This window comes from Sphingomonas sp., from assembly GCF_026460985.1.
Classification (GTDB): domain Bacteria; phylum Pseudomonadota; class Alphaproteobacteria; order Sphingomonadales; family Sphingomonadaceae; genus Sphingomonas.
Genome location: NZ_JAPKNM010000102.1, coordinates 1 through 57,671, shown reverse-complemented (window position 1 = coordinate 57,671; position 57,671 = coordinate 1). Strand labels below are relative to the sequence as shown.

The 57,671-nt window shown below is 68.5% G+C and carries 45 protein-coding genes (1 of these 45 running past the window's edge); 33 read left to right on the top strand and 12 right to left on the bottom strand.

What is annotated here, in order from left to right:
- The 24 genes from MT490_RS17030 to MT490_RS16915 all read left to right on the top strand — a co-directional run.
- Positions 1-121: the end of a hypothetical protein gene (locus MT490_RS17030; protein ID WP_297390414.1), read on the top strand. The gene continues 761 nt to the left of window position 1, outside the view; the window shows 121 of its 882 coding nt (coding positions 762-882); its start codon lies off the left edge, out of view; its stop codon occupies positions 119-121.
- 19 nt (positions 122-140) lie between these two features.
- The gene (locus MT490_RS17025) at positions 141-2,048 is read left to right on the top strand and encodes a phage tail sheath subtilisin-like domain-containing protein (protein WP_297390412.1); all 1,908 of its coding nucleotides are present in this window, start codon (positions 141-143) and stop codon (positions 2,046-2,048) included.
- A gap of 11 nt (positions 2,049-2,059) precedes the next feature.
- Entirely contained in the window at positions 2,060-2,512 is a 453-nt protein-coding gene (locus MT490_RS17020) for a phage tail protein (RefSeq protein ID WP_297390410.1), read from the top strand.
- Between the two features lie 4 nt (positions 2,513-2,516).
- A complete protein-coding gene (locus MT490_RS17015) occupies positions 2,517-4,703 on the top strand; it encodes a phage tail sheath C-terminal domain-containing protein (RefSeq protein ID WP_297390408.1) in 2,187 nt (728 codons plus the stop codon).
- A gap of 1 nt (position 4,704) precedes the next feature.
- The gene (locus tag MT490_RS17010; protein WP_297390406.1) at positions 4,705-5,178 is read left to right on the top strand and encodes a phage tail protein; all 474 of its coding nucleotides are present in this window, start codon (positions 4,705-4,707) and stop codon (positions 5,176-5,178) included.
- Positions 5,175-5,948 carry a peptidoglycan-binding protein gene (locus MT490_RS17005; protein WP_297390404.1) on the top strand — a complete coding sequence of 258 codons (774 nt, stop codon included), beginning with the start codon at positions 5,175-5,177 and terminating at the stop codon, positions 5,946-5,948. The genes MT490_RS17010 and MT490_RS17005 overlap by 4 nt, the downstream gene beginning before the upstream one ends.
- Before the next feature lie 10 nt (positions 5,949-5,958).
- Positions 5,959-6,120: a hypothetical protein gene (locus MT490_RS17000; protein ID WP_297390402.1), complete on the top strand. Its 162-nt coding sequence runs from the start codon at positions 5,959-5,961 to the stop codon at positions 6,118-6,120.
- On the top strand, positions 6,120-7,193 hold the full coding sequence (locus tag MT490_RS16995; RefSeq protein WP_297390400.1) for a contractile injection system protein, VgrG/Pvc8 family: 1,074 nt from the start codon (positions 6,120-6,122) through the stop codon (positions 7,191-7,193). Before MT490_RS17000 ends, MT490_RS16995 begins: the two co-directional genes overlap by 1 nt.
- Positions 7,193-7,909 (top strand): phage baseplate assembly protein V, encoded by a 717-nt coding sequence (locus MT490_RS16990; protein ID WP_297390398.1) that lies wholly within the window; start codon positions 7,193-7,195, stop codon positions 7,907-7,909. The genes MT490_RS16995 and MT490_RS16990 overlap by 1 nt, the downstream gene beginning before the upstream one ends.
- On the top strand, positions 7,906-9,963 hold the full coding sequence (locus MT490_RS16985; protein WP_297390396.1) for a hypothetical protein: 2,058 nt from the start codon (positions 7,906-7,908) through the stop codon (positions 9,961-9,963). The genes MT490_RS16990 and MT490_RS16985 overlap by 4 nt, the downstream gene beginning before the upstream one ends.
- Positions 9,960-10,346, top strand: coding sequence for a GPW/gp25 family protein (locus tag MT490_RS16980; protein WP_297390395.1), 387 nt, complete (start codon positions 9,960-9,962; stop codon positions 10,344-10,346). The genes MT490_RS16985 and MT490_RS16980 overlap by 4 nt, the downstream gene beginning before the upstream one ends.
- The gene (locus tag MT490_RS16975; RefSeq protein WP_297390393.1) at positions 10,346-12,622 is read left to right on the top strand and encodes a baseplate J/gp47 family protein; all 2,277 of its coding nucleotides are present in this window, start codon (positions 10,346-10,348) and stop codon (positions 12,620-12,622) included. Before MT490_RS16980 ends, MT490_RS16975 begins: the two co-directional genes overlap by 1 nt.
- Positions 12,622-15,240 carry a phage tail protein gene (locus tag MT490_RS16970; RefSeq protein ID WP_297390391.1) on the top strand — a complete coding sequence of 873 codons (2,619 nt, stop codon included), beginning with the start codon at positions 12,622-12,624 and terminating at the stop codon, positions 15,238-15,240. The genes MT490_RS16975 and MT490_RS16970 overlap by 1 nt, the downstream gene beginning before the upstream one ends.
- 33 nt (positions 15,241-15,273) lie before the next feature.
- On the top strand, positions 15,274-16,950 hold the full coding sequence (locus MT490_RS16965) for a hypothetical protein (RefSeq protein ID WP_297390389.1): 1,677 nt from the start codon (positions 15,274-15,276) through the stop codon (positions 16,948-16,950).
- Between the two features lie 2 nt (positions 16,951-16,952).
- The gene (locus MT490_RS16960) at positions 16,953-18,182 is read left to right on the top strand and encodes a hypothetical protein (RefSeq protein ID WP_297390387.1); all 1,230 of its coding nucleotides are present in this window, start codon (positions 16,953-16,955) and stop codon (positions 18,180-18,182) included.
- Between the two features lie 13 nt (positions 18,183-18,195).
- On the top strand, positions 18,196-18,894 hold the full coding sequence (locus tag MT490_RS16955; RefSeq protein WP_297390385.1) for a hypothetical protein: 699 nt from the start codon (positions 18,196-18,198) through the stop codon (positions 18,892-18,894).
- Positions 18,891-20,579, top strand: a complete 1,689-nt coding sequence (locus tag MT490_RS16950; RefSeq protein ID WP_297390383.1) for a hypothetical protein — start codon at positions 18,891-18,893, stop codon at positions 20,577-20,579. The genes MT490_RS16955 and MT490_RS16950 overlap by 4 nt, the downstream gene beginning before the upstream one ends.
- Complete coding sequence (locus MT490_RS16945) at positions 20,576-22,549, top strand: ATP-binding protein (protein ID WP_297390381.1); 1,974 nt, start codon at positions 20,576-20,578, stop codon at positions 22,547-22,549. Before MT490_RS16950 ends, MT490_RS16945 begins: the two co-directional genes overlap by 4 nt.
- Before the next feature lies 1 nt (position 22,550).
- Positions 22,551-25,910 carry a DUF4157 domain-containing protein gene (locus MT490_RS16940; protein WP_297390380.1) on the top strand — a complete coding sequence of 1,120 codons (3,360 nt, stop codon included), beginning with the start codon at positions 22,551-22,553 and terminating at the stop codon, positions 25,908-25,910.
- Positions 25,897-26,493, top strand: a complete 597-nt coding sequence (locus MT490_RS16935; RefSeq protein ID WP_297390378.1) for a hypothetical protein — start codon at positions 25,897-25,899, stop codon at positions 26,491-26,493. Before MT490_RS16940 ends, MT490_RS16935 begins: the two co-directional genes overlap by 14 nt.
- Positions 26,490-28,649 (top strand): glycosyltransferase, encoded by a 2,160-nt coding sequence (locus MT490_RS16930; protein WP_297390376.1) that lies wholly within the window; start codon positions 26,490-26,492, stop codon positions 28,647-28,649. Before MT490_RS16935 ends, MT490_RS16930 begins: the two co-directional genes overlap by 4 nt.
- Positions 28,646-29,251, top strand: a complete 606-nt coding sequence (locus MT490_RS16925; RefSeq protein WP_297390375.1) for a class I SAM-dependent methyltransferase — start codon at positions 28,646-28,648, stop codon at positions 29,249-29,251. The genes MT490_RS16930 and MT490_RS16925 overlap by 4 nt, the downstream gene beginning before the upstream one ends.
- Positions 29,252-29,404: 153 nt before the next feature.
- Positions 29,405-31,909, top strand: a complete 2,505-nt coding sequence (locus tag MT490_RS16920) for a TonB-dependent receptor (protein WP_297390373.1) — start codon at positions 29,405-29,407, stop codon at positions 31,907-31,909.
- A complete protein-coding gene (locus tag MT490_RS16915) occupies positions 31,909-33,348 on the top strand; it encodes a CehA/McbA family metallohydrolase (RefSeq protein WP_297390371.1) in 1,440 nt (479 codons plus the stop codon). The genes MT490_RS16920 and MT490_RS16915 overlap by 1 nt, the downstream gene beginning before the upstream one ends.
- A 16-nt stretch (positions 33,349-33,364) precedes the next feature.
- On the opposite strand, the gene MT490_RS16910 is transcribed toward MT490_RS16915, so the two are convergent.
- Both MT490_RS16910 and MT490_RS16905 read right to left on the bottom strand, forming a co-directional pair.
- Entirely contained in the window at positions 33,365-33,787 is a 423-nt protein-coding gene (locus tag MT490_RS16910) for a hypothetical protein (RefSeq protein WP_297390369.1), read from the bottom strand.
- Positions 33,788-33,803: 16 nt separating this feature from the next.
- Positions 33,804-34,016: a hypothetical protein gene (locus MT490_RS16905; RefSeq protein WP_297390367.1), complete on the bottom strand. Its 213-nt coding sequence runs from the start codon at positions 34,014-34,016 to the stop codon at positions 33,804-33,806.
- A gap of 148 nt (positions 34,017-34,164) precedes the next feature.
- On the opposite strand from MT490_RS16905, the gene MT490_RS16900 reads away from it, so the two are divergent.
- The 6 genes from MT490_RS16900 to MT490_RS16875 all read left to right on the top strand — a co-directional run bounded on the left by MT490_RS16900 (position 34,165) and on the right by MT490_RS16875 (position 41,352).
- Positions 34,165-34,890, top strand: coding sequence for a response regulator transcription factor (locus tag MT490_RS16900; protein ID WP_297390365.1), 726 nt, complete (start codon positions 34,165-34,167; stop codon positions 34,888-34,890).
- Positions 34,887-36,200, top strand: coding sequence for an ATP-binding protein (locus tag MT490_RS16895; RefSeq protein ID WP_297390363.1), 1,314 nt, complete (start codon positions 34,887-34,889; stop codon positions 36,198-36,200). The genes MT490_RS16900 and MT490_RS16895 overlap by 4 nt, the downstream gene beginning before the upstream one ends.
- A gap of 113 nt (positions 36,201-36,313) precedes the next feature.
- Positions 36,314-37,003 (top strand): carbonic anhydrase, encoded by a 690-nt coding sequence (locus MT490_RS16890; protein ID WP_297390362.1) that lies wholly within the window; start codon positions 36,314-36,316, stop codon positions 37,001-37,003.
- Positions 37,000-38,520: a SulP family inorganic anion transporter gene (locus MT490_RS16885; RefSeq protein WP_297390360.1), complete on the top strand. Its 1,521-nt coding sequence runs from the start codon at positions 37,000-37,002 to the stop codon at positions 38,518-38,520. The genes MT490_RS16890 and MT490_RS16885 overlap by 4 nt, the downstream gene beginning before the upstream one ends.
- Positions 38,521-38,662: 142 nt before the next feature.
- On the top strand, positions 38,663-40,225 hold the full coding sequence (locus MT490_RS16880) for an alpha-L-arabinofuranosidase C-terminal domain-containing protein (RefSeq protein WP_297390358.1): 1,563 nt from the start codon (positions 38,663-38,665) through the stop codon (positions 40,223-40,225).
- An 11-nt stretch (positions 40,226-40,236) separates the two neighbouring features.
- The gene (locus MT490_RS16875; RefSeq protein ID WP_297390357.1) at positions 40,237-41,352 is read left to right on the top strand and encodes a glycoside hydrolase family 43 protein; all 1,116 of its coding nucleotides are present in this window, start codon (positions 40,237-40,239) and stop codon (positions 41,350-41,352) included.
- Between the two features lie 45 nt (positions 41,353-41,397).
- On the opposite strand, the gene MT490_RS16870 is transcribed toward MT490_RS16875, so the two are convergent.
- The 3 genes from MT490_RS16870 to MT490_RS16860 are packed head-to-tail and all read right to left on the bottom strand — an operon-like array spanning position 41,398 to position 43,821.
- The gene (locus MT490_RS16870) at positions 41,398-41,982 is read right to left on the bottom strand and encodes an isochorismatase family protein (protein ID WP_297390355.1); all 585 of its coding nucleotides are present in this window, start codon (positions 41,980-41,982) and stop codon (positions 41,398-41,400) included.
- A gap of 25 nt (positions 41,983-42,007) precedes the next feature.
- Positions 42,008-42,736: a pirin family protein gene (locus MT490_RS16865; RefSeq protein WP_297390353.1), complete on the bottom strand. Its 729-nt coding sequence runs from the start codon at positions 42,734-42,736 to the stop codon at positions 42,008-42,010.
- Between the two features lie 11 nt (positions 42,737-42,747).
- The gene (locus MT490_RS16860; RefSeq protein ID WP_297390351.1) at positions 42,748-43,821 is read right to left on the bottom strand and encodes an alkene reductase; all 1,074 of its coding nucleotides are present in this window, start codon (positions 43,819-43,821) and stop codon (positions 42,748-42,750) included.
- 95 nt (positions 43,822-43,916) lie between these two features.
- On the opposite strand from MT490_RS16860, the gene MT490_RS16855 reads away from it, so the two are divergent.
- Positions 43,917-44,795, top strand: a complete 879-nt coding sequence (locus MT490_RS16855; protein ID WP_297390349.1) for a LysR family transcriptional regulator — start codon at positions 43,917-43,919, stop codon at positions 44,793-44,795.
- A 3-nt stretch (positions 44,796-44,798) separates the two neighbouring features.
- On the opposite strand, the gene MT490_RS16850 is transcribed toward MT490_RS16855, so the two are convergent.
- Together MT490_RS16850 and MT490_RS16845 are read right to left on the bottom strand one after the other, a co-directional pair.
- Positions 44,799-45,569: a DUF1080 domain-containing protein gene (locus MT490_RS16850; RefSeq protein WP_297390347.1), complete on the bottom strand. Its 771-nt coding sequence runs from the start codon at positions 45,567-45,569 to the stop codon at positions 44,799-44,801.
- Between the two features lie 175 nt (positions 45,570-45,744).
- Positions 45,745-48,543 carry a TonB-dependent receptor gene (locus MT490_RS16845; protein ID WP_297390345.1) on the bottom strand — a complete coding sequence of 933 codons (2,799 nt, stop codon included), beginning with the start codon at positions 48,541-48,543 and terminating at the stop codon, positions 45,745-45,747.
- A 279-nt stretch (positions 48,544-48,822) separates the two neighbouring features.
- On the opposite strand from MT490_RS16845, the gene MT490_RS16840 reads away from it, so the two are divergent.
- Both MT490_RS16840 and MT490_RS16835 read left to right on the top strand, forming a co-directional pair.
- Positions 48,823-50,139, top strand: coding sequence for an MFS transporter (locus MT490_RS16840; RefSeq protein ID WP_297390343.1), 1,317 nt, complete (start codon positions 48,823-48,825; stop codon positions 50,137-50,139).
- Positions 50,136-51,965 carry a hypothetical protein gene (locus MT490_RS16835; RefSeq protein ID WP_297390341.1) on the top strand — a complete coding sequence of 610 codons (1,830 nt, stop codon included), beginning with the start codon at positions 50,136-50,138 and terminating at the stop codon, positions 51,963-51,965. The genes MT490_RS16840 and MT490_RS16835 overlap by 4 nt, the downstream gene beginning before the upstream one ends.
- Before the next feature lie 139 nt (positions 51,966-52,104).
- Here MT490_RS16835 and MT490_RS16830 read toward each other — a convergent pair whose 3' ends face one another.
- The 5 genes from MT490_RS16830 to MT490_RS16810 form a co-directional block, all read right to left on the bottom strand.
- Positions 52,105-53,649, bottom strand: coding sequence for a carboxylesterase/lipase family protein (locus MT490_RS16830; RefSeq protein WP_297390339.1), 1,545 nt, complete (start codon positions 53,647-53,649; stop codon positions 52,105-52,107).
- Entirely contained in the window at positions 53,646-54,584 is a 939-nt protein-coding gene (locus MT490_RS16825) for a LysR substrate-binding domain-containing protein (protein WP_297390337.1), read from the bottom strand. Before MT490_RS16825 ends, MT490_RS16830 begins: the two co-directional genes overlap by 4 nt.
- Positions 54,581-55,519, bottom strand: coding sequence for a 5-dehydro-4-deoxyglucarate dehydratase (gene kdgD, locus MT490_RS16820; protein WP_363321762.1), 939 nt, complete (start codon positions 55,517-55,519; stop codon positions 54,581-54,583). Before kdgD ends, MT490_RS16825 begins: the two co-directional genes overlap by 4 nt.
- Positions 55,520-55,646: 127 nt before the next feature.
- Complete coding sequence (locus tag MT490_RS16815) at positions 55,647-56,957, bottom strand: MFS transporter (protein ID WP_297390335.1); 1,311 nt, start codon at positions 56,955-56,957, stop codon at positions 55,647-55,649.
- Positions 56,958-57,040: 83 nt separating this feature from the next.
- Positions 57,041-57,265, bottom strand: a complete 225-nt coding sequence (locus MT490_RS16810; protein WP_297390428.1) for a response regulator transcription factor — start codon at positions 57,263-57,265, stop codon at positions 57,041-57,043.
- Positions 57,266-57,671 lie beyond the last annotated feature (406 nt).

Here is a 57,671-nt window from a genome sequence, read left to right as displayed (position 1 = left end):
CACCGTCTCGCCCCCCGAGCCGCTGCCGTCGCAGCTGCTCAGCTTCGGGCGCAGCCTCGTGCTGCGCACCGACTCCACTCCCGATGGCCCGTCCTCCTGTCTCGTCATGGCGGCGTCATGAGCAACCAAGGAGAACCGTGATGCCCGAATATCTCGCGCCCGGCGTGTTCGTGGAGGAAGTCTCCTTCCGCGCGAAGTCGATCGAAGGCGTTTCCACCACCACCACCGGCTTCGTCGGCGCGACGCGCTACGGCCCGATCGACATCGAGCCCGAGATCGTCACCAGCCTGGTCGAGTTCGAGCGGGCCTATGGCGGCAAGGCCAAGCTCGATTTCTCGGACGGCGGCGAGACCGACAATTACATGTGGAACGCGGTCCGCGCCTTCTTCGAGGAAGGCGGCAAGCGCTGCTACGTAGCCCGCGCCTATACGCCGTCGAGCGCCGACGAGCTCTCCGGCTATGCGGTCGCCGACACCGCCGAGGGGGGCGGATCGCCGGCGGACCGGCTCGATTTCGCGGTGCGCGCGCGCTTCCCGGGTAGGGCCGGCGACGGCCGCGTCACCTTCACCCTCGCGCTCGGCCAGAACCGGCTCGCGCGCAACCCGGACGACACGGTCTCGCTGAAGGGCACCGCCAATCGCGACGTCGTCTGGGTCGGCGCGCCGGTGAACGGCTTCCGCCTTCTGCTCTGGGACGAGCTCAACCGCGCCTGGAAGCTGGGTGACGCCGACGACGATCTCGACACCGCTACCGAGCTCGCGCCGCTCTTCCCGGCGCCCGCTGACCCCGATGTCGATCCGCTCGACGTGCGCGTGGTCACGGTCACGGTCACGGTCGAGCCGGTCACCAACGATCTGCCGACTTTCGTCGCGGCCGAGCTGCCGCTCGATCCGCTCCACGAGCGCGGCGGCACGCCGGACTCGCTCTTCGCCTATTTCGCCGAGACGCCCGCCAGCCTGTCGCGGGCGCGGACGATCCCGATCGTGATCGGCGACTTCGCCAGCAACGGGCTCGACGTGCTCGACGATCTGCGCGACCTGCACGATCTCAACCTCGCGAGCTCGCCGCCGGAGCAGCTCGACACCGTGCTGCTCGATAGCGAGAGCAGCAATGCGGCACGCAGCGTCGTGGTGCGCCTCACGGGCGGCGATGACGGCGCGATCCCGCTGCCCGCGGCCTATGCCGGCGAGACCAACGCCACCACCAACCGCTCGAGCGGGCTGGTCGCGTTCGAGGCGCTCGAGGACATCTCGATCGTCGCCGCGCCCGGCGGCATGGTGACCGAGAGCCCGCGCTCGCGGGCGATCGTCGCCAATCTGATCGGGCATGCCGAGCGGATGAAATATCGCATCGCGGTGGTCGACAGCGCCAAGGGGCAGACCATCTCCGAGGTGCGGGCGCTCCGGGCACTCTACGACAGCAGCCACGCGGCCTTCTATTATCCCTGGGTGCGGATCCTCGATCCGCTGACGGGGCAGGAGAACCACTATCCGCCCTCGGGCTTCGTCGCCGGCATCTATGCCCGCAACGACACCAACCGCGCGGTCTACAAGGCGCCCGCCAACGAAGTGGTGACGCTCGCCATCGGCTTCGAGGCGCTGCTCAACAAGGCGCACCAGGAAGTGCTCAACCCGGAGGGGGTGAACTGCTTCCGCTTCTTCGAGGGGCGCGGCATGCGGCTCTGGGGCGCGCGGACCATGTCGAGCGACCCCGAGTGGAAGTACGTCAACCTCAGGCGCTATTTCGCCTATCTCGAGCGCTCGATCGACAAGGGCACCCAATGGGCGGTGTTCGAGCCCAATGGCGAGCGCCTCTGGGCGAACGTCCGCTCGACGATCCAGGATTTCCTGCTCAACGAGTGGCAGAACGGCGCATTGCTCGGCGACAAGCCCGAGAAGTCCTTCTTCGTGAAGTGCGACCGCTCGACCATGTCGCAGAACGACCTCGATAACGGCCGGCTGGTCTGCCTGGTCGGGGTCGCGCCGCTCCGTCCCGCCGAATTCGTCATCTTCCGCATCGGCCAGTGGACGGCCGATCGCAAGATCTGAGGAGAGATATCATGGCCGTCCCGCGCGACCGTCCGTACGTCCAGTTCAACTTCCTCGTCGACATCGGCGACGGCAACACCGAGGGGCCGGCCGCCGGCTTCCAGGAGCTGTCCGGCATCGGCATGGAAGTGACCGTCTCCGAATATCGGACGGGCAATTCCAAGGAAAATTCGGTGATGAAGATCACCGGCATGAACAAGTCGACCGACGTCACGATGAAGCGTGGCGTGATCGGCTCGCTGAACCTCTACCAGTGGCTCGACGATATCCGGAACGGCAACCAGAACGCCCTCCGCACCGTCAAGGTCACGCTGCAGAACGAGGACCACAGCGCCGCGGTGGTGACGTGGAAGCTGCTCCGCGCCCGCATCATCAAGTCGACCATGGGCCCGTTTAACGCGAAGGGCACCGACGTCGCTATGGAAGAGATGGTGCTCGCCTATGAGCGGCTCGAGATGGAGTGACGCCTTGTACCCGCGTCGCCTCCTTCCCGGCATCGCCGTAGCCGTTCCGCCGCCGGCGTTTCCCGACGCGCTGCCGCGGATGGACGTGGCGCTGTTCGTCGGCTTCGCCGAGCGCGGGCCGACGCACCGGCCCGTCGCGATAGACGGCGTCGACGCCTTTGCCGCGGTGTTCGGCGGCGACCTGGTGCTCGCGCATGGCGAGACGCCGGTGACCGCGGCGCTGGCGCCGTCGGTGCGCGGCTTCTTCTCGAACGGCGGGACGCGCGCCTGGGTGATCCGGGTGGCGCGCACCGAGGCGCTCGAGCGGCGCTGGCGCGGCGAGGACTATTCGCCCGCCCATGTCGCGGTGGCGCGCACCTTTACCCTGGCCGGAATCCCCGGCGCGAAGGTGCGGGCGAGCAGCGTCGGCAGCTGGGCCGACGACATGCGCGTCTCGGCCCGGGTCGAGCGCAGCGCCGGGCGGCTCCGGCTGATGCTCCGCGCCGAGCGCGGCGGGGTGGGGGTGGTCAGCGGCCCGTTCGGCGTGTCGCCCGACGACCCGGACAGCTGGTGGAACGAGGCCGACGACGACGCCTTCTACGCCGACCCCCAATCGGTAGCCGGCCCGCGGAGCTGGCTCGCGCCCCTGGGCACGCCCGCCGACTGGGACCTGGGCGCGCTCACCGATTTCTGGTCCGAGGCCGTCGGCGCCGACGCCGAGGGCCGCACCCCGCTCGAGCGTGATGGGCTGTCGCGCTTCGATGCCGAATTGTTCCTCGATCCCGCGCTCGCCACCACTTCGGTCGCGGCGCTTGGCGAGGCCGCGGCGCGGATGCGCGACCTGGACGGCGTGCCGTTGCTCGGCCTCCACGGCGCCTTCGCGGTGCCGGGCGGAGCGGACTTCGCCGAGCCGAGCATGATCGCCGTGCCCGACGCGGTCCAGCCGGGCTGGTCGCCGCGCCTCCCCGAACCGCTGACTCCGCCGGTCGACAAGCAGGGCGAGATCCCCGCGCGGTGGCGCGACCATCTCGGATCCTGCGCGGTTCCCGAGGCCGTGCCCGGCATGGGCCGTCCCGATCCGACGCGCTTCCTCGACTGCGGCACCCGCCTGCTGCTCGCCCCGATCTTCGACGAGGTGACCAGCCCGCAGCCCGCCGGCGCGGTCGACCTCGCATGGTCGGCCTCCGAGCCCGGCGCCACCTATGTGCTCGAGGAATCCGGCCGCGCCGATTTCGCCGGCGCCGAGGAGATCTGGCGCGGCGAGGCGCTGACCTACCGCGTCCAGGTCGAGCGCGAAGGCGCCTATTATTACCGCATCCGCGCCGAACTGGACGGCAATGTCAGCAAGGCCTCGGTCATCGGCTTCCTCGTGCAGGACAGCGCCTGGGAGGCGGTCGGCGAGGCCGGCTATGACCCCGAGCCGCTGCTGAAGGTCCGGATCGCGCTGCTGCGCGCCTGCGCGGCGATCGGCGACCAGTTCGCCTTGCTCTCGCTCCCGCGCCACTATCGCGCGTTCGACGCCGCGCAGCACGTCGCGACCCTGGCCAAGAGGCTGCCGCAGAACGAAGTCCGCGCGCTCAGCCACGCGGCGCTCTATCACCCCTGGATCGCCGCGCCGATCGGCAGCGCCGTCGCGCCCGACTGGCTCGTCGTGCCCCCCGAGGGCGCCGTGGCAGGCACCTTCGCGCGCCGCGCGCGGCAGCGCGGCGCCTGGCTGGCGCCGGCCAACATCCCCATCGAGGACATGGTCGCGCTCTCGCCGGTCGTCCATGACCGCGACCGCGAGGATTTCGCCCGCGCCCGCGTCAACCTCGTCCGCCGCGCGCCCATCGGCTTCGTCGCCAGCGACGCGATGACGCTGTCGAGCGAATATGACTGGGGCGAGGTCAATGTCCGCCGACTCATGAGCCTGCTGCGCCGGGTGTGCGTCCGCCGCGGCGCGCCCCTCGTCTTCGAGCCCAATGGCGATACCACGCGCCGCGCGATCGAGCGCAGCTTCGGCCACATGCTCGACGACATGGTCCGCCGCGGCGCCTTTGCCGGCAAGGGCAAGGCGGACAGCTATCGCCTCAGCGTCGACGCGACCGAGAGCGACCGGATGAACGGCCGGCTGGTGATCGAGATCGCCGTCGCGCCCGCCCAGCCGCTGCGCTTCCTCACGCTCGTCCTCGCCCAGGCCGGCGAGCGCTTCACCGTCGCGGAGGAGCGCTGACATGCCCGACGAAAAGCCGCGCCCCTATCCCTTCATGGCCTTCAACTTCGCGGTGGAGATCATGCGCGCTGGCGAGGGCAAGCCTTTGGTCGAGGCCGCCTTCTCGGACTGCGACGGGCTCGAGATGACGATGGACGTCAAGACCATCAAGGAAGGCGGCGCCAACAACCGCGCGATCCGCGTCAACGGCGCAGTCGCCTATGCCAACCTCACGCTCAAGCGCGGCATGACCGAGAATTTCGACCTGTGGAAATGGTTCGAGGATTCGGTCGCCGATCCGCGGCTGCGCGCCGATGCCGAGGTGGTGATCCTCGGCCCCGACGGAAGTGAGCGCGCGCGCTTCCAGCTCTCGCGCTGCGTGCCGATCAAGATGAAGGCCCCGACCTTGAGTTCCACCGCGGGCGCGGTGGCGATCGAGGAGCTCCAGATCGCCTATGAGACGCTCAAGTTCGTGCCCGGAAAGGCCGCGGCATGACCGAGCTCGCCAAGGCCCAGCTGATCCAGCTCGACGACGACTTCAAGAAGGAGAAGCCGGGCGGGCAGAAGGTCAGCGTCCAGTTCAACCCGGAGACCTTGAAGGTCACCTTCGCCAACCAGCTCGTCCAGCCGCAGGGCGGCGACCAGGCGGCGGGCAATACCGGGCGCCAGTTCGTCGGTGCGGGCACCACCAAGCTCGCGCTGACCTTGTGGTTCGACGTGACCGCGATGACCGAGGACGCCGTCGACGATGTGCGGCGGCTCACCCAGAAGGTGATCTTCTTCATGACCCCGACGCCGGACAAGAAGGACAAGAAGAAGATGGTCCCGCCGGCGACGCGCTTCGTCTGGGGATCCTTCCTGTTCGACGGGATCGTCGAGGGGCTCGAGGAGAGCCTCGAATTCTTCTCGCCCGAGGGCAAGCCGCTGCGCGCGCAGATCACGCTGACCCTGGGACAGCAGAAGATCCTCACCGCCGAGTTCAAGGGCGACGGCAAGGTGCCCTCGTCGCCCGGCCAGAAGCCGATGTCGCAGGCCAAGCAGGGCGACACGGCGCAGAGCATGGCGGCCAAGAACGGCCAGTCCGACTGGAAGGGCATGGCCGCCGCCAACGGCATCGAGGATCCGCTGCGGCTCTCGCCCGGGCAACTGATCGACGTGCATGCCGGGGCCGGTGCTGGGATCGGCTTCTCCGCGGGCGCCAACATCCAGCCGCCTTCGATCTCGCCGCCGAAGCTTTCGGCGAGCGTGTCGGTCAGCATCAATTGAGGAGCGGAGCATGGCCGTCGTCATCAACGAATTCGAAGCGGTCTCCGAGCCCGGGCAGGAGAAGAAGGCCGACAAGGGTGGCGAGGGTGCCCCGCAGAAGATCGAAGCCGCGCAGCTGCGGCCGCCGCTCCGCCGCATCGCGCAGCGCCAGGCACGGCTGAGGGCGCACTGATGCCCGCCGCCGCCTCCAACGTCACGCCGCTGCCGATGCGGCCCGCGCGCCCGACGATCGAGATCGACGGCGCGCGCGTCGACAAGCTCGAATCCGCGCTGATCACGATGGAGCTCGCCGACAGCGTCGAGGGCATGGCCCGCGCCGAACTGGTGTTCGGCAATTGGGGCGGCGGCGACACGCCGGGCTTCCAGCATTTCGACCGCAAGACGATCGAGTTCGGCAAGCCGCTCAAGGTCAAGCTCGGCGACGACCTGCTGTTCGAGGGCAAGATCAGCGCGATCACCGCGGACTTCGCCGACGGCGCGCCGCCGACCATTGGCGTGCTCGCCGAGGATCGGCTGCAGGACCTCCGGATGACGCGGCGGACGCGGACCTTCGAGCGCGCCTCGATCGTCGACGTCGCGCGGAAGGTCGCGTCGGACCACGGGCTGTCGCCCAGGATCGACGCGCAGGGCGCGAGCCAGCTCTGCATCGCGCAGGTCAACCAGAGCGATCTCGCATTGCTCCACGATCTGGCGCGGCGCGAGGACGCGTTGGTCTGGGTCGAGGGGACGAACCTCCACCTCGCCAAGCTGCGCCCCGCCGAGAAGGTCGAGTTGCGTTGGGCGGGATCGCTCCGCGAATTCCATGTCGAGGCCGATCTCGCCAGCCAGCGCACCGCGATGGTCGCGAGCGGCTGGAACGTCGGCGACAAGGCGGTGGCCAAGCACAAGGCGACCGACTCCGCGGTGTCGAGCGAGACCGGGTCGACCGATGGCGGCGCCAAGATCCTCAAGTCCGCCTTCGGCGAGCGCGTCGACACGATCGCGCATGCGCTGCCCCGCAACGATGCCGAGGCGCGCGCGGTCGCCGAGGCGAGCTTCCGCCACATGGCGCGGCGCTTTGTCACCGGAGAGGGCGTCGCCGAGACCAAGGCCACGCTCCGGGTGGGCGCGACGCTGGCGCTCACGGGCTTGGGCAAGCTGTTCGACGGCGACTATCGCGCCACCGCGGTCACCCACCGCTTCGATCAGGCCATGGGCATGCGCAGCGAGTTCCGCTGCGAGCGTGCCGGACTGGGGAGACCGTGATGCTGCTCGATCTCGAACGCGGCGAGATGCAGTTCCTCGATCGCCGGAGCGACGGCTGGGGCGGGCGCTGGTACGGCGTGGTCGTCGCCACCGTCACCGATATCGACGATCCGGACGGGCAGGGGCGCGTCAAGATCAAGCTCGATTGGGCGCCCGACGCGGGCGGCGGCGACGGCTATTCGGCCTGGGCGCGGATGGCGACCTTGTTCGCCGGCGACAATCGCGGCAGCTGGTTCATCCCCGATGTCGGCGACGAAGTGCTCGTCGCGTTCGAGCATGGCGATCCGCGACGGCCCTATGTGCTGGGCGGGCTGTGGAACGGCAAGGACAAGCCGCCCCAGTCGATGTCGAGCGGCAACAATCTCAAGGTCATCCGCAGCCGCAACGGCGTGAAGATCACGCTCGACGACAAGAGCGGTCAGGAGACGCTCAAGCTCGAGACCCCCGGTGGGCAGAAATTGACGATGAAGGACGGCCCCGGCGCCGTCACCATCGAGGATTCGAACGGCAATTCGGTCAAGCTCGAGACCTCGGGGATCACGATCACCGCGGCGGCCAAGGTGACGGTCAACGCCAGCCAGGTCGCGGTCTCCGCCGGCATGGTCAAGGTCGATGCCGGCATGTCGACCTTCTCGGGCATCGTGAAGTGCGACACGCTGATCTCGAACACGGTGATCTCGACCACCTACACCCCCGGCGCGGGGAATATCTGGTGAACGCGCTCGCGCATAAGGTGACGTGGCAGGCGCCGCGTCCGCTCTGGCGGGGGACCACCCCGTTCCAGGCGCGCCCGCAGATCCTGCGCTTCGCCAGCGACGACTTCATGGAGCAATTGCTCGCCACCCTGGCGGAGGAGCCCGCGCGCATCTCGGATCGGATCGCGCGGTACGAGACGTGGCGCGATCCGCCCTTGGCGGTCGACCTCAAGGACCCGATCGTGCGCGTGCCGCTGCCCGCGCCGATGAAGGAGGCCAAGCGCAGGCGCTTCTGGCGCTCGGCGCCCTCGGCGCCGCCGCCCGCGCCGCCGGCCAACAAGCAGCTCAAGCTCTATCAGCCGGCGCACCAGCGTTACTATCTCGTCGCGGGCACGCTCGCCTGCCAGGTCCCCGGCCTCCCCGAGCGCGCGGTCGAGGGTGGACACGAGACGGTGGGATTCGTCATCCGGCGGCTGCTGTCCGTGGCGGGAAACACCCCCTCCGATCCGGCCCAGCTGGTCGAATATGCCTATGTCCGCGAAGGCGACGAGGCGCGCTGGCAGCGCGTCGCCTCGGGCACCGATCTCGCACCGGGCGAGGAGCAATTGCCGCTCTTCCCGCTCCAGCACCGCGACGAGGAGGGCAGGCCGCGCACGATCTGGGCGGGGATGATCCCGACCGCGCGGCGCGAGGACTATCTCGGCAAGGCGGTGGTGACCACGCCGGTCTCGCTCGCTGCGGGGCAGAAGGCGTCGCTCAATCCGCCGGCGCCCGCCGCCAGGCCCAACACAACGGTCGCGCGCACCGCGCAGCTCCGCATCGAGTTCACCGAACCGTGGAAGGCGCTGGTCCGCGCCGCGATGAAGGCCGGGTCCGAGTTCTCCACCAAGGCGTCGAGTCCGAACGAGTCGGCCAGTGAGCGGCTCGATCGCGTTCGCAACTACAACTACCAGTTTCAGCACCAGTCGTGGCTGCTGCTGCTCGACCTGCGCAAATGGATCAACGCCAATCTTCCGGGCGTGAAGGCCAAGCTGGTGAATCCCTCGGCGACGGGACACACCCCCCAGGAGCAGGAGGTCTGGGATTTCCTCGAAAAGGCCAACGCCAATGCGCTGATCCCGGCGATGTCGGGCAAGACTATGGCGGTCTCGATGCGCGTGGCGCTCCAGAAGGTCGCCGCCTTCGAGGACGGGCTCGAAGCCGCGACGAAGCACTACGGCAGCGGCACCCAAAGCGATGCGGGCTGGCCCGATTTCCACTTCCCGCTCGCCGGGTTGAAGGTAGCGCCGTTCCCCGCGGGCCCAGGCTCGGTTGCCGAGCCCGACGGCCCTTACAAGGCGGTGATGGCGTCCGTCGCGCTTCCCGACGACACGCCCGATCCGATTTCGGCGGACACGCCGGTCATCCTGTCGCCGCTCGACACCACCAACCGCGACGCCGAGGAGCTGGACCGCTTCACGGCGCTGCTCGCGCGGGCGCTGCCGCTGAGCGACGAGGCGGGCGCCCAGCCGATCCCGCATGCGATGAAGCTGCGCGACGTGATGATCAAGACCGCGGGCGACCAGGGGCTGTTCGTGATCCGGATGGTCCATATGAACGCCGATTGCGGGCCGCTGCATCCGCCGACATTGTCGTCGGCGAGCGAGCGGTTCCGGCTCGCCAGCTTCTTCGATCCCGAGGCGCCGGTGCGCCCGATCACGATCACCTTGCCCGCGGACACCAGTCCGGCGGGGCTGCGCAAGCATGGGCGCGGCGCGGCGTTCGTGATGTCGGACCTGCTCTGCGGCCAGGTCCAGCGCGCCAAGGGGCTGGGGTTCATCGATCTCGTCCTCCAGGTCCTGCCCTGGCCCTTCCACAAGGACATCGACGCGGGCGGCGGCGGCAATACCGGCGGGTGCAAGGGCGGGCAGAATGTCGAGATCGGGATGATCTGTTCGCTGTCGATCCCGATCATCACCCTTTGCGCGATGATCCTGCTGATCTGCATCGTGATGCTGCTCGACTTCATCTTCCGCTGGGTGCCCTGGTTCATCGCCTGCTTCCCGCTGCCGCGTTTCAAGGGGAAGCCGTCATGAGCCCCTTCGGCAAGAGCCTCGGATTCCCCCCGCGCGTCGGTCCCGACGGCCGGATGCGCTGGTCCGAGGGCGAGACCAATGTCCGCGAGTCGATCGCGATCATCCTCAAGACCGAGGCGGGCGAGCGCATCCAGCTCGCCGATTTCGGCGCGGGGCTGGGGCGCTATCTCTTCGAGCCCAACAATCCCGCCACGCATGTCCGCATCGCCGCCTCGATCGAGGATTCGCTGCGCCGCTGGGAGCCGCGCATCGCGCTCGACGGCGTCGATGTCGTGCCCGACCCAAGTGACGCCACCGCCGCGCTCGCCACCATCGCCTATCGCCTCGTCGCGACCGGCGCGGCCGAGCGGACGAGCGTCTCGATCCCGCTGGGGAGAAGCTGATGCCGCTGCCTGCGCCCCGCATCGACGATCGCGACTATCGCGCCCTGGTCGAGGAGACGCTCGCCCGCGTACCCGTCCACACGCCCGAATGGACCAACTTCAACCCGTCCGACCCCGGCGTCACGATCGTCCAGCTCTTCGCCTTCCTCACCGAGAATTTGATCTACCGCGCCAACCAGATCCCCGAGCGCAACCGCGCCAAGTTCCTCAAGCTGCTCGGCATCCCCTTGCGCACCGCGAGCGGGGCGCGCGGGCTCGTCGCCTTCCGCAACGAGAATGGCGCGCTCGCCACCCAGACGATCCAGCGCGATTTCGAGCTGCTCGCCGGCCAGATGCCCTTCCGCACCGTCACCGGGCTCGACGTGCTGCCGGTCGAGGCGAAGCTGTTCGTCAAGCGCCCGGTGATCGACCCGACCCCGGAACTGCGCCAATATTACGAGCTGCTCTACGCCTCCTACGGCACGACGCTGCCGGCGAACCTCACCCTCTACCAGAGCGCGCCCTTCGATCCCGCCCAGGGCCCGCTCGACCTTGCCGAGACGATCGACCGCACACTGTGGATCGCCCTGGTCGCGCGCAAGGACGATCTGGCGGCGACCGACGATCCCACCAAGCTCGTCCGCGAGGCGATCGCCGGGCGGAGCCTGTCGCTCGGCCTCGCGCCCGCCGAGGATGTCGAGCAGCTCGCCATTCCCGTCGGCGGCGCCACCACCGCGCCTGCGGACCTGCTGCGCTACGACATCGCCCGCCCTGCGGCGAACGGCGAACTGCTGTTCGTGAACGGCCGGCCCGCGCCAGACTGGCGCGCGCTCAATGCCCGCGCCGATTTCGATCCCTCGCGCGAGACCGGCGTGGTCGAGATCGGCCTGCCCGATGCCGACGCGCTCAGGCTCTGGAACAATCTCGACCCGTTCGAGGCCGGCGTCGGCGAGCTGCCCCCCGCGATCGACGACAGCGCGATCGCCGAGACGCTCGTCACCTGGATCCGCGTCCGCGCCTCCTCGGCGGCCGAGGTGCGGCTGCGCTGGGCGGGGATCAACGCCGTCGGCGTCCGCCAGTTCGAGACGATCCGCGCCGAGCGCCTGCCCGACGGCGACGGCAGCCCCGACCAGGTCCGTCAGCTGGCCAAGGCGCCGGTGCTCGAGGGCAGCGTCGCGATCGTCAGTATCTCGCCCGAGGGGCAGGAGACCGAGTGGAGCGCGATCGACGACCTGCTCGCCGCCGCGCCCGAGGTCCCCGTTCCCGGCGCCACCCGGCAGCTCGCCCCGGCGACTTCGTTCCGGGTCGACCCCGAGGCCGGCATCGTCAGCTTCGGCGACGGGCTGGCGGGCAGGCGCCCCGGCGCGGGCGACCGGCTCTATGCGCGCTACGAATATAGCGAGGGGCAGGAAGGCAATGTCGGCCCCAACGCACTGAAGGTCGGCCCGCTCGCGCCGCAGGGCTATACCGGCACCAATCCGATCGCGACCTGGGGCGGCACCGATGCCGAGACGGTGCGCTCGGGCGAGAAGCAGGTCCAGCGCATGCTCCAGCATCGCGACCGGCTGGTCACCGAGGCCGATTTCCGCAGCATTGCCTGGCGCACCCCCGGCGTGTCGATCGGGCGCGTCGACGTGCTCCCGGCCTGGCATCCCGATCTCGCTCCCGGCGCGATCGGCACCGTGCCCGGCGTGGTGACCCTGCTCGTCGCGCCGCGCTACGACCCCGAATATCCCGCCGCGCCGCGTCCCGACGCGCCCTTCCTCGACGCGCTCTGCGCCTATCTCGATCCGCGCCGGCTGGTGACGACCGAGCTGGTGCTGCGCGGCCCCGTGTACAAAAGGCTCTGGGTCTCGGTCGGGATCGAGGTCGGCGGCGGCTATACCATCGCCGAGGTCGCCGACGCGGTGAAGGTGCGGCTGCGCGCCTATCTGAGTCCCTTGCCGCCCGAGGGCAGCGACTTCTCGACCACAGACGGACCGCTCTACGGCCCCGACGTGGATCCCGCGCTGCGCGGCTGGCCGCTCGGCCGCCCGGTCCATGCCCGAGCGCTGATGGCCGAGGCGGCTCGCGTGCCCGGCGTGGTCGAGGTCGCCGACATCCAGCTCGCGCTCGATACCGGCGGCAAGGTCGACGCGATCTCGATCACCGGCATCGAATTGCCCGAGCTCGCCGGCATCTCGGTGGTCGGCGGCGATCCGATCGACATCAGCCTGCTGCGCGGCGACATCGGCTCGTCGCCAGCACCGACGGGGCCGCAATTGCTCCCCGTGCCCGTCGTCGCGGAGACATGCTGATGAACGCCGACGGCCAGCGCTTCCATCTGCTGCTCGGCGAGCTCGACTGGGCACGCGGCCGCATGGACGACGCGACCACGCTCGAAATGGTCTGGGACCTCCCCATAGGCGACCAGCCCGAGACCGCGCCGGGCTGGGACGAGGAGCGCAACGAGCTGACGCTGGCGCCGCTGCGCGATCCGCTGGCGTTCACGCCGGGCGAGACGCCGCTCTCGCCCGAGATCCGCCGCGCCGCCGCCGCCGACCGCTTCGGCAACGTCTATTGGATCGGCGACGATGCCGGGCAGCTGTTCGTGCGCTCGCGCGGCGACGGCTCGGTCACGCGCTTCTGGCCCGATCCACGTGCGGAACGCCCGGTGCCCCGGCTCTTCGTGCCGCACGACGATCGCGTGCCGGTGCCGGCAAAGTATCGCGCGCTGGCGGCGACTGGCGACGGCTGGCTGATCGCCGCGAGCGACCGCGGTCTCGATAGCTTCGATCTCGTCGCCGGCGGCACGCCGCTGCACTTCGACTGGCCGGAAGAAGGGGCGCCCACCGTCACCGATCTCGAGCCGCGCTGCGACAGCGGATTGTGGCTGCTCGACGGCCCGGCGAAGCGCCTGTTCGAACTCGACGCGCGCGCCACGCTCGTGGGCGGCGGTCTGGGGCCGGAGGTGCCCGAATTGTTCCAGCCGGTTACGGGCGAGACGCGGACGCGCGCGCCGGGGATCGCCGCCGAGGGGCACGACCTGACCGCGCTCGATCCCGCGATCGATCCGATCGCGATTTCGGCGCTGCCCGGCGGCGCCGTCGCCGTGCTGTCGCGCGCACCGGCGGCGCTGTACCTCTGGACGAGCGAGGGCACGCCCCCCGCGGCGCTGCCGCTCGATTTCGTGCCGCACGACATGGTCGCGGGGCAGGTGCTGCTGCGCGGCAGCGAGAGCGTGCTGCGCGTTCTCGTCTCGGACGAGACCGGCAACCAGCTGCGCGCCTTCCGCGTCGAGCAGGAGAACGGCGCGATCGAACTTCGCGAGACCGCCGAGAGCTTCCCGTTGCGCCGTCACGGCGGCCGCGCCTTGGTCTCGGTCGAAGGCAATGCGAGCTACGACAGCGGCCCGATACCCAATTGGCCGCGCGTGGTGGAGAAGCCGCGCCAGCAGTTCCGCGGGCTCGCCAGCTTCCGCACACCCTTGTTCGACAGCGGCTCGCCGAGCGCGGTGTGGGATCGCCTGCGGCTCGATGGCTGCGTGCCGCCGGGCACGCGCATCCTGGTCGAGGCGCGGGCGAGCGACGAGGCCGATGCGCTCGGCGATTGGCTGGCCCAGCCCTCGCCGATCCTGTCGCGCTCGGGCAGCGAGCTCGCCGCGCATTCGGCGGCGGCTCTGGTCGCGACGGATCCGCTCGCCCAGCACGGCACCTTCGAACTGCTGTTCCAGCGGATCGAGGGGCGCTTCATGGAGGTGCGGCTGACGCTGTCGAGCGACGGCGATTCCAGCCCCCGCTTGCGCGCGCTGCGCGCCTCATGGCCGCGCGTCTCCTGGGCCGAGCGCTATCTCCCCGCGCTCTATCGCGAGGATCCCGAGCCCGCCGACTTCCTCGAACGCTTCCTCGCCAACATGCAGGGGACGACCAGCGTGATCGAGGCGCGGATGATCACCGCCCAGGCGTTGTTCGACACGCGCACTGCGCCGGTCGAAGCGCTCGGCTGGCTCGCCGAATGGTTCGACGTCGCGCTCGATCCCTCGTGGAGCGAGGAACGGCGGCGGCTGTTCATCGCGCACGCGATCCGCTTCTTCGGCTGGCGCGGCACGATGCGCGGGCTGGAGAGCGCGCTCGCGCTCGCCTTCGGCCAGCCGCTCGACGGTACCCTGTTCAGCGACGCGGATTGCAGCTGCGAGGGCGCGATCCGCATCGTCGAGAGCTATCGCACGCGCACGCTCGGCCGGATCGGCGCGGGCGACAGCAGCGGCGTGATCGATCCGCCGACGCACGATGCCGGCCTCACCGAGCGCGCCAACTGGATCGCCTTCCAGCAGGCGCGGGGCTCCACGGCGCCGATGACCACGCTGCCGCGCCTGTCGGTGCCCACTGCCTTCGCCGCGGCCTGGGGCGATTTCCTCAAGCTCGTCTCGCACAATCGTGCCTTGTGGCAGCGCTTCCTCGAAGGCCGCTATCGCCGCATCCTGCCGCTCAACCAGGCGCATGGCAGCAACTGGAAGCGCTTCGGGGAGGTTTCGCTCGCCGATACCGCGCTCGCGACGGTCAAGGCCCGCGCCGATTGGGAGGAGTTCGAGAAGGAACTGCTCCCGATCGATCGCACCGCGCATCGCTTCTCGGTGCTGCTGCCGGTGAGCGCCACCGACGCGACCGACGCCGAGACGCTCCGCCGGCGCGATGCGCTCGCGCGGCGGATCATCGAGCTGGAAAAGCCCGCGCACACGATCTTCGACATCCGCTTCTATTTCGCGATGAACCGCATCGGCGAGGCGCGGCTGGGCTACGACACCGCGATCGGCGCCGGAAGCCGCGCCCCCGAGCTGCTGCCGCCGGCGATCCTCGGCAAGGCCTATATCGGCGAGAGCTTCATCGGCCCCGACGGGCTTCCCCTCACTCCTGACCGCGCGCGGCTCGCATGCTGAGCCGCGCTCCCCAACCCACGCCGGAGGCAACTCATGGGCTGCTGTAACGCCACCACTGCGACCGTGCCTGCGATCGGCGCGCCCGATCCGGGCCAGCACGTCAACTTCGTCAAAGGGATGGTCCTCGGCGTCGCCGATTATGTCCAGGAGCACGCCTATCTGATCGGGCGCAGCGAATGGATGGTGCGCGACCTGATCGGCTACGGCACTGCGAGCGGGCTCGCCGTGCGCATCGAGGACGACGGCGCCAACGGGCCGCGGGTGCACATCACCGCGGGCTCGGCGGCGGCGCCCTCGGGGCGGATGATCTGCGTCGGGCGCGATCAGTGCGGCTCGCTGAACGGCTGGCTCTCCGATCCGGACAATGCCCGGCGCGTGTCGGAGCGGACTTCGGGCTCGCCGCCGGCCGGTTCGGTAACCTTGTACCTCACGCTCTGCTACCGCGACTGCGCGATCGCGCCGGTGCCGGTGCCGGGTGAGCCGTGCCGCTCGGAAGCGGCGCTGATGCAGCCCTCGCGCATCGCCGACGATTATTGCCTCGATTTCCGGCTCGACCCGCCCGAGCAATGGGAGGCCGACGCGATCGCCTCCTTCTCCGCCTGGCTCGACGATATCGCCGACGAAGGGCCGGGATCGCCGCCGCTCGGGCCGGACGAATGGGCTGCGGCGATCCGCGATGCGCTCGATATCGTCACGGCCGATGTCGAGGATGCGTCGCCGCCGCTCTGGGAATCGCCGCCGGTGCCGCCGCTGCCGGTGGGCGTGTCGATCGACGATTACGACGCGTTCCTCAAGCTCGCTTATCGTATCTGGATCACCGAATATCGCCCGCGCGTGATGGCGCGGCGGTGCGCCGATCCGGCGGGGAGCGAGCAGGATTGCCTGCTCCTCGCCGCGCTCGAAGTGCCGCTGGTCCATGTTGGCGGCGATGCGGCGGCCGGTTGGAGCGTCGACGGCCTTGCCGAGGACGTGATCGTCGAGGAGGGCCGGCGGCCGCTGATCGCGCCGCTGCACCTCGTTCAGACCGCACTCGGCATCATGACCGACGAGGGCGAGAAATGGCTGAGCCCGCCGCCGGGACCCGCAGGCCCCGTCGGCCCGGCCGGGCCGCAGGGCGAACCCGGAAGCGACGGCGGTGTCGGCCCGATGGGCCCGCAGGGTCCGGTCGGTCCGCAAGGTCCAGTGGGGCCGGTTGGCCCTCAGGGACCGGGAGGCGAGGGTTCGGTCGGGCCGCAGGGGCCCGTCGGACCAATAGGCCCGGTCGGGCCTGCCGGGCCCCTCGGTCCCATCGGCCCAGTTGGCCCGGTAGGACCGCAAGGCATACCCGGTCCGGTCGGCCCCCAGGGGCCGAAGGGCGACCCGGGAACACCGGGAGGGAGCTTGGGCCCGTTCACGCTCCGCACGCTGCTCGCACGCGGTTCGCCCGAGGTCGAGATCGACATCAATCAGATCGGCCATGAGCGTTTCGACGTGTTCATCGCCTTCGCGCCGGCGCACGTGGTCCTGCCGCCGGCGAAGGATGTCGGCCTCGGACGCACCTATTTCTTCCGCTCGATGGCGGGAGAAGTGGATTTCAAGCTGAGCAACAACGACCAGATCGACTTCCGGTCGTCGCTGCTCATTCCCCATGGCCAGGCGCGGACGCTGATCTCCGACGGCGAGGCCATGTGGGTCCAGATCGCCGACTTCACCTCCAGCGAGGATCGCTAGCCATGGCCGGGGATTTCGTCGCGCTGCAGGAGCCGTTCGGAGAGGATGCGATCCGCACGGTCAACTTCTTCAACGGCCGCCTGCTGACGGGCAACGACATGAGCCGCGAGCAGGCGGCGCGGCGCGAAGCCGATGCGCGGATCGGGCTGGCGCTCGGCGACGGGATCGCCCGCGGGCTCGAGGTGAGCTTCAAGGGCAATATCGCGCCCGGCGGTCGCCCGGCGGCGTCGGTGCGGCCGGGAGTCGCGGTCAATCGGCGCGGCGTGACTCTGTGCCTCAAGCATCCGGTCACCCTGGCGCTCGATCGCGCGTCGGCGCCGGGGGAGGACAATGTCGCCTGCCTGTTCGGCGATTGCGCGCCCCTGGCGGACGGCGATTATGTGGCGGGGGCGGGGCTGTATCTGCTCACCATCGCGCCGGCCTTCACCAGCGAGGGGCGGGCGGCGGTGAGCGGGATGGGGGATGCCAGCCCGCGCTGCGCGCTCGACGTCACCGTGGAGGCGGTGCAGTTCCGCCTGCTCGAGATCCGCGACGAGCTCTTCGCGGCCAGTCCGGCCCAGCCCGATTTCCGCAATCGCATCGCCTATGAGGCGTTCGGGGCGGGAGTGCTTCCCGGCTGGCCCGCGGATTTGCTCGGCAGCAAGCCGCGTGTCGACGACCTGGTCGAGACGATGCGCGGGCACGGGCTGGGCGACGCCGAAGTTCCCCTCGCGCTGCTAGCGTTCGCGAGCGGGGGGCACGTCTTCACCGACAATTGGAGCGTGCGCCGCCCTGTCGCTTTGTCCGATCCCGAGAGCGTGGTGAGCACGCTCTCCGAACCCCGCCGTGCAAACATCGGACGCGCCATGTTCCGCCAATTCCAGGACGAAATCGCAGGTTTCGCAAACCTCTCCTGGACGGTGGCCAAGGACCTTTTCGCCTTCCTGCCGCCTGCGGGGCTGATCCCCGGCCTCAGCGACGCCCGCATCCCGACCTTCTTCAAGGGGCTGACGACGCGCGGACCGCTCTACATCGATGCGAGCGCAGTCGAGCCGCTGCTGCGCGAGAGCTTCGTCGCGCCGGCGATCGACACCGGCAGCGACCACGCGATCTGGCTCTATCGCATCGCCCAGACGCACATGGAGGATCACGAGGACATCCTGCTCTTCGCGAGCGGCCACCTTCCTTACAAGGGTGATGCAAGGTTCAATTTAAGCCACTGGAATTATGCGAATTATCCGCTGATTCCCTGACGGAGCGAGTCCCATGGCGAACACTTTCAACCAGTTCCAGGAAACGCAGTTCTCCGCATTGGGCCAACAGCGCCTGTCGGAGCAGGACAAGTTCCTGATCGAGGCTTTGCTCGTGGATCGGGGCATCCTGGCGGGTGCCGTGGCAGTGCCGACGCCCACACCGGCTCCGGCTCCCGCGCCGTCTCCCACACCCGCTCCGGCACCGACGCCGAGCCAGGCGGGATCCATCACGGTGAACACCTTCCTTCGCCTCGCCATGACCCCCGTGAGTCCCGGGGACCTGATCACCGCCCGCTTCGTCAACGACATGGTCGCCGCCCTGCTCGAGCTCGATCGCCGGGTGACCGAGCTGGAGGGCGGGATCGGCAAGACCACGCCGACGCCTTCGGCGACTCCCGCGCCTTCGCCCGCGTCCTCCGCTTCGCTCAGCGCCGGCAAGTCGCAGCCGATCATCGCCTCGGTTCAGGCCGTCACGGTGAAGGGCAGGGGCGTCAGCATCACCGTGACGGGCGACAATATGGGCGAGGGGCTGCTCGAGCGCGTCCTGCTCGGCCCGACCGCGATCGCGCCTTCGTCGATCAAGTTCGCGGGCGGAAGCTTCAGCTTCCTCACCACAACAGCGATCGTGACCAAGGCCGCGAACCGCCTGACCGTCGTCACGCACAATGGTGAAGACAGCGCGCCGATCACGGCGTCGAGGGCGCCGCAGTGAACCAGCCGCTGCCGGCCCTACGCGTGGAACGGGCGAAGCTCGTGAACCCGCGCCCCGGGGACCGGGAGCGGCTTACGCGTGCGCTGGGGCAGGTAACCCCTGCCTCGACCGGCGTCCCCGCGAACGCGTTGCTGCTGGTCCGGCGCTTACGCGTGGATCGCCCGCTTGCCGCCGGCATCGAGGGGTTCGGCGGCGAACTGGTGGACCGGATCCGAGCGGCGAGGGTCAGCGCCCGCCGCGGCGCGCTGGGCGCGGGGGACAGCGTCTATTTCGAGGATTCGCACGCGCTGGAAGCCGCGATCGTTGGTGCCTGGCTGGTTGGCGAGCGGCTGCCCGATGTCGTGCGGCGATCGATCGCCGACAGCGAGACGCCGTTGCTGCGCTGGCGGCGGCGGTGGCTCGCAGACGTCCGTAACCTGCCCGCATTGGTCGCGACATTGGTCGCCACGGGCACGGCCGCGCCCTGGCTCGCGCGGTTCGAGGAAGGCGAACTGGCCGCCGCGACCGAGCACCTGATCCGCGCGCATGGCGGGGATGCGGGATGGGGCAGGGCGGTCGAGGCGCGCGATCCCGCGCGCTCACCTGCCGCAGGGGATCCGGCCGAGGCACCCCCCTCGGTGACGAGTCGCCCGACGGCGATCGTCGAGGCGATGGCGATTGCCCGCGCATCTACGCCGCAGGTCGCGGTGCGAAGACTGATCGCAGTAGCCCTTCTGGCGGTGCGCCGGCCCGCCCTGGTGGCGACCCGGGCATTCAGCGAGGCGTTTGTCGAGCTGGCCACGGCTCACGCACCACGTGCCCGGCGCACGACGGATTCACCGCCACCGACCTCGCCTTCGCTCGACGGGGAAGGTGTCGCAACGGTTCCGCCCGCGGGTCGAGCCTCGACCGACGAACCCCTGCGCGAAGCGCCCGGCCATGCGCGGTCGGCCCGCAACCCTGCCGCCGGCTCCTTTGCCGCGGCATTCACGCAAGCCGCTCGCCCGCCTCTGATGAACACGCGGTCTTCGCCGGAGGGCGCGCCGGAGACTGTCGTCCGCCCGACTATTGCGAGCGACTATGCGGGCCTCTTCTTCCTGCTCAACATATTCCTCTCGCTCGGCCTCTACGGCGACTTCACCGATCCGGCCCGCCGTCTGCGCGGCCTTTCCCCCTTCGAACTGCTGCTGATGCTTGGTCGACATTGGTGCGGCGCCGGTTTCGCGATGGATCCGATCGAGCCGGCGCTGCGATCGCTGGCGGGGCTCGGTCCAGGTGAGCGTGTCGGCCGCGATTTCGAGGCGCCGGTCTGGGAGACGCCGCCCGACTGGCTGACCGCATGGGAACCCGGACCGACGCGCGCGGTTCGGGGCCGTTTCGGCACGAGCCTATGGCATCGCTTTGGCTTTCCCGTCGCGGACCGCTGGCATACGGCGCGCGCGCCCGCCTGGCTGCGTCGGCGTTGGGTGGCCTGCCTGGCACGCTATGTCGCGGTGCGCCTGGCCCGCGCATTCGGCATGGAGGATCCCCGGCAGGCGGTGGCCGCGCTCATGAAACTGCCCGGCGAGGTCCGCATCGATCCGGAGCATGTGGAAGTGTCGTTCGGGCTCGACAGCCATCCGCTGGCGATCCGCCTGGCCGGGCTCGATCGCGATCCCGGCTGGATCCCCGCTGCCGGGCGCAGCGTCGAGTTTCGTTTCACATGAGGATCGCCTCGCTTCCGCGCGATCCCGCGACGCACCTGCGCCTTGCGCTGCTCGGGGCAGGCGCCGCGCTGGCCGAGCGGATCGGAGCGGCCGGCCCCGACTGGCTCGGCGAATATGCCGCCGAAGTCGCGGCGCTGGCGGGAGAGACGCTGACCGCAGAGCAATGGGGGGCGAAGGTCGAGGCCTGGGCCGCCGCTTCGTCCGGACTTCCGCTCGGACGGCTTCGGAAAATGCTCGACGATCCGCTCGCGTTCGATCTGCTGTTCACCATCGGCCTCACGGGCGAGGATGCGCGGATCGCCGCGCTGCTGGGCGAGAATGACCGGCTGACGCTCGCCACGCTCACTGCGCTCTGGCGCGAGCATCGCGGGCGCGACGATCCGGCCGCGGTACGGAGCGCGGTCAACCGGCTCCTCCAGCTCGGGCTCATCGGCGTCCACGATCCCGAGGCTCCCTATTTCAACCGAGAGCTCGCGATCGCGGGGACGGCCTGGGACGCGCTTGGCGGCGATACCATGCCACCCCCGGGGTGCCGGCTGGTGCCGGCGGCGGAGCTTGCCGCACTCGAGGATATCGTCGTCGCGCCGCCTGTCGCCGGTCGCGCTCGACTGCTCGCGGACGCGATGCGGCAGGATCCGATGCTGGTCCCCCTGCTCCGCGGTCCCTCGCGGAACGGCCGGACAACCCTTGCCGGCACGCTGGCGCGAAGCCTCGGGCGCCCGTTGCTCATCGCCCCTGCCGAGGCCGTCGAACGACCGGAAACCTGGGCACGGCTTGGGCTCTTCGCCTTCCTGCACGATGCCGTTGTGACGGTGTCGCAGCCCGTCGGTCCCGGCGAGATCCGCATGGTGCCGAGCTTCGCGTTCGAGCCGGTACGGCTGGTCGTCGTGACGGGTATGAGCGGCGGCATCCACCTGGCCGACCGGCCGCAGGTCACACTGGCGATCCCTGCTCCCGACCGTGCCGAGCGGACCTTGCATTGGCAGGCCGCGCTCCCCGATCTGTCGCCGGCCGCCGCCGCTGTCCTCGCCGATGCCTTTCGCCTGACCGGGGGAACGATCCGTCGGGCTGCGATCGGCGCCCTGTTGACCGCGCACCAGGCGGGAAGGAGCGCGATCGGCACGGGTGACGTGCGTGCGGCGCTCAGGGACCTGCAGGACAGCCGGCTCGAGACGGTGGCGGCGCGGGTCGACACGGGCGATCGTCCCGAATTCCTCGCGCTCGACGAACTGGCGCGGGACGAGCTCGACGCGCTCGCCATTCGCTGCCGCAACCGCGAGGCGCTCGGAACGCATGCCGGGCCGGGGCCGGGTGCGGCGGGGGTGCGTGCCTTGTTCGCCGGCCCCTCGGGCGCGGGCAAGACGCTTGCGGCGCGGCGGCTGGCGCACGACCTTGCACGCGACATCTGGCGCGTCGACCTGGCGGCGACGGTGAGCAAATATATCGGCGAGACCGAGAAGGCGCTCGACCGCGCCTTCGCCGCGGCGGAGGAGCTCGATACGATCCTGCTGCTCGACGAAGGCGACGCGCTGATGGCGCGGCGCACCGACGTGGGTAACGCCAATGACCGTTACGCCAATCTCGAGACCAATTTCCTCCTTCAGCGGATCGAGAGCTTCTCCGGGATCCTGATCGTCACCACCAACGCCGCCGACCGTATCGACAAGGCGTTCCAGCGGCGGATGGACGTGGTCGTGCCCTTCCACGCGCCCGACGAGCTGCGCCGCTACGAGATCCTCGCGCATCACCTCGGCGAGCATCGCGTCGCCGACGAACTGGTGCAGGAGATCGCGGTGCGCTGCGCGCTCTCGGGCGGGCAGTTGCGCAACGTGGCACTGCACGCGCGGTTGCTCGCGCTCGACGCGGGGATGCCGATCGGCGACGAGATGCTCCGGCGGGCGGTGTTCCGCGAATATCGCAAGATCGAGGCGCATTGCCCGCTCAAGCCGCTGCTTTCGGCGGTGGGCTGAGATGGGCGGAGCGGTCGCCCGGCAGAGCGCGGATGCGGCACCGGCGGCGCGCGCGCCCGAGCCGGGCCGATCGCACGAACGCCGCCGCGTCCAGACCGCACTGAAGCTGTCCGATCCCGGCGACGCGGCCGAACGCGAGGCCGTAGCGACCGCGCGGGCTGTGATGCGCATGCCCGATCCGGTGGTCCCGGCACGGGCGCGGGTGCCCATGCTCGCGGCGCGCGCGCCCGCGGCGGCGGCGCCCGCCCCGAAAGCGAAGAAGGACGAGGTTTCTCCCGAGCTCACTGCCGAGATCAAGTCGCAGGTCGGCGGCGGGCGGCCGCTTTCGGCGGACACGCGCAGCTTCCTCGAACCGCGCTTCAAGGCGAACTTCGCCGGGGTGCGCGTCCATACCGGTGGCAAGGCGGAGAATCTCGCAACGCGTCTGGGTGCGCGGGCCTTCACCTTCGGCAAGGACATCTTCTTCAACGCCGGCGCCTACAAGCCCGACAGCCCCGAGGGCATGGAGCTGATCGCGCACGAACTGACCCATACGATCCAGCAACAGGAAGTGGTGCAGCGCGACGTAGTCCAGCGCGAAGAAGCGGTGACGGTACAGCAGCGCGGCGAGCCGCAGGTGCAGCGCGGCATCGTCAGCGAGGCGCTCGACTGGATCGCCGACAAGGCCAATATCATTCCGGGCTTCCGGCTGTTCACGATCATCATCGGCCGCAACCCGATCAACATGTCTGCCGTCGACCGCAGCGGCGCCAACATCCTGCGCGCGCTGATCGAGTTCATCCCGGGCGGCGGCCTGATCGTCCAGGCGCTCGAGAATCACGGCATCTTCGAGAAGGGCGGCAAGTTCATCGAAGAGCAGTTCGCCGCGCTGCGCAATCTGGGCGGCGCGGTGCGCGATGCGCTGATGGAGTTCATCGACTCGCTCGGCTGGCGCGACATCTTCCGGCTCGGCAGCCTCTGGGACCGCGCCAAGCGCATCTTCACCACACCGATCGACAAGGCGATCGCCTTCGGCAAGGGGCTGGTCACCGGCATCGCCACGCTGGTCAAGGACGCGATCATCAAGCCGCTCGGGCGCTGGGCGGCGAACAACATCCCAAAATGGAACCTGCTCGTCGGCGTGTTCGGCAAGAACCCGATTTCCGACGAGGGCGAGAGCCCGGCCTCGGCACTGATCGGCGCGTTCATGGAACTGATCGGCCAGAAGGAGATCTGGGAGAACATCAAGAAAGGCAACGCCGTCGCCAAGGCCTGGGCGTGGTTCCAGGGTGCGATGAAGGGTGCGCTGTCGCTGGTGACCTCGATCCCCGGCCGGGTGATGAGCACGATCCGCTCGCTGACGATCTTCGACATCGTCACCCTGGTCGGTGCCTTCCAGAAGATCGTCGGCGCCTTCTCCAGCTTCGTCGGCGATTTCATGCGCTGGGCCGGCGGGACGGTGCTCCAGCTGCTCGAGATCATCCTGTCGGTCGTGGCGCCGAGCGTGGTCCCCTATCTGAAGAAGGCGGGCGGAGCCTTCTCGTCGATCATCAAGAACCCCATCGGTTTCGTGCGCACCCTGGTGCGCGCGGGCATCCAGGGCTTCCGGCAATTCGCCCGCAATTTCCTCCAGCACCTCAAGGCGTCGCTGATCGGTTGGCTCACCGGCGCACTGGGCGGGGCCGGCATCTACATCCCGTCGGGCTTCACCCTGATCGAGATATTGAAGTTCGTCCTCTCGGTGATGGGGCTCACCTGGGCCAATGTCCGGGCCAAGCTGGTCAAGGCGACCAACGAGACGGTGGTCAAGGCGCTCGAGACCGGATTCGACATCGTCAAGACCTTGGTCACCGAGGGCCCCGCCGCCGCCTGGCAGAAGATCGTCGAGACGCTCACCAACCTCAAGCAGATGGCGATCGACGCGGTGATGGACTTCGTGAAGTCCAAGGTCATCGAGGCCGCGGTCACCAAATTGCTGTCGATGCTCAACCCGGCGGGCGCGTTCATCCAGGCGATCATCGCGATCTACAACACGATCATGTTCTTCGTGGAACGCATCCGCCAGATCGCGCAGGTCGCGGCGGCGTTCATCGACGGCATCGCCGCGATCGCCGCGGGCAACATCGCGCCGGCCGCCAACAAGGTCGAGCAGACCATGGCTGGGCTGCTGACGCTCGTGATCAGCTTCCTCGCGCGCATCGCAGGCCTGGGCAAGGTGAGCGACGCGGTGCTGGGCCTGGTCAAGAAGATCCGCGCCCCGATCGACAAGGCGCTCGACAAGGTGGTCGCGTGGATCGTCGAGACAGCGAAGAAGCTGGGCAAGATGGCCAAGGACGGGGTCAATGCCGTCATCGATTGGTGGAAGGCCAAGTTCGGTTTCACCAATAAGGACGGGGAGTCGCACACGCTCCAGTTCATCGGCTCGGGCCCGAACTCCAAACTCGGGATAGCCACGACGCTCATGCCGATCCGCGACTATCTCGACGCGCATCCTGACAAGGGCAAGCCCAATTGGGCGGCGGCCGATACCGCGTACAAGGCGGCCGAGACGATCGTCTTCTCGACCGCGAAGAAGACCGAGAAGGAGGCGGCCGATCGCAAGAAGGTGGCCGATGCCATGGCCAAGATGGGCGCAGCCTTCGCTGCCCTCGCCGGCGATGCGCCGAAGGATCCCACCGACTACGGCAGCACCTCGGCCCTCAGGACCGGCATGGCGGCGGGCTATGACGTGATCTTCGGCAAGGCGCCCAGCGGGGGCACGCCGACGGGGAAGTGGCCGACCGACCCCGCGAAAGGCCAGCACTGGATCGACATCTTCGACGCCGGTCTCACCACCGTCGGCGACAAATGGGTGCAGATGCACATCGTGACGGCCGGGCTGGGCGGGAAGGGGACCGATTTCAACAACCTCATCCCGGCGCCGAACAGCGTGAACACCGGGCCGTTCCTCCAGTTCGAACAGGCGGTGGTGAAGCTGCCGGCGGGCAAGTCGGGCAAGATCAAGAACCGCGTCTGGGTCGACATCACCGTCAGCGGTTCGATGGCCGCGCCCACCGGTATTGCCGGCAAGGCCGGAGTCTATCTGTGGAAGGGCAGCAAGAAGGGCGGATGGGAAAAGGATACCAAGCCCGCGGTCTCGGTCAGCGCGGGCATTCCTGCGATCCCCAAGAAGGGCGACAAACGCAAGTTCCTGATCAACTACATCGGCAAGACCGAGATGCGCCAGAAGCCGATCAACCTCGATCGCAACGTCGCCGCCAAGGTCTATGAGAACCGCCCCTATGGCAACAGTGCCGAGGTGACGTCCAAATTGACCGGCAAGCTGACTCCCAAGGAAATCGCGTTCGTGCTCGGGAAGGGACCGGCCTATGGCAGGGACTAGAAAGCGGATCGAAGCCCTCATCGACAAGCTCGAAAAGCACGGCGCGCGGGTCGCGGGCGTGGAGCTGGGCGATCCGATGGAAGCGAGCCTTCCCGATCTCATAGCCGAGCTGGGTGGGGTCCAGCCGCCACCGCCGCTGCTCGATCTCTATCGCGAGATCGACGGCGCCGCGCTGATGTGGAACCTCGAGCATGAAGGCCAGGCGCTGGCCGGGGGCTTCAACCTGCAGGAAATTCGTGTCGCGATGCTGCGCAACGGCGCCGAAGCGGACAGCGAACCGCTCGAGGGGATATTGTGGACGGGCGACGAAGAACCCGATCGGGTCGAACTGTTGCGGAAGATGGTGATCTTCGACTCCGTGCCCGGCCGCAACGATTTCCTGACCTTCCTCATCGACGATCCCGCGCAGCTCTACCTGATCGCCGACGGCGAACCGGCGAAGCTCCATTCCTCGCTCGACGAGACGCTGGACGTGCTGATCGAGCATGGCGGCGCGGACAGCCTGCGCGTGCACCTGACCCATACTGACTGGCGCGGACGCGTAGCCGCCGACCCCGAGCTGGAGGCGATCAGAAAGCTATGACCCCCCGTATCTCCGCGATCATGCCCACCGCCGACCGGCGGCGCTTCGTGCCCGCGGCGATCGCGCAGTTCCTCGCGCAGGGGCGTGACGATGCCGAACTGGTCATCCTCGACGACGGTACCGACAGTGTCGCCGATCTGATCCCCGGCGATCCGCGCATCCGCTATTTCCGCGATGACGCGCGCCGCATCCTGGGCGACAAGCGCAACCGGCTCTGCGACCTCGCGCGCGGCGAGGTGATCGTCCATTGGGACGACGACGACTGGCACGCGCCCGACCGGCTCGCGCGCCAGCTCGCCGCGATCGAGGCGATCGGCGCGGACATCGTCGGCCTGTCCCAGGTGGTCTTCCTCGCCGACGATGGCGCGCGGGCTTGGGACTATCGCTGGGGCGGCCGCCAGCGCTGGGTCTATGGCGCGAGCCTGGCCTATCGCCGCGACTATTGGCTGCGACGGCGCTTCCCGGCGATTCCCACCGGCGAGGACACGCGCTTCGTGCTCGACGCGCGCGATGCGAACATCCACGTCATGACCGATACCGATTGGCTGGTCGCGCGCGTTCATGGCGGCAATACCAGCCCCAAGCGCACGCGGGGCGGCTATTGGACCGAGCGCCCGCCCGGGCCGCTGCTGGATCGGATCGCCGAATGGGCAGGGGGCTCGCCTCCCGCCGCGGTGCGCCCGCTGGCCAATGTATACGCGCTCCTCGCACACGAGCGGCCCGAATGCCTGGTCGATCTGGTGCGCAACCTGCGTTGGCACGACCAGGCCTCGCCGATCCTGCTCTACGACGGCAGCGCGTCGGGGACGCTGATCGATAGGCGCCTGCCCTGGGAGCGCTGGGGCGTCGAGATCGTGCGCGAGGCACGGCCGATGAAATGGGGCGCGCTGCACGGCTTCGCGCTCGATTGCATCGCGCATCTGGGCGAGCGCGACCACGACGCGCTGACCATCGTAGATTCCGACCAGCTGATGCTCCGCACCGGCTATCCCGCCTTCCTCGCTGCGCATGGCGGCGTCCCCGGCATCCTGTCGAGCGACGCGCGGCCGCAGGGGCCCGGGACCCGGATCCCCCCCGCGGCGACGGCGCAGGCGGAACGGGCATTGTGGCGGCCATTCCTCGACCGCTTCGAGGGCGGCGAGGCGGCGTTCGTCCATTGGAGCTTCTGGCCGGCGACGGTGATCGGCGCCGATTGCGGCCGCGCGATCGCCGCCCTGTTCGACGACCCCCAACTCCAGGCGATCCTCGCCGCATCGCGCCTCTGGGCGACCGAGGAGATATTGTTCCCCACGCTCGCCAGGCTGCTCGGCTTCCCCGTGCAGCAGAGCCCGTGCCGGGGCGACTGGACGCAATATCGCCGGCGCTGGAGCACGCGCGACGTGGACATGGCGCGAAGCGATCCGCGCACCTTCTGGATGCATCCGGTGCCTCGGCTGCCCGACGATCCGCTGCGGCGGCACGTGCGGGCATTGTGCAACGACTATCGCCACGCGCCGCCCGCGCCGCTTCCCGCCGACGCCGCGGAGGATGCCGCGATCCTCGCCGAGATGCGCGCGCTGCCGGGCTGGCTCAGCGACGCCGAGGCCCGCGCGTTGCTCACGGGCGCGCGCGGCGCGCTCGCGCGCAAGGGTGCCGCGGGGCATCTGGTCGAGATCGGCAGCCATTGTGGCAAGGCGACGGTCTTGCTCGGCCGTGCGGCCCAGGCCGCGGCGATCGAGGCGCATGTGACGGCGATCGATCGCTTCGACGGCGTCACCGGCAGCCGCGAGGAGAAATTGACGCGCGACCCCGTGACGCGTGGGCGCTTCGACCAGATGCTCGTCGCGTCCGGCCTCGGCCCCTGGGTCTTCGCGCGCACCGGTGAGGCGAGCGAGGTAGCGACCGGGGATCCGGTCGATCTGCTACTCGTCGATGGCTTGCACGATTATCCCGCAGTCGCTGCCGATTTCGCCGCCTTCGAGCACGCGCTCACTCCCGCGGCGCGCGTCGCCTTCCACGATTATGCCGATTACTTCCCCGGCGTGGTGGCCTTTGTCGACGAACTGGTCGCCGCCGGGGGCTGGGAAATCGAGCACGCAGTCGACACGCTTCGTGTCCTGCGCCGGTGCCCGGCCTTGGAAAGCGCGTCCAAGCGCGCATTGGAGGTCCACGCATGACCGCTCCGGCATTGCTCCGCCCGTTGGAGATCATCGCCACGATGCGCGGCATCGGGGGCTGGCTCGACGACGCGGAAGCCGAACTGCTCCTCGCCGCCGCGGCCTATGTGACCCGGGGGGAGGGCGCGCGCACCTTCGTCGAGATCGGCAGCTATCAGGGGCGCTCGACCGTCGTGCTCGGGGCGGCCCTGCGCGCGCTGTCGCCGCAGTCGCGCCTCTACGCGATCGATCCGCACGAAGGCACCGTTGGGTCCGCGGACCAGCGGCTCAACCACGGCGCGCCCACCTTCGAGGCGTTCCTCGCCAATATCGAGGCCGCGGGCGTGTCGAAGCTGGTCGAGCCGGTGCGCAGCCTGTCCTACGAGACCGAATGGAGCGGCCCGATCGACTTGCTGTTCGTCGACGGCCTCCACGATCGGCTGAACGTGGAGCGCGACTATCGGCATTTCGCGCCTTTCCTTGCGTCCTCGGCGGTGGTGCTGTTCCACGATTATGCGAATTACTATCCGGGCGTCGTCGCATTCGTCGACGAACTGGTCGCAAACGAGGGCTGGGCCGTCGCCGCGCGCGCGGCATCGATGATCATGCTCCATCGTCCCTAGAGCCCTGGGCGGCGCACCTCGCTGTCAAATCAATGACATGACGGAGCATTGATCCGTCACTGCACTGCAACAACGACGCCGTGCCCGCGTCATCCGGCGCACCTAGTGCCCCCCGTCATCCGCCGGTGCGGACATCGAATTCGGGGAGCTGAAATGAAGGTCGCATATCCTGTCCGCGCGGCGCTGTTCGCGCTGCTTGCTACTTGCAGCACCCATGCCCTGGCACAGACCGCTGCTGATCCGGAGGCGCCGGCGCAGGCGGGCGAGGAGGATATCGTGGTCACCGGCCGCGCAGGCGCAGGCGAGCGCACCCGGGTCGAGACGAGCTACGCCCTCACCATCATCGACAACGACGCGCTGCGCTCGCGCGCGCCGTCGAGCGTCACCGAGACGCTCAAGTCGGTCCCCGGCTTCTGGGTCGAGGCATCGGGCGGCGAGGGCAGCGGCAACGTCCGCGCGCGCGGCATTCCGGTCGACGGGTTCGGATCGATCAACCTGCTCGAGGACGGCCTGCCGGTGCAGCACGATCCCGCGCTCGGTTATCTCAATGCCGACCAGGCCTTCCGCGTCGATCAGTCGATCGACCGGATCGAAGTCGTGCGCGGCGGCCCCTCGTCGGTCTTCTATTCGAACGCGCCGGGCGGCGTGGTCAACTTCATCACCCGCAAGCCGGGCGACTCGATCTCGGGCGTGGCGCGGGTGCTCTACGGCCCGACCGCGGACCTCTACCGCGTCGACGGCTGGGTCGGCGCGCCGATCGGCGGCGGCTGGGGCATCGGCGTCGGCGGCTTCTACCGCAACGAGCGCGGCGTGCGCGATCCCGGCTTCACCGGCAACAAGGGCGGCCAGATCCGCGCCGACCTGCACGGCGATTTCGACAATGGCAGCACCACGATCAGCTACAAGCACCTCGCCGACAATGCGATCTTCTACACCGGCATCCCGCTGACCAAGGACAGCGAGGGCGATATCGTCGGCCTGCCCGGCTTCGATCCGCATTATGGCACCACCGCGAGCGAGCAGCTCCGCCGCATGACGCTCAAGAGCGCTACCGGCCCGGTCGATTTTCGCGAGGATCAGGGCACGCGCATCCGGCTCGACCAGCTCAGCTGGCTGAGCGACTGGCAGGTCGGCGACGGGTGGAAGCTCAGCCACCGGCTGCGCTACCGCGATTCCAACACCGTGCGTAACGGCGTCTATCCCGCCTCGGTGAGCACTGCGACGGCACTGCTCGGCACCTATCGCAACCAGCTGCTCGCTGCCTTCCCCAGCGCTACGAGCATCCAGCTGCGCTATGTCGACAGCGGCCAGCCCTTCGACGTCGCCGGCCAGAACGGCAATGGCGACGTCTTCATCAACGCCGCGCGGCCGGTGACGGTGGAGGAGAGCGAACTGCTCAACGACCTGCGCCTCGCCCACCGCTTCGAAGCGGCGGGCACGCACGACTTCGCGGTCGGCGTCTATTACGCCTATATCAAGGAGACCTTCCGCCGTTACTCGGCGTCGACGATCCAGGACGTGTCGAACAACTCGCGCCTGCTCGATCTTGTCGCGCTCAATGCGGCGGGCGCGGTCGTCGGTTCGCTGACCGAGAACGGCGTCGCGCGCTACGGCTCGGAATTCGCCAACGGCTATGGATCGCAGCGCACCGTCGCGGTCTACGCCTCGGACGAGTGGCAGATCGCGCCGGGCTTCCGCATCGACGGCGGGCTGCGCTGGGAGAAGGTCTCGGCCGCCGGCGCGCAGGAGAACAGCCGCACGGTCAATCTGGGCAATGCCGCCACGCTCGCCGACGACAGCGTGCTGACCGGCAACGGCGTGTTTGTCCCTTATAGCCGCGAGTTCAACCGCGTCGGCTGGACGCTCGGCGCCAACTGGCAGTTCGCCGACCGCGCCGGCCTCTTCGCGCGCTATACCTCGGCCTTCCGCCTGCCGAGCGTAGGCAGCTTCATCACCAACGCGACCGCGCAGCCGGTGGTCCAGGGGATCGACATGTGGGAGGCCGGGGTAAAGTACGGCTCGCCGCTGCTCAGCCTCTATGCGACGGCGTTCCTGACCGATTTCGACTCCTATTCGATCGGCAACACCCAGTTCAATCCGGCCACCAACAGCTATACCCAGCAGACGGTCCTCACCGACACGCGCGCTTATGGTGTCGAGTTCGAAGGCACGTTGCGTCCGGCGCCGTTCTTCGATTTCACGCTCAACGCCACCTGGCAGGAGCCGACCTTCCGCAACCTCAAATATAACGAGCTGGCGACGGTCAATGGCGTCCAGACGCTGATCCCCCGCGACTATTCGGGCAACCAACTGCTCCGCGTGCCCAAGCTGGCGCTGCGGGCGACTCCGGCGGTCAATCTGTTCGACAATCGCTTCCGCGCCCAGCTCGACGTCGAGCATTATTCGAAGCGCTATGCCGATGCCGCGAACACCTCCGAGCTGCCGGCCTATACTGTGCTCAACGCGAGCGTGCGCCTCGGGCTCACCGACCAGATCAGCCTCTGGGCCTATGGCGACAATCTGACCAACACGATCGGCCTCACCGAGGGCAATCCGCGCGCGGGCGAGCTCACCAGCGGCCAGGCCAACGACCTGTTGTTCATCGGGCGTCCGATCCTGGGCCGCAATTTCCGCTTCGCCGTGGACTTCAAGTTCTGATGCTCCGGATCGCCGCGGTATTGCTGGCGGCTGCCGTCATGCCGACGGCGGCGGCCGCCAAGGATCTCGTCTTCTCGGGCGAGATCACCGGCGCGGATCACCAGAGCTACAAGCCGGTTCCGTTCGAGGTTCCGGCGGGCGTCGAGCGGATCACGGTGACTTTGACCTACGACAAGTCGAACAAGACCGTCGTCGACCTTGGCATATGGGATCCGCGGCGGTTCCGCGGCTGGAGCGGTGGCACGCGCGACCGCTTCACGATCGCCGCCAGCGATGCCACGCCGGGCTATCTCGCGGGCGATCTGCCTGCGGGGCGCTGGCGGGTCATGCTGGGGGTTCCGAACGCGCGGCCGGGAAGCCGCGCCGCCTATCGCGTGGCGGTGCATTTCGACCGCGGCGAGCGCCACGACGCCACCGCGGCGATCGCCGATACGCCGTTGAACCCGGCCGCCGGCTGGTATCGCGGCGATCTCCACATGCACGACGCCAACAGCGACGGCAGCTGCCAGAGCCAGGCGGGGAAGCGCGTGCCCTGTCCCTTGTTCCGGACGGTCGGCGCGGCGGCGGCCGCCGGCCTCGATTTCATCGCAGTGACCGACCACAATACCACCGCGCATTTCGGCGGCCTGCGCGAGCTCCAGCCCTATTTCGACAAGCTGCTGCTGATCCCGGGCGCCGAGATCACGACCTTCGGCGGACATGCCAACATCTTCGGCCCGCGCAGGTTCGTGGACTTCCGCGTCGGGAGCGCGGACGTGCGCGACGTCCGGGCGCTGGAGCACGACGTGGCGGCCGCAGGGGCGATCCTGTCGATCAACCATCCGGCCCTGCCTTCGGGCGAGCTCTGCATGGGATGCGGCTGGGTCTGGCCGCAGACCGACTGGCGCGGGGTTTCCGCGGTCGAGGTCGTCAACGCCACCAACGTCGAAGGGCCGCTGGCGGGGATCGGCTTCTGGTACGCCCGGCTCAACGAGGGACACCGGCTCACCGGCATCGCGGGGAGCGACAACCACGATCCCGATGCGCCGAGCGGCAAGGCGCCGATCGGGCGGCCGACCACGGCGGTCCACGCGCCACAGCTCTCGACGAGCGGCATCCTCCAGGGGATTCGCGACGGCAATGTCTTCATCGACGTGACGGGTACGCGGACACGCCTGCTCGAGGTCGAGGCGCGGAGCGGCTCGGCGCGCGCGGTGATGGGGGGAACCCTCGCCGTCCGGGGCGAGGTCGCGGTGCGCGCGCACGTTGTCGACACTCCCGGCGCGACCGCCGAGCTCGTCCTGAACGGCGAGGTCCAACTGCGGCGCCCGATCACCGAGACGGATGCCGTCGCGGCCTTCCAGCTGAAGGCCCCATGCGGCTGGACTGCGGTAAACCTGCGCGACGGCGCCGGGCATCTCGTGTTGATCGGCAACCCGATCTACCTGCAATGCCGTTGAACGGGGATCGTGTGCTTCAGGAAGACGCGGGCGTGCAGGTACCGCGATAGGCTGCGGTTCGGCCGCTGATGCGGATCGCTCCCGTGCTCCGGTCGATATGGACCTTCGGACGGCTCATGAGGTTCACCGCGGCGGAGGCCGTGATCGAGCCCTCCGTCAGCTTCAAGTCGCTGAGCTTGAACCAGGCCTCATCGTCGCCCGGGATGGCGGGGAGCATCGTGGCAGGCAACCGGATCTTGCCTTGGTTTCCGGCGATTCGGATCTCTACCCGATCCTGGAACGTCTCGTTGCGCTTGTCGTGCGCGGTGGGCCAGGCGCTGTTGCCGCTGTTCTGCGCGCCATAGACGGTCGCGACATCCTCCCGGACCGCGGAACCGCCGCCGTCGCAGGTCAGCGCGAGGGGTAGCGGCGCCTGGAGAAGCAAAAGAGCGAAAAGCATCAGCGTTTCTCCACCATCACTCGCCCGAATCGCGCCGAGCGGCGGCGTTGACGATCGCCTTGCCCGGTGCAGGGCAACGCACGATCACGCGCTGGCTGCCCGTCTTGCCGGCCGGCAGGTGGACGGTCTGGCTTTTGCAGCCCGCCTTCAATCCGGCGGATGCCTGGTTTTGCTGCGGCTCGGCCTGTAGTCCGGCAAGTCCAAGGGCGGCGAACGTTACGAAGAGCATGGCTGTTTCCTCAACTGCGGTGTCGAGACGGCAGCTAAAGAAGCACTGTTGCTTCTGGTTCGCGCGAACGTAACGAAACGTTGCTGAACGCCGATGCTGCAGCTGCGAGGGTTGTTACGGCCGGATTGGGCTCTTAGGTCAGCCGGCGATGCTTCATCAATCGGTAACCCCGCCCATGATCATCCTCGTCGAGGACGATCCCCCGCTCCGGACGCTCACTGCGCGCGCGCTCCAGGAGCACGGCTTCCGCGTACGCCCGGTCGCAACCGCGCCCGAGATGTGGGTGGCGTTCGAGGCGTCCCCGGTCGATCTCGTCATCCTCGACGTCATGCTTCCCGGCACCAGCGGCATCGACCTGTGCCGGATGATCCGCGACCGGAGCCGCGTTCCGATCATCTTCATCTCGGCCAAGGGAAGCGAGACCGACCGCGTGGTCGGGCTCGAGCTCGGCGCGGACGATTATCTCGCCAAGCCCTTCGGCACGCGCGAGCTCATCGCCCGCGTCCGCGCCGTGCTGCGCCGTGGCACGCCCGAGCCTTCGCCCGCGCATCAGGTGAAGGGGCTGGTCCAATTCGACGACTGGACGATCAGCCTTCCACGGCGCGAGCTCCATTCGCCCAGCGGCGCGCTGGTCGAGCTCACCGGGGCGGAATTCGACCTGCTGGTCAGCCTTTGCGACCATGCCGGGCGCGTCATCGCGCGCGAGCGGCTGATCGAGCTGTCGCGCATGCGGCTGGGCGACAGCTCCGATCGCAGCGTCGACGTCCTGATCAGCCGTCTCCGGCGCAAGCTCTCCAACGCGCACGACAAGGCGCCGATCGTCACCGTTCGCGGCGTCGGCTATATGCTCAACGCGGTCGTCACGCGGACTTGACGCGTATCCTGCGCCCTTCGGTCGGCCTGATCGGCCGGATCTTCGGGATTCTGCTGCTTGCGATCCTGATCGAGTTCGGCGCCAGCACCTTCTATTATGAGCGCGCGAGCCAGCTGTCGGTCCGCGACGACGAGGCGCGCCGGCTCGCCGAGCATCTGGTGATCGCGCGCAAGCTGCTGGACGAGGAGCCGGCGGCGCAGCGCGCGGCGCTCGCCGCCGATCTCACGACCTCGCGCTACATCGTGCGCTGGAGCCCAAAGCTGCCCGTGCGGCTGCACATCGCGCCCACGCTCGATCGCGTCCATCGCCAGGTCATCGCATGGGAGCCGAGCCTCGCCACCGCGAACCCGCGGCTGCGTCTCACCGGCAGCGGGCGCAACGCCGTGATCGAGGGCGGCATCACGCTGTCCGACGGCAGCTGGATGCAGTTCGCCACGCGCGAGCCGGTGCACGAGCTCAGCTTCTCGTTCGATCGCATCCTCCTCGGCCTTGCGCCGGCGGTCATCATCATCCTCATCGGCGGCGTATTGGTCCGGCAGACGTTGCTGCCCATGCGCCAGCTCGCCCAGGCCGCCGAGCGTGTCGGCAGCGACGAGGCGGAGGAGCTTCGCGAGGCGGGCCCGCGCGAGCTGCGGCGGGTGATCCGCGCCTTCAACCGCATGCAGGCGCGGATCCACGGGCTGATCGAGGACCGGACGCAGGCGCTCGCGGCGGTCGGCCACGACATGCGCACGCCGCTGGCGCGCTTGCGGCTGCGCGCCGACGTGGTCGACGATCCGGAGGCGTACAAGGCGATGGAGGCCGACATCTCCGAGATGGAGGCGATGATCAGCTCGCTCCTCGCCTATCTCAACGGCGAGGACGATACCGAGCGCCCCGTTCCCGTCGATCTCGCCGCTTTGTGCCAGACCGTCGCCGACGACGCGCGCGATCGGGACGGCGACGTGCGCTACGAGGGGCCGGATCATCTCGAGCTCGCTGTTCGACCGGGTGCGCTCAAGCGGGCGCTGGTCAATCTCGTCGAGAATGGCGTCCATCATGCCGAGCATGTGTGGATCAGGCTCTCGAAGGACGAGGCAGGCATAGCGCTGCGCGTCGAGGATGACGGTGCGGGCATTCCGCCCGAAGCCATGGAATCGGTGCTGCAGCCCTTCGTTCGCCTCGATCAGGCGCGGTCGCGCGACACGATGGGACTGGGCCTCGGCCTTTCGATCGTCGTGCGCGCGGTCGCGGCGGAGGGCGGCACGTTCAGCCTGCGCAACCGCAGCGCCGGTGGCCTCAGCGCCGAGATCCGCCTGCCGCTCGGCTGACACGTCCGGCCGACGCGCAACACTTCCTTACACTGGCGCTGCGCCGCAGCAAAACTGGATCCCTAGCTCCGTATCCATGCCCGCCGCGAGCGGGCTGGCCAGGAGTATGTCCAGTGAACGAATTGATGGGACGCGTGCTGAGTTTCGCGAAGCAGGTCTTTCCCGACCAGAGCGACCTGTACGCGCGTTTGGCGAGCGACGGGCAGAGCCCCAAGGCGCTGATGATCTCCTGCGCGGATTCGCGCGTGGTGCCCGAACAGATCATGCAGGCGGGGCCGGGCGAATTGTTCGTCTGCCGCAATGCCGGCAATATCGTACCGCCCTTCGCCACCCAGAATGGCGGCGTCTCCTCGACGGTGGAATATGCCGTGGAGGCGCTGGGCGTGCACGACATCATCGTGTGCGGCCATTCCGATTGCGGCGCGATGAAGGCGCTGATGAACCCGGACATGCTGGCGAACATGCCCAACGTCGCCGCCTGGCTTCGGCACAGCCACGCGGCCGAGAGTGTGGTGCGGCGCGGCTATCCCGAGCTCGAGAATGGCGAGGCGGTGCGTGCCGCGAGCCTCGAAAACGTGGTGGTGCAGATCGCGCATCTTCGCACGCACCCATCGGTAGCGGCCGCGATCGCGCGCGGCGAGGTGGCGCTGCACGGCTGGTTCTTCGACATCGCCGCCGGCCAGGTGCTGGCGCTCGATGGAGCGAGCGGCCAGTTCGTCCAGATCCGCGAAGGGACACCGCTCCCCGTCGCGCTTCCGGCCGCCCCGCGCCTCGCGGGCGAGCGCCTGGAGGCGGCGGAATGAGCGCCATCGCCGACCGCTTCAAATCCGTCTGGAACGTCCGCGATCTCACGGCGTCGATCGTCGTCTTCCTCGTCGCGATGCCCTTGTGCATGGGGATCGCGATCGCGTCCGGCGTTCCGGCCGAGAAGGGCCTGATCACCGGCATCATCGGCGGCCTCGTCGTCGGTGCGCTGGCGGGTTCGCCGCTCCAGGTCAGCGGTCCGGCCGCTGGCCTCGCGGTGATCGTGTTCGAGCTGGTGCGCGACCAGGGTCTCTCCGCGCTCGGCCCGATTCTCATGCTCGCGGGGCTGGTGCAGGTCCTTGCGGGCGTGTTCCGGCTCGGCGGCTGGTTCCGCGCGATCTCGCCCGCGGTGGTGCATGGCATGCTCGCCGGGATCGGCGTGCTGATCGTGATCGGCCAGTTCCACGTATTGTTCGATTCGAAACCGCTTCCCAGCGGCCTCGAAAACCTCGCGGCCATCCCGGGCCGCCTGCTCGACCTGTCGCCCACCAGCGTCGCGGCGGCCGAGATCGCGCTCGCGCTCAGCCTCACCACGATCGCGGTCATGCTCGGCTGGGAGAAGTGGCGACCGACGGCGCTCAAGCTGGTGCCGGGCGCGCTGATGGGCGTGGTCGCGGCCGCGCTGCTCGCGTTCCTGCTCGGGCTCGACGTGACTCGCGTCAGCGTGCCGGAGAATATCGCGGCGGCGATCACGCTGCCCGATAGCGGCGCCTTCGCGCTTCTGCTCAACCCTGCGGTGATCGGCGCCGCCTTTGCGATCGCGTTCATCGCCAGCGCGGAGACGCTGCTCTCGGCCGCCGCGGTGGACCGCATGCATGACGGCGTGCGGACCGACTACAACAAGGAGCTCCGCGCCCAGGGCGTGGGCAATCTGCTTTGTGGCATCGCCGGCGCGCTGCCGATGACCGGCGTGATCGTCCGCAGTTCCGCCAACGTCCAGGCGGGCGCGCAGACGCGGGCGTCCGCGATGCTCCACGGCGTCTGGATCCTCGGCTTCGTCGCCTTGCTCCCCTGGCTGCTCCGCGAGATCCCGATGGCGGCGCTGGGCGCGGTGCTGGTGGTGACGGGCGCGCGGCTGGTGAATTTCAGCCATGCCAGGCATCTGCTGCGCGACTATGGCGTGCTCCCCGCGATGATCTGGGCGGTGACGCTGGTGCTGGTCGTCGCCGAGGACCTGCTGACCGGCGTGCTCGTCGGGATTGCGCTGTCGATGCTCGAACTGCTGCCGCATTTCCGCCGGCTCCGGCTGCGGGTCGACGAGCATGAGGAAGCCGAGGGGCGCAGCACCCTCACGCTTTCGGGCGCCGCCACCTTCGTCGCGCTTCCCAAGCTCTCGGCGAAGCTCGAGGCGCTGCCGAGCAAGGCGCCGGTGCTGCTCGATCTCTCCAAATGCTCGGCGATCGACCATACCGTCTCCGAGCTTCTCAAGGACTGGCTGCAGCGCCGCCGCGCCGGGGGCGGGCAGGTGGAAGTGTTCGGCAGCAGCGGGAGGATGGCCGAACTCGCACGCGCCTGACCGATCGTTCCCAATTCGCTTGACCCGCGGCTCCGCTTCCGGTTCAGTCTAATCATCAGACAATTGATTGGGCGAGGACATGGAAGGACGGAGCCGCGGCATCAGGCTTGGGGTGCGATGCGCGACATGGGCGGCAGCTGCCTTGGGATTCGGCCTGGCGCCCGCGAATGCCCAGGCGCCGGCCAATCGCGCCGAGTTGACGGTCGAGGCGGGCCGTCCGGGCGCTACGATCGATCCGAACATCTACGGCCATTTCGTCGAGCATCTCGGCCGCGGCGTCTATGAGGGCATCTGGGTCGGCCCCGATTCGCCGATCCCGAACGTCCGCGGCATCCGCAAGGACGTCGTCGCGGCGCTGCGCAAGATCAAGGTGCCGGTGATCCGCTGGCCCGGCGGGTGCTTCGCCGATGCCTATCACTGGCAGGACGGGATCGGCCCCACGGCGTCGCGTCCGGCCGGCATCAACAGCGCGTGGAACAAGACGCCCGAGACCAATGCGTTCGGCACGCACGAATTCATGGATTTCCTGGGGCAGATCGGCGCCAAGCCCTTCATCTCGGTCAATGTCGGCTCGGGCAGCGTCCGCGAGGCGGACGACTGGATGCGCTACATGACCGCCCCGGCCACCAGCGCGCCGGGCAAGGCGCGCGCCGCCAACGGCCGCGCCGAGCCGTGGAACGTGCCCTTTGTCGGCGTCGGCAACGAGACCTGGGGCTGCGGCGGCAACATGACCGCGGACACCTATGCCGCCGCGTTCCGCCATTATGCCGCGTTCCTCCGCAACTATTCGGGGGGCCCCGCGAACCTGATAGCCGTGGGCTCGGACACCGACGATTACGAATGGACCGAGCGGATGATGGCGCTCGCGATGAAGTGGCGCCCGAACCCGACTCCGCTCGCGCTGACTTCGGACCGGCCGCTGATGTGGGGCCTGTCGCTCCACTTCTACACCTTCGCCGGCGACAACTGGCACAAGAAGGGCCGCAACGTCGATTTCCCGGAGAAGGATTGGGTGGCCGCGCTCGCCAGGGCCAATTTCACCGACGAACTGATCCGCCGGCACGCGGCGATCATGGACAAATATGATCCCGAGAAGAAGGTCGCGCTGGCGGTCGACGAATGGGGGGCGTGGTTCGACAGCGAGAAGGACGCGCCTTCGCAGCTCTACCTCGAGAGCACGCTCCGCGACGCGGTGATCGCGGGCATGAGCCTCAACATCTTCAATCGCCACGCCGACCGCGTCCGGATGGCCAATATCGCCCAGATGGTGAACGTCATCCAGTCGCTGATCCTCACCGATGGCGCCAAGATGGTGGTGACGCCGACCTGGCACGTCTTCGACATGTACAAGGTGCACCAGGGCGCGACGCTGATCCCGGTGGACGTGCAGGCGCCCGATTATGTGCATGGCGAGACGCGCCTTCCGAGCCTCAGCGTCTCCGCGTCGAAGGACGCCGGGGGCAAGCTGCACCTGACCATCGTCAATCTCGATCCCGCGCGGGCGAGCAGCCTCCGCATCCAGCTGAACGGCGGCACCTTCCGCCAGGCGCGGGGAGAGGTACTCACGGCCGACCGGATCGACACCCGGGTCCGCTTCGATGCGCCCGATCCGTTCACGCCCGCTCCGCTGGCGACCAGCATTGCGGACAATGGGATCACGGTGACCATACCCTCCAAGTCGGTCAGCCTGATCGAAGCCTTTTAGGAGCTGCCAAGATGAAGTGTTTGCTTGCCGCGAGTGCGACTGCGCTCGGCCTTCTCCTGTCGCCGGTATCCGCCGCGCAGACGGCGCCGGAACGACCGGCGAAGCAGCTCCCGGTCGTCGCCACGATCGCTCCGACGAAGGGGAAGCCGGCGGCGGAGAAGGATCGCTCCGCCTATCTGCTCGTCTATTTCAAGGACGAGACCCATTCGCTCCACTTCGCCGTGTCGAGCGACGGCTACAGCTTCACCGACGTGAACGGGGGCGAGCCGGTGTTGCTCGGGCGCGACATCGCCGAGCAGAAGGGCGTGCGCGATCCCCATATTTCGCGGGGGCCCGACGGCGCCTTCTACCTGGCGATGACCGACCTCCACATCTTCGCGCAGCGCGAGGGGCTGCGCAGCACCGAGTGGCAGCGCGACGGCGAGCGCTACGGCTGGGGCAACAACCGCGCGCTGATCTTCATGAAATCCTATGACCTGGTGCACTGGACGCATGCGGCGGTCCGGGTCGATCGCCTCTTCCCCTCCACGGCCGAGATCGGCACGGCCTGGGCGCCCCAGACCCTCTACGATCCCGCAAAGCGCAAGATGATGGTCTATTACTCGACGCGGGACGGCAAGGAGACCGACCACATGGTCTATTCCTATGCCGACGACGCCTTCACGACGCTGACCGCGCCGCCGGTGCCGCTGTTCAAATATCCCGACCCTACGAAGGGCACGATCGACGGCGACATCACGCGCGTCGGCGGCAAATACCATCTCTTCTACGTGGCCCATGACAAGCCCGGCCATCTGCGCCAGGCGGTCTCCGGCAAGATCAACCGGGACTATGCGTTCGATCCCACCAAGATCGACCCCGAGACCGTCGCAACCGAGGCCCCGAGCCTGTGGCGGCGGCACGGCACCGACACCTATGTCCTCATGTACGACGTGTTCGGCGCCAAGCCGGTCAACAATATGGGCTTCTCGGAGACGCGCGACTTCGTGCACTTCAAGAATCTCGGCCGCTTCAACGAGCCGGGTTCGCCGATGAAGTCGACCAACTTCTCCCAGCCCAAGCACGGCGCGGTGGTGTCGATCAGCCCGGAGGAGATGCGACGCCTGCAGGCCTATTTTGCACGCTGACGGTGTTCGCGGGCGAAGGCCGGGGCCGGCCTTCGCCCGTCATGCTCAGGGCTGCAGGGCTTCCATCACCACCTGCACCACCTGGCTGCCCTCGGGGGTGGTCCAGTTCCCGACCAACTCCGCGACTAGCTGATTGGTGCTGGTCAGCGTCACGCCCGCGCGCTCCATCCGCCGCAGCGCCATGTCGTCGCCGATCCTGCTCGGCGAGCCGCCGGCATCCGCCACCACCTGGACCTCATAACCCGCGCGCACTAGGCTGAGCGCCGGGAAGACCGTGCAGACGTCGTTGGTTACGCCGGCGAGGATCAGCTTCTTCCGCCCGGTCGCCCGGACCGCGGCGGCGAAATCCTCGTCCTCCATCGCGTTGACGATGCCGGCGCGCTTGATCCGGGCGGCGAAGGCGTCCGGCAGGATCTCGCCAAGCTCGCTCATCAGCGGGCCCTGCGCGAATTCCTCCATGCTCGAGGTGAGCACGACCGGCAGCGCGTAGATCTTCGCCACCTTGGCCAGCATGGTCGCGTTGCGCTTCATCTCGTCGAGCGGGATGGACTGCACCCAGCTCATCGTGCCGACTTGATGGTCGATCAGCAGCATCGCCGCATTGTCGGCGCTGAACTTCTCATAGGTCATGGTCTTGCTCCTTGTGATCGACTGGTCAGCGGCGCAGCGGCCGGCCGCCGAAGAACATGGCTCTGGCGACGCCCTCGGAGGCGCGGAACGTGACGGCGTCGGGCGCCGACCGCGCCTCGAAGACGGGGAGGCGGAGGTCCTCCACATTGAAGCACTCGCCCTGGACTTCCATCACGCCGTAGATCGGCATGACGAATGCGACCTCGCCCGCCGCGATCGGCACGGAGAGCTCGGCGCTTTCCTCCAGCCGGATGTCGAGCATCGTCACGTCGGTCGGCGGCTGGAGCGGGGAGCGGGATTCCCCGAACTGGCCGAGGGGGACGCGTATCTCGGCGCCGGGCGTCCGGACCACCGGCACCTGTTCCGGCTCCAGGCTCAACGCGAAGGGCGCCATGTCCTGCCGGTCCGGGGGGAGGCCCACGAAGATTTGCAGCGAATGCACCGTCTTGCCCGGTTCCGCCGGCACTTCCTCGTGCACGATGCCGCGTCCCGCTGCGGTCCAGTGGAGGCCGCCCGGCCGGATCAGGTTGCGCGTGCCGATCGAGTCGCGATTGTCGATCCCGGTCTCGGAATCGAGGAAGACATAGGACACCGCCGAGAAGCCGGCGTGCGGGTGCGCCGGAAAGGTGGGTGCGCTCATCCAGGCATGGTCGATGCCGATGAACGGGTCGATCAGCTCGGCGACTCCGCGCAGGCCCAGGGCCCGGAAATGGCTGCCGTGATTGGCCCGCTGGAGGGGGGCGATGATGGCCATGGCCGTTCCCCTCAAGCCGGCCCGGCGGCGCTGAGGGCGGCGTAATCGGTATAGCCCTGCGCGCTGCCGCCGAAGAAGGTGTTGCGGTCCGCATCGTTCATCGGCGCATCGGCCTTCAGCCGCGCGACGAAGTCCGGATTGGCCAGGATCATCTGACCATAGGATTCCAGATCGGCCAGCCCCGATGCCGTGTCGGCGCCGATCTGGTCGCGCGGGCGGCCGGGCCGGTTCAGGATCAGCGGCTGCTTCCAGAGCTTGCGGATGTCGGCCAGCAGCGGCTCGTCGCCCTGGTGCATGACGTGCAGATAGGCGAGGCCGAGCTTGTCGAGTTCGGCGACCAGGTAACGATAGAGGTCGGGCCCTTCGGCACCTTCGTCGATCCCCCACATGGTCGTGCCGGGGGAGAGGCGGATGGCGGTGCGGTCCGCGCCGATCTCCTCGGCGATCGCCGCGGCGACCTCGATGGCGAAGCGGGCGCGGTTCTCGATTCCGCCGCCATATTCGTCGGTGCGCGCGTTGGCGCTCGGCGCGAAGAACTGGTGGACGAGATAGGCGTTCGCGCCGTGGATCTCGACACCGTCGGCACCGGCCTCGATCGCGCGGCGCGCCGCGTGGCGGAAGTCGGCGACGGTCTGGCGTACCTCCTCGGTCGTCAGCGCGCGCGGCACCGGGATGTCCTGCATTCCCGTCGCGGTGAACATCCCGCTCCCAGGCGCGATCGCCGAGGGCGCGACGCCCTGGCGGTGATGCGGCGTGTTGTCGGGGTGCGACATGCGCCCGGCGTGCATGAGCTGGATGAAGATATGGCCGCCCTTGTCGTGCACGGCGGACGCGATCTTCCTCCACCCCGCGACGTGCGCGTCGGAATGGATGCCCGGCGTGGTCAGATAGCCCTGACCGTCCTCCGAGGGCTGGGTGCCCTCGGTCACGATCAGGCCGACCCCGGCGCGCTGGGCATAATATTCGGTGGCGAGCTCGCCGGGCGTACCGTCGAACGCGGCGCGGCTGCGGGTCATCGGTGCCATGACCAGGCGGTTGGGAAGCAGCGAGCGGCCGACGCGGACCGGGGTGAACAAGCTATTCATTGGATCCTCCATTGGTTGGAGGCCTTGTCCACTATTCCGATCTCGGGATAAATCCGGTCAAACTGGAATCACTGTTCCATTGATGGGGTAATCGAGTGGACCATCTGAACGACATGGCGCTGTTCGTGGAAGTGGCGAGGGCGAAGAGCTTCCGGAAGGCGGCGGAGGCCATCGGCATGCCCAACTCCACTCTTTCGCGGCGCATCAGCGCGCTGGAAAAGGCGATCGGGCTGCGGCTGCTGCATCGCACGACGCGCAGGATCGAGCTCACCGAGGCGGGCCAGCTTTATTATGAGCGGAGCAAGCGGATCGTCGACGAGGCGCGGCTGGCGCACGAGCAACTCGGGGCGATGCTCGAGCAGCCGAGCGGCGTCCTGCGGGTTTCGCTCCCGGTGGACTTCGCGACCTTTTACCTCACGCCGATCGTCGTCGATTTCGCGAAACGCTATCCCGGCATCACCTTCGAATTCGACCTCACCCCGCGCCGCGTCGACCTGGTGGCCGAGCCGTTCGACGTGGCGATCCGCATGGGCGAGCTCGAGGATTCGGGCCTGATCGCGCGCAGTCTCGGACGTCACCCGCGCTATCTCTATGCGTCGCCGGGCTATCTCGAAGCCTCGGGCGAGCCGGCTGCGCCGGCAGACCTGGCGGAGCACGAATGCATCTGCATGCCCAAGGCTGCGACCTGGACGCTGCACGACGGCGCGGACAAGGTCGAGGTCGAAGTGGGCGGCCGCTTCACGCTCAACAGCGTCGGGATGATTCGCGCGCTGGCGGTCAACCACCAGGGCATTGCCATGCTCGCCGAGCAGATCGTCGCGGAGGACCTCGCCTCGGGCAGGCTGCGGCGGGTCCTGCCCGGGTGGCAGGGCCCGTCGATCAGCGTCCACGCCATCACCGAGACCCGCCTCATTCCGGCCAAGGCCCAGCGATTCATCGAGTTCCTCTCGGCCAGGCTGACGGAAGGCGCGTGAGGCTCAGTCGAGCCGCTGCAGCTCGATGTTCCGGAAATCGATCTGATGGCCCTCGCTCTGCAGCGCGATATAGCCCTGGCCCAGTTGGACCTTGCCCCCCGCTGCGGCGATCAGCGGCTGCGCGTCCTTGTCCCCGGGATCGAGCTCGGGCGCGGAATAATGCAGCACGGCCTTGCCATCGATGAAATGGGTGATCTCGCCATTGGGCAGCACCTCGAGCTCGAGCCGCGTCCAGCGGCCGACCGGCAGCAAGGGCGAGGTGGAAGGGATGCAGTGGCGCGGGTCGCGCTTGCCCTCGAACACCACGGTCGTGCCGGGCGTGCAGAGATTGCCGGTCGGCTCCTGCGTCGGGCGCGGAATGCCGAGCAGCTGCAGTTCCAGGCTCACCGGGAAGGGCTGATCGCGCCGCATCGTCTCGGGCGCCTGCGAATGGAACATCAGCCCGGAATTGCTGGCCTGCCACTCCTTGATGCCCGGCAGCGATTCGCCGAACAGCCGGTATTCGAGGCGGATGCGATAGGCCTTGAGCGGCGTCTTCCAGAAGAGATGGCCGAACTCGCCTTCGAACTTCGTATAGTTGGCGTGCGAGACGCGGATCGCGCCATCGTGCACGATGAACATGTGCAGCGGATCCTCGCCCACGGCGCGGCCCGTGATCTTGGGCGTCCAGCCGGCGAGCGTCTTGCCGTCGAAGATGCGCTCCCACTTGGCCACGGGCGCGGGCGCGGGAGCGGCGCCGAGCAGCGCCAACATGGGGAGGAGGAAGAGTCTCATGTGTCGAACGGCTCCAGTTGCTGGGGTCTCGGCTTTTCCGCGCTCCCGGGCCGGGCGCACGACGGAGACGTGATCGCGGAACTCGCGCGCGCAGGCAAGCACGGGAAAAGAAAGGCCAGCCGCTTGGGGGAGCGGCTGGCCAGGGTGCGAACGGCGTTCCGGCTTTGGGGGAGGGTCAGAACGCCACGCGGGCACTCAGCACGAACTGACGGCCGCTGTGCGTCAGCACGTTGAGCCGGTTGGTCTCGTCCACGAACTGGTCGTTGAGCGCGTCGGTGAGGTTGATGCCTTCGAGGCTCAGCTTGAGATTGTCGGTGAAATTGTACGAGATCTGCGCGTCGATGTTCGTGGTCGAATTGGTGCCGTTATAGGCATTGCCCTCGGTCCCCGGCACCGCGGTCAGATAGCTGGAGCGGTACGCGATCGAGCCGCGGATCGAGAACTTCTTCGTCTCGAAATACAGCGTCGCATTGGCGGCGTGCTTCGACAGGCCGATCAGCGGCGCGGTGACCGTGCTCGTCCCCGTCGCTGACGTCAGATATTCGATGTCGGAATCGACATAGGTGTAATTCGCCAGCGCGCCGAGGTTCGAGAGGATGCCCGGCAGGAAGGTGAAGGGCTGCTGGACGTTGACTTCGAACCCGCGCAGCAGGCCGCCCTTCGAATTGACCGGCTGGCTGACGATGAAGATGTCCGAAGGTGTGGCGGTGGTGCCGTTGAGCAGCGAGTCCGGAAGGCCGAGGCTCGAATAGGGTACGCCGGTGCTCAGCGTCTGGACGAAGGTGCCGATGTCCTTCTGGAACACCGAGACGGCGTAGATCGCGCCGCGCGTCGGATACCATTCGATCGACGCATCGAGATTGGTCGATTCGGTGGGCTTGAGATCGGGGTTGCCCGAGCTGAAGGTGCGGTTGCCGCCCGAGACGTTGAGGTTGCCGCCCGGCGTGAGTGACCCGATCCCGGCGCGCGCGATCGTCTTCGCCGCGGCGAAACGGACCAGCAATGTATCGGTGACGTCGAAGACGAGATTGGCCGAGGGCAGCCAGCGCCCATAGCTGCGATCGGCGGTGACGAGGTTCACGCTCGCGCCCTGGCTGGCATAGCCGGTCGAGAGCTGGTCGGTCCGGACATAGCGGACGCCGATATCGCCGCGCAGCGGGACGCCGGCCTCGGCGAGGTTGAACTCTGCCATGCCCCAGCCGCCCAGATCGTCCTCGCGCACCGTGACGAAGGATCCGCGCGCGGTGGCGTTTTCGATCCCGCCCGTGGCGTAGGTCGGATTGGCCGGGGTGTTGAGATAGGCGAGGAAGGCGTCGAGGTTCGGCACCACCCAGCCGGTCGGGGTGCCCGACGGCACGTCGAGGCCGCGGCCGAAGCCGGTGAACTGCGTGGTCAGCGGGGCGATCTGCGCGGGCGTGAGCGTGGTCACCACCGTCTCGCCCGAAAGCCGGCGCCGCTCGGTCGAGTCATATTCGAACCGCCGCCAGTCCGCGCCGACCTTGAGCTTGAGCACCGGGCTGGCGGTCCATTCGAGGAAGCCCTTGGCGTTGGTGAAGCTGTTATCCACCGTCTGGGGGCGGATGCGGACTTCGGACGTGCCGTTGGTAAAGGCGAAGGTCGCCGGGTTGGTGATGTCGACTCCCGGCCGGATCGTCGGGAAGCGCGTCGAGAAATCGTAGAAGAAGCCGTTGGTGTTGGCGGCGTCTAGCGTCACCGTGGTCTGCACCGGGTTGCGGAACTCGGAGCGCGAATAGCCGACGATCGCACCGAATTTGAGGCTGTCGCCGAGCTTCTGGTCGAGCGTGCCGGTGACCTGGTAGAAGTCGGTCTTGAGCTCGTCGTACCGCGATTGGACGCGCAGATCGACAGCATCGAACGTGCCGCTGATGATGTTGTTGTCGTCGTCGACCGTTGCCGAACGGATGATCGTCTGCGGCTTGCCCGCGCCGGAGCGGCTGAAGCCGATCGCCTGGAACTGCGCTTCCTTGCGGGTGCCGTCGAGGCGCGAATAGAGGCCGTCGATCGAGATCAGGGTCGCGTCGCTCGGCCGGTATTGCAGCGCGATCGCGGCGCCGAGGCGCTTCTGGGCGATGTCGTAGCTGACCAGCCCCGGGATGCGCGGATGGAACAATGCGGTTTCCGGGTTGGTGTCGTTGATCTGCGCGATCGTCTTGCCGGCGATCGTCGAACTGGGGTGGAAGCCGCCGTTGAACCCGCCATAGGTCCAGCGCGTGATGTTGGCGCCTTCCTCGACCAGCCTGCGCTCCTCATAGGCGATCGAGATCAGCGCGCCGAACTTGCCGTCGGGGCTGGTGGTGGTGAGCAGGCCCGAAACGCGCGGCTTGGTCTTGCGCGCGAGATCGTTGTAGCTCGCCGCGACCGAGAAGACCGCGGTCGGCTTGCGATAGTCGAACGGGCGCGCGACCTGGAGATCGACGGTGCCGCCCAGCGATCCTTCCTCGACATCGGCGGTCGCGGTCTTGCGGACCGTCAGGCTGTTGAACAGATCCGATGAGAAGATGTTGAAATCGAAGCCGCGGCCGCGGTTGACGCCGCCCGAATTGTCGGTGCCGCCGGTGGTGCCGATCGCTTCCATGCCGTTGATGCGCACGCGGCTATATTCGGGACCGAGGCCACGGACCGAGATGTTGCGCCCCTCGCCGTTGACGCGGCTGATCGCGACGCCGGGGATGCGCTGGAGCGATTCGGCGAGGTTGAGATCCGGGAATTCGGCGATGTCCTCGGCCTTGATCGCGTCGACCGCGGCGGTCTCGCGACGCTTGACGTTGAGCGCGCTGCTCAGGCTCTCGCGGAAACCGGTGATCACGATGTCCTGTTCGGCAGGGGCCGGGGCTTCGGCTTCGGGAGGCTGGGCTGCGGCCGGATCCGGGGCGGTCTGTGCCTGCGCCGTCGACAGCGCGGCGGCCGCACCCGACAGCGCGAGGACGGATTTCAGGATTCGAATTCGGGACATGCTTCAGACTCCCCTCGACTGCTAGGGACGGCTTCGTGGCGAGCCGATTGGGATGTTTTGCTAGTCGGGGGTGGGGCGGGGAGGCCAACGCCAATCGGACATGGATCGATGCACGGCACGCACTGATCGGGCGGTCGCCGGCGAAACCAATGCCGGGATCGAGCCAGTTCCTGGCTCGATCGTCCCGCTCTTTGCCTTGGACGCCTTCCAGTGCCCCAGGTACCGGTGGCTGGATAAGCATCGCGCGCAATCGACGCGCGGGCAGGAGGAGAGCGACGCGTGACCGATCAGCGCAGCCGGCCGACCCATGTGCGGCACGCCATCATTGCGCTCATCTTCGTCATCACCGCGGTCAACTATGCCGATCGCGCAACCTTCTCGATCGCCGGCAGCGCCGCCGCGATCGAGTTGGGGCTGGATCCCGTCCAGACCGGCTTCATTCTCTCCGCCTTCGCCTGGGCCTATGTGCTCGCGCAGGTGCCTGGCGGGCTGCTGCTCGACAAGTTCGGCACCCGGCGCGTCTATGCTGCGGCGATCGCCTTGTGGTCGCTGTTCACCGCGCTGCAGGGCTTCACGGGGATGATCGCATTGCTCCCGGCGGTCGCCACCCTGTTCGCGTTGCGCTTTCTCGTCGGGCTGGCCGAGGCGCCGTCCTTCCCCGGAAACGCGCGCCTGGTCGCCGCGTGGTTCCCCTCGGCGGAGCGCGGCACCGCCTCGGCGATCTTCAATTCGGCGCAATATTTCTCGCTGGTCGCCTTCGCGCCGCTGATGGGGTGGCTCGCGCACAGCTTCGGCTGGCGCTCGGTATTCTGGGTGATGGGCGCGCTCGGGCTGATCGCGACGGCGATGTTCCTGCGCTTCATCCACAGCCCCGCGCGCCACCCCCGGATCAACCAGGCCGAGCGCGACCATATCGAGGCGGGCGGCGGGCTGATCCATATGGAGGATGGCGGCGCGGGCAGCGCAGCGGCGTTCGACTGGGGCAATGTCGGCAAGCTGATCGCCAACCGGATGATGCTGGGCATCTATCTCGGCCAATATTGCATCAATGTGCTGACCTATTTCTTCGTGACCTGGTTCCCGATCTACCTCGTCAAGGAGCGCGGGCTGAACGTGATGGAAGCGGGGTTCGCCGCTGCGGCGCCGGCATTGTGCGGCTTTGTCGGCGGGCTCGCCGGCGGCTATGTCTCCGATCGGATCCTCAAGCGGACCGGTTCGCTCGATTGGGCGCGCAAGGGGCCGCTGGTGGTGGGCATGCTGCTCGCCACCGCGATCATCGGCTGCGTATGGGCCGAGCAGGAGTGGCTGGTGGTGACGCTGATGTCGGTCGCCTTTTTCGGCAAGGGCGTCGCCTCGCTCGGCTGGGCGATCATGGCCGATGTCGCGCCGCGGCGGCTTGCCGGGCTCTCGGGCGGCGTGTTCAACATGTTCGGGAACATGGCCGGGATCGTCACGCCGATCGTGGTCGGCTTCATCGTCGCGGCGACCGGTTCGTTCGACTGGGCCTTGGTGTTCGTCGGCGCGCATTGCCTGCTGACGATCTTCGCCTTCCTCGTCATCGCGGGGCCGATCCGCCGCATGCAGATCGCCGAATGAGGATCGGGCGCCGAGGGCTGCTGCTGGGCGGCGCGGCCGCGACGCTGGTTCCAGTCGCGGCGCGGGCAGGGCGGGTACAGCTCGCGGTCGCCACGCCGATGGCGGCACCCGAATGGGCGGTGCTCCAGCGCCGCCTGCTCGCGCGCAACGCCGAGGCGTGCGAGGCCTTCTATGCCAAATATGTCGATCGTCGTGACCGGCTGCTGGTCTTCGAGCGCTGGGGCGCGAACGACGGCCCCGACGACGCGGCCGAGGCGACCAATGACTGGGCGATCCTCCACGCGCTTGGCGCTTCCGATCGGATCCTCACACTCACCCAGCGCTTCTGGGAAGGGCATCTCAAGCAATATGCGGCGCTGCGCACGGTCGAGGTGCCGATCGCGCGGCGCGGCATGTATCACCGCGACTTCCCGGTGCAGATGGACTGGCAGCACAATGCCGAAGGGCTGACGACCTTCAACGTGCTCGGCCTCTCCGCGCCGCGCGACCCCCGGCTGGTCGCGCGCACCCGGCGCTTCGCGGATTTCTACACCGGCCACGATCCGTCGGTCCGCAACTACGACCCCGCGCACCGCATCATCCGCAGCGTGATGAACGGCAGCCGCGGCCCGATGCTGCGCGACGCGACGCCGCTCGACTGGGCCGGCGACCCGTTCGAGGCGGGCGCGCGTTTCCACATGGAGCATGGCGAGAGCAGCTACCAGCAGACGCTCGATCACTATGCCGAGTACACCGACGTGGTCGGCGACAATCCGCTCAACCTCCAGGCGACCACGCTCGCGCTCAACGCCTATGCGCTGGGCGGCGGCGATCGCTATCGGCGCTGGGCGCTGGAGTATCTCGACGCTTGGGTCGAGCGCGCCCATGCCAACAACGGCGTGGTGCCGAGCAAGATCGGGCTCGACGGCAAGACCGCGCCCGACTGGTGGGGCGGAGTCTATGGCTGGGGCTTCTCGCCCGTCGTACCGCAGACCGGCAAGCGCGAGGACCGCAACCGCGTGCCGCGATCGATCACGGCCTTCCTCAACGGCACGCTGCTCACCGGCGATTCCGCTTATGTCGAGGTCTGGCGCCGGCAGAACGCGCGGATCAACGATGCCGGGCGCCAGCGGGACGGCAGGTTCGAGACGCCGACCATGTACGGCGCGCAAGGGTGGTACGGCTGGAAGCCCGGCCCCTATCGCACCAACGGCTTCGAGATCTGGTACGTCACCCAGCGCGCCGACGATCTCGAGGCGGCGGGCGAGCATCCATGGGTTTCGTTCCTTCACGGCAGGAACGACGGCTATCCCGTCGTGGCGCTCGAGGCCGATCTTGCCCGCGTCGTCGAGCGCGAAGAAGCGATGCGCACGGACAGGAGCACGCGCGACACGCGACTCGCCGACTGGCCGCTCGACAAGACTCCCGCCAGCGTCAAAAGCCTGATCCAGCTGATGACCGGCGGACTGCACATCGCGCGCCCACCCTGGTCGTCGACTTCGCCCAACCAGGGCGGCGTCGTGCTGCATTGTCGGCTGCGCTATTTCGATCCCGAGCGGCGGAGGGCGGGGGTGCCGGAGGATGTCGCGGCCTTGGTCCACGCGCTGGGCGACGTTTCGACCGAGGTGACGTTGGTCAATCTCGGAAAGGTGGCGCGGACAGTGGTAATCCAGGGCGGCGCCTATGCCGAGCATCGGATCGAGCGCGTGACGCTCGGCGGCCGCGAGGTGCCGGTTGGCGGACGCGACTTTACGCTGCGGCTCGATCCGGGCTGCGGCGCACGGTTGCGGATCGCGATGCGGCGCTACGCCAATACGCCGACGCTCGCGTTCCCGTGGGATCGGTAGGCATCACCTCCAAGTCCGTCATGCTGAACTTGTTTCAGCATCCATCGTGCCACCAGCGGCTCAGTTGCCTGCGGAGAAATGGACCCTGAAACAAGTTCAGGGTGACGGTAGGAAACTGTGAAACATTGACGCGCGTGCCTCATCCGCCCGGCTTGATATAGGGCGCGACCGACCAGAGCAGGCGTTCCTCGCGGCGCGGGTCCGAAACCACGCGCGTATCGGTGTCGAAGACCATCGTCGGCCGCCTTTCCAGCGTAAACTTCGGCCATTCCGGTACGCTCGCGCAATTGGGGTCGCCAGTGCGCGCGAAGGCGAGGAAGGCGTCGGCCATGCGTCCGGCGAGGCGACGCGCGGCGGGGCTGTCGCCGGTGCGCGAACCCGGTGCGGCGGCATTGTCGAACACCAAGGGGATATCGAGCGTGTGGAACGCGCCGAGTACCCCGCCCGCCTCGGGCGCGGGGAAGTCGAGCTGGTACATCCAGGTCGGCGCGCCGATCTTCGCGCGCTCCTCGGCTTGGATCAGATGGCCGGGCCAGGAGCGGCCCGCGGTGGTCGCGGCGAGCAGGATCTGCCCGGGCGTCTTCCCCGGATAGATCTCGCGATAGCGCTGGGCGACCCAGTCGGGCGCGACGTCCTTGGTGATCTGCGTGCCGATCCGCTCGGGAAGGTTGTCCCAATCGGTGTCGCCGCGCTTGAGCCAGTCCGCGATCCACAGGCCGGTCTCGTCATGCGTGTTGCCGACGATCAGCGGGATGTGCGCCGCCTCGCGCGGGGCATCGGGCACGAAGGGGTGGCGGGGGAGGACATGGTGGTCGAGCGTCGAGACGAAGCTGATCTCGCCCTTGCGCTCGATCGGATCGGTCATCGCCATCGCCTCGACGAGGCGCTCGACTGGTAGCGCCTCGAGCTCGGCGACGCTCTTCGCCCCGGCCTTGTCCATCCAGGCGCGCGCGCGGATCGTGGCGTTGCGCGGGCCGGCGGCGGTGACGTGCTGGCCGCTCATCGTGGCGGCGCGGTGGAAGAGCGGGCGCGCCTCGGGCATCGCCATCAGCGTCACGGCCTTGGCGCCGCCGCCCGATTGGCCGAAGACCATCACGCGGCCGGGATCGCCGCCGAACGCCGCGATATTGTCGCGCACCCATTGGAGCGCGAGAACGATGTCGAGATTACCGACATTGCCCGATTCCGCCGGCCCGCCGAGCTGCGCGAGATAGGCATAGCCCAAGGCGGCGAGGCGGTGGTTGAGCGTCACCACCACGACGTCGCCGCGGCGGACGAGGTTGCCGCCGTCGTAGAGCGGGTCCGATCCCGATCCATGCGCGTGCGCGCCGCCATGGAGATAGACCATCACCGGCCGCCGACCGCGGTCGAGCGCCGGGGTCCAGATGTTGAGGAACAGGCAGTCCTCGCTCACCGATTCCTCGGCGCGGGTCTGCGGGGCGGCGGCGCCGTAGCGCGTGGCATCGGTGATATCGGACCAAGGCGCGGGCGGGAGCGCCCGTTCGAAGCGGTGCGGGCGCGTGTCGGCGCCGTAGCGCACGCCGCGGAACACCAGCACGCCGCGCTCGGCGACGCCGCGCACCCGGCCGTAGCGCGTCGTCGCGACCGGATCGCCGGGCCGCTGCGCCCAGGCCGCCGCCGGGATCAGCAGGGGCGCGCCGAGCAGCGCGCGGCGGCCGATCATGCCGCCGCCATCTGCGCGCAGAGCAGGCGCATCGGCTCGAGCGCCGGATTGGCGTTGTCGCGCCGCCACGCCATGTGCAGCTCGACAGGCGCCTCGGGCTCGGTGCGCAGCGCGCGGAACTGGACGTCGATCAGATGCAGCCCCGATGCCGATTGCGGCACGATCGCCGCGGCGAGCCCGGCATGGACCAGCCCCAGCATCGAATGGATCTGGGTGACGTGCTGGACATAGCTGGGCGTCACCCCGGCATCGTCGAACAGGCGGACCAGCATGTCGTGGAAATAGCCCGCGCCCTGCCGCGCATACATGATCAGCGGCTCGCCATCGAAATCGCCGAGCGACAGCACGGGCTCGCTCTGCCGCGGGTCGCCCGGCGGCAGCGCCACCAGCAGCGGCTCGCGCAGCACGCAGAGCGTGTCGAACTCGTGCCGGTCGATCGGCGGGCGGACGAAGCCGATGTCGATCAGGCCGGTGAGCAGCGCATCGACCTGATCGCCGCTCACCATCTCGCGCAGCTCGAGTTCGATATGGGGCAGGCTCGCCCGCGCCTGCGCGACGATCTGGGGGACGAGGCTGTAGCCCGAGACCGCCGTGAAGCCGATCGCGACCTTGCCGGCGTCGCCCTTCGCCACCCGGCGCGCGGAGAGCGAGGCGCTCTCGGCGAGCCGAACGATGCGCCGCGCCTCGATCAGGAAGACGTGGCCCGCGGGCGTCAGCCCGACCTGGCGGCTGGTGCGTTCGAGCAAAGTGACGCCGAGGATCCGCTCGAGCAGCTGGATCTGCCGGCTGAGCGGCGACTGGGTGAGGTTGAGCCGCTGCGCGGCGCGGCCGAAATGCAGCTCCTCGGCCACGGCGACGAAGCAGCGGAGCTGGCTGAGCTCGAACATGGCGCCGGTGTAGCGTGGTGCAGCGAGCGCTGTCACGCTGGCGTTCACGCGGCCCGGGCGATCGACTCCACGCGCTCGATCAATGCGCGCAGCTCCTCGTGCTCGCCGGGCGTGAGGTCGGTGAGCGGCGTGCGCACCGGCCCCGCGTCGCGGCCGACCACGCGCATGCCCGCCTTGACGATCGACACCGCATAGCCGCGCCCGCGGTTGCGCAGGTTGAGATAGGGCATCACGAAATCGCGGAGCTGCTGCTGCACGTGCGCGTGGTCGCCGCCACGCACCGCGCGATAGAAGCCGAGCGCCCATTGCGGCAGGAAGTTGAAGATCGCCGAGGAATAGGTGGTGACGCCCATCGTCAGATAGGGCGTGGCGAAGGTCTCGGCGGTCGGCAGCCCGCCGATATAGGTCAGCCGGTCGCCCATCCGCACGAAGATGCGCGTCATCAGCTCGATATCGCCGACGCCGTCCTTGAAGCCGACGAGGTTGGGATTGCGCTCGCAGAGACGTGCCAGCGTCTCGTCGTCGAGCACGGCGTTGTCGCGGTTGTAGACGATCACGCCCAGCCCGGTTGCGCGGCAGACCGCCTCGACATGCGCGGCGAGTCCTTCCTGGCTCGATCCGACGAGATAGGGCGGGAGCAGCAGCAGCCCGTCGGCGCCCGCGGCCTCTGCGCCGCGCGCGATCTCGGTCGCGATCGCGGTGCCGTAGCCGCAGCCGGAGATCACCGGGAGCCTGCCCCGGCGCTCGGCAACGGCAGCGGCGACGACCTGCACCACTTCGGCCGGCGTGAGCGAGAAGAACTCGCCGGTGCCGCCTGCGGCGAACAACCCGGCCAGATCATGCTCGAGCATCCACGCGCAATGCGCGCGATAGGAGGCTTCGTCGAACCGGCCATCGGCGTCGAAATGGGTGACGGGGAAGGAAAGCAGGCCCTCGCCGAGGCTGCGGCCCATCGCTTCCGGACTCATCGTCGTCACATGCATCTCCAGGCTCGCGGTTCGCATCCATGCGCGAAACGCTTCGACGCCTAGCTATTGGCTCGTGTGGCGAGCGTCCAAGCCAAAGCCGCCATCGATCGATGCGCGGCTTGGCTCGATCAGCGTGCAGCTGCTAAGCGCTCCGCCTGCCGTCGGTGATCCTGGGCAGAAGCAGGAAGAAGCCCGCGGCGGAGAGTGCCAGCGCCGCCGAGAGCAAGGCCATCGGCGCCAGGTTGCTCCCCGTCGCGTCGCGCACCGCGGGCACCGCGTTCTGCGCGACGAAGCCGCCCAGGTTGCCGATCGAGTTGATCGCGGCGAGGCCGGCGGCGGCGTGCGCGCCGGTCAGCAGCCGTTGCGGGACGCTCCAGAACATGGGCTGCCCCGCGAAGACGGCCGCGGCGGCAAGGCAAAGACAGGCGAACTTCACCGCGGCACCCGGCAGCACCACGCTGCCGAGCAAGGCCGCTGCCGCGATCAGCATCGGCGCCACGATATGCCAGCGGGTCGCGCCGTGCCGCGCGGCGTGGCGCGGCACCGCCCACAAGGCGAGCGCGACGCAGATCCAGGGGATCACGTTGATGATCCCGTTCTGCAGATTCGAGGCGCCGAAGCCCTTGACGATGGTCGGCAGCCAATAGCTGAGGCCGTAGGCGCCGAGCGGCATCCCGAAATAGAGCGCGGCCAGCAGCAGCACGCGCGGATCGACCAGCGCGCGCCAGGGCGAGCCTTCCAGCGCTTGCTTGGGTTCGGCCGCGAGCTCGGATGCGAGCCAGGCCTTGTCCGCGGCGCTCAGGAAGCGAGCGTCGCCGGGCGTGCTGGGCAGCGCCATCAGCACCACGGGGACCAGCAGGACCGCAGGCGCACCGGTGGCGAGGAATACCCATTGCCAGCCGGCGAGGCCCGCAAGGCCGCCCAGCTCCAGCAATGCGCCGCCGATCAGCGATCCGACCGCGTTCGCCACCGCGCTCGCGATCATGAACCAGCCCACCATCTGTGCGCGCCGTGCCTGGGGGTACCAGAGGGTGAGCACATAGAGCACGCCGGGGAAGAAGCCGGCTTCCGAGACGCCCAGAAGGAAGCGCAGCACGTAGAACATCGTCGCGTCCTGGGTGAAGCCGAGCGCGAGCGTGATCAGCCCCCAGGTGCCCATGATCCGCGCGAACCACAGCCGCGCGCCGACCTTGGCGAGGATCATGTTCGCGGGCGCCTCGAACAGAAAATAGCCGAGGAAGAACAGGCTGGCGCCCAGGCCATAGGCCGCTTCGGACAGGCCCAGCGCGTCGACCATCTCGAGCTTCGCGTAGGAGACGTTCTGCCGATCGATATAGGCGATCAGGTACATGATGCAGAGCAGCGGCATCAGGCGACGACTGATGCGGCGGAGCGTGCCTTCGCCGTCCCACCCGGCGGGCGACTCCCCGGCCGCGCTCTTCATATCATGCATGTCTCGCTCTCCCCTGGGCACTATGCGTGGTTGCAGCGCATCCTGAAAGCGAAACGGACGTCCCGCCGGCCGATCGTTGCCGGTCAGGCCGTCAACCGAAGGCGTCCCGCGGCGATCGCGGCCTGCGTGCGGTTGCGCACGTTGAGCTTGCGCATCACAGCGGTCATGTGAACCTTGACCGTCGCCTCGGCTATCCCGAGCTGATGTGCGATCTGCTTGTTCAGCAGGCCGGAATGCACGCAGCGCAGCACTTCCATCTGGGTCGGTGTGAGATGAGGCGATGGTCTTGCCGATTCCGGGATCCTCATCCCGAGGTGGCCGAGATCGTCATGCAAATCGGTCGCGCCGTGCATCCTTGGCTCTCCCTTGTTCCGATCCATTTGCGAGGCCTGCCGAACCGCTTGCGGTAATCGGGCCCTCCGGATTCGTTAGCGTTACCATAGGTCGACCTGTTGGACAGCTTCAAGCAAATTCTGCGTAGATGCCCGCGAATCTAGCATCTTCGCCAATATTTTGCGCGCTAGCAGGGCAAATCTGTCTAACAACTTCTCGTGCTTTCCGGTTCCGGACACACCGGCAGGTGTCGGTCTCCATTATCCTCCCCCGCCAGGGGGAGGTGGCGCGCGTAGCGCGACGGAGGGGGCGGAAGCACGACGGCCAGTTGGTCGCTTACCTCCCCCTCCGTCAGCCTGCGGCTGACACCTCCCCCTGGCG

Bases quoted from the DNA above. Each gene is read 5' to 3' on its own strand.
- MT490_RS16810 (WP_297390428.1), bottom strand. From the start codon at position 57,265: ATGAGGATCCCGGAATCGGCAAGACCATCGCCTCATCTCACACCGACC.
- MT490_RS16850 (WP_297390347.1), bottom strand. From the start codon at position 45,569: ATGAGACTCTTCCTCCTCCCCATGTTGGCGCTGCTCGGCGCCGCTCCC.
- MT490_RS16865 (WP_297390353.1), bottom strand. From the start codon at position 42,736: ATGGCCATCATCGCCCCCCTCCAGCGGGCCAATCACGGCAGCCATTTC.
- MT490_RS17025 (WP_297390412.1), top strand. From the start codon at position 141: ATGCCCGAATATCTCGCGCCCGGCGTGTTCGTGGAGGAAGTCTCCTTC.
- MT490_RS16920 (WP_297390373.1), top strand. From the start codon at position 29,405: ATGAAGGTCGCATATCCTGTCCGCGCGGCGCTGTTCGCGCTGCTTGCT.
- MT490_RS16935 (WP_297390378.1), top strand. From the start codon at position 25,897: ATGGCAGGGACTAGAAAGCGGATCGAAGCCCTCATCGACAAGCTCGAA.
- MT490_RS16845 (WP_297390345.1), bottom strand. From the start codon at position 48,543: ATGTCCCGAATTCGAATCCTGAAATCCGTCCTCGCGCTGTCGGGTGCG.
- MT490_RS16870 (WP_297390355.1), bottom strand. From the start codon at position 41,982: ATGACCTATGAGAAGTTCAGCGCCGACAATGCGGCGATGCTGCTGATC.
- MT490_RS16860 (WP_297390351.1), bottom strand. From the start codon at position 43,821: ATGAATAGCTTGTTCACCCCGGTCCGCGTCGGCCGCTCGCTGCTTCCC.
- MT490_RS16955 (WP_297390385.1), top strand. From the start codon at position 18,196: ATGGCGAACACTTTCAACCAGTTCCAGGAAACGCAGTTCTCCGCATTG.
- MT490_RS16905 (WP_297390367.1), bottom strand. From the start codon at position 34,016: ATGCTCTTCGTAACGTTCGCCGCCCTTGGACTTGCCGGACTACAGGCC.
- MT490_RS16930 (WP_297390376.1), top strand. From the start codon at position 26,490: ATGACCCCCCGTATCTCCGCGATCATGCCCACCGCCGACCGGCGGCGC.
- MT490_RS16900 (WP_297390365.1), top strand. From the start codon at position 34,165: ATGCTTCATCAATCGGTAACCCCGCCCATGATCATCCTCGTCGAGGAC.
- MT490_RS16975 (WP_297390393.1), top strand. From the start codon at position 10,346: ATGCCGCTGCCTGCGCCCCGCATCGACGATCGCGACTATCGCGCCCTG.
- MT490_RS16995 (WP_297390400.1), top strand. From the start codon at position 6,120: ATGCCCGCCGCCGCCTCCAACGTCACGCCGCTGCCGATGCGGCCCGCG.
- MT490_RS17020 (WP_297390410.1), top strand. From the start codon at position 2,060: ATGGCCGTCCCGCGCGACCGTCCGTACGTCCAGTTCAACTTCCTCGTC.
- MT490_RS16970 (WP_297390391.1), top strand. From the start codon at position 12,622: ATGAACGCCGACGGCCAGCGCTTCCATCTGCTGCTCGGCGAGCTCGAC.
- MT490_RS16960 (WP_297390387.1), top strand. From the start codon at position 16,953: ATGGCCGGGGATTTCGTCGCGCTGCAGGAGCCGTTCGGAGAGGATGCG.
- MT490_RS17005 (WP_297390404.1), top strand. From the start codon at position 5,175: ATGACCGAGCTCGCCAAGGCCCAGCTGATCCAGCTCGACGACGACTTC.
- MT490_RS16815 (WP_297390335.1), bottom strand. From the start codon at position 56,957: ATGCATGATATGAAGAGCGCGGCCGGGGAGTCGCCCGCCGGGTGGGAC.
- MT490_RS16940 (WP_297390380.1), top strand. From the start codon at position 22,551: ATGGGCGGAGCGGTCGCCCGGCAGAGCGCGGATGCGGCACCGGCGGCG.
- kdgD (WP_363321762.1), bottom strand. From the start codon at position 55,519: ATGCATGTGACGACGATGAGTCCGGAAGCGATGGGCCGCAGCCTCGGC.
- MT490_RS16915 (WP_297390371.1), top strand. From the start codon at position 31,909: ATGCTCCGGATCGCCGCGGTATTGCTGGCGGCTGCCGTCATGCCGACG.
- MT490_RS16945 (WP_297390381.1), top strand. From the start codon at position 20,576: ATGAGGATCGCCTCGCTTCCGCGCGATCCCGCGACGCACCTGCGCCTT.
- MT490_RS17000 (WP_297390402.1), top strand. From the start codon at position 5,959: ATGGCCGTCGTCATCAACGAATTCGAAGCGGTCTCCGAGCCCGGGCAG.
- MT490_RS16980 (WP_297390395.1), top strand. From the start codon at position 9,960: ATGAGCCCCTTCGGCAAGAGCCTCGGATTCCCCCCGCGCGTCGGTCCC.
- MT490_RS16835 (WP_297390341.1), top strand. From the start codon at position 50,136: ATGAGGATCGGGCGCCGAGGGCTGCTGCTGGGCGGCGCGGCCGCGACG.
- MT490_RS16925 (WP_297390375.1), top strand. From the start codon at position 28,646: ATGACCGCTCCGGCATTGCTCCGCCCGTTGGAGATCATCGCCACGATG.
- MT490_RS17010 (WP_297390406.1), top strand. From the start codon at position 4,705: ATGCCCGACGAAAAGCCGCGCCCCTATCCCTTCATGGCCTTCAACTTC.
- MT490_RS16875 (WP_297390357.1), top strand. From the start codon at position 40,237: ATGAAGTGTTTGCTTGCCGCGAGTGCGACTGCGCTCGGCCTTCTCCTG.
- MT490_RS16910 (WP_297390369.1), bottom strand. From the start codon at position 33,787: ATGCTTTTCGCTCTTTTGCTTCTCCAGGCGCCGCTACCCCTCGCGCTG.
- MT490_RS16990 (WP_297390398.1), top strand. From the start codon at position 7,193: ATGCTGCTCGATCTCGAACGCGGCGAGATGCAGTTCCTCGATCGCCGG.
- MT490_RS16830 (WP_297390339.1), bottom strand. From the start codon at position 53,649: ATGATCGGCCGCCGCGCGCTGCTCGGCGCGCCCCTGCTGATCCCGGCG.
- MT490_RS16885 (WP_297390360.1), top strand. From the start codon at position 37,000: ATGAGCGCCATCGCCGACCGCTTCAAATCCGTCTGGAACGTCCGCGAT.
- MT490_RS16965 (WP_297390389.1), top strand. From the start codon at position 15,274: ATGGGCTGCTGTAACGCCACCACTGCGACCGTGCCTGCGATCGGCGCG.